Source organism: Gemmatimonadota bacterium (genome assembly GCA_016712265.1).
Classification (GTDB): Bacteria; Gemmatimonadota; Gemmatimonadetes; order Gemmatimonadales; family Gemmatimonadaceae; genus RBC101.
Genome location: JADJRJ010000030.1, coordinates 115,344 through 173,014, shown reverse-complemented (window position 1 = coordinate 173,014; position 57,671 = coordinate 115,344). Strand labels below are relative to the sequence as shown.

Genomic DNA, 57,671 nt, shown 5'->3' with positions numbered 1-57,671 from the left:
GGATGTCCGTCAAAGATCGACTTCCAGTTCACCCCGGCATCGACGGTCTTCCAGATCCCACCGGAGGCCGATCCGACGTAGTAGGTCATCGGGTCGCCGGGGACGCCGGCCGCAGCAGAGAATCGGTTGCCCTCGGGGCCGATGGTCCGCCAGTGGAGCCCTTTGTACACCTCAGGGGCAATACGCGGGCCCTGGGCGCCGGCCGCAAGGCCGTGTGTGGCTAGGGCAAGGGCGAGAACGACAGCGGATCGGGACATGTCGGTACCGGAAACGGGGGGCAGGAGCCGGGCGATACGCCCTGATCCTACCCCCCGGTACCACGGCCGTCAAAGCCGCGAGTCGATCAGAAGTCGAACTTGAACCCAGACTGGATGCGGCGGCCGTAGAACTCGTCCTGCATCAGGCGCCCCCGCACGCCCTGGTAGTAGCGGAGCGGGCGGTTGTTCAGGTTGTTCACCTCGAGGAACCACCGCGCGCTCGACGTGAGCTGGATCGAACCGTTGACGTCGATATCCGTCCGCCGATCCGCCCAGCGGTCGAAGAAGGCGTCGTCGTTGTATCCGCCTTCGCCGGGATCGAGCGACTCACTCTGGTAATTGAACGCCGCGCGGAAGTTCACCCGCGGCGCATCGAACGACACCGAGAGGTTGCCCGAGTGTTCCGGTGTGCCAAGGAGTGGGAGCTTGTCGTTCTCGCGCCCGGTCACATTCACCCCGGTGGCCTCGGACTTGTTGTACGTGTAGTTCGTGTAAACCCCCAGGTAGCGCAACACACCAGGCAGGAAGTCGAGTTGGCGCTGCAGCGCAAGCTCAACGCCGGTCAGCGTCGCCTCGGCCCCGTTTCGTGGCTGCGAGATCTGGGAGAAGGTGCCACCCGTGACCGGGTCAACCGCCTGGAACTGCGTGTAGTTGAAGATGAAGTCCGTGATGCGCTTGTGGAACACGCCAGCAGACACGAGGCCAACGGAGGCGAAGTACCGTTCGCCCATCAGGTCGAAGTTGGTGGCAAGTGTCGGCTTGAGGTTCGGATTACCGGTGGCCAACTCGTTGTCGTCGAGGCTGATCTCGCGATACGGCACCAGGTCGAAGTAGTTCGGCCGGGCAATCGACCGCGTCACCGCAGCACGGAACACCGTGTTGTTCGGCGCTTCCCACCGGAGGTTCACCGACGGCAGGAGGTTCCCGTAGTCCTGGGAGCCCTGGGTTGCCGTGACGTTGTCGTTGTCGACGTTGTACTCGAACCCACGGTACTCGACGTCCGTCTGCTCGATGCGAAGCCCGGCAATGAAGGACAGTTTCGGGGTCAGCTGTTGTTCCAGCATGGCATACCCGCCCAGGATGGACTCGTCGGCGTCGAAATTGCCGGCGGCATACTCCCCAGGCTGGTCGTCCAATCGGAACTGCGTGCTGTTGAAGAGATTCAGCCCTGCGAGGGTCCCTGGCGCGGTGAAGCTCCCATACCGGTAGGGCCCCGCGAGGTTCTTGTCGACGTCGTAGTTGCGAGCGCCCAGTGCGGCCATGTTGGTGAGGGCGGTCGTCGGCACCGCAAAGTTGTAGCTGTTGTCGCGCAGCTTCTCCTTGCCGCGATAGCGGAAGCCGAGCTTGGCGCGCGAGGACTTCGCCCCCTCACGGAACGGCAGGGTCAGGTCCACCCGGGCATTGCGGTCCTCGTCCTTGGTGAAGCTCTCGGCCTGCTCGATCCGCCGGAACGTGAAGCGGTCGTCCGTGACCTGCGCCGGATTGGTCGCCGTGAACGTCGGGTTCTGCTCGTCGCTGTAGTTCGGCTGGATGGTGACATTGCGCGCGCGCCAGTCGATGTACCGCTCATCCGGACGGGTCTCGGACGCCCGGGAGAGGGACCCAGACCAGCTCAACGTATAGCGCTGTGCCAAGAGGTGCTCACCGCCCAGCTGGTGGCTCCACATGCGTTGGTCTTCGAGGCGGGCTTCCTTGAGCCGGTCGTCGGGACCACCACCTTTCGTCTGTCGGCGGATCTCCGTCGTCTGGATCCCCTGGGCATTCGGGGCACCCATGATAAAGCGCGCGCGGAAGCGGTTCTCCCAGTCGTCACGGGCATTGTAGATCGAACGCAGGGTGATCGTGCTGGCATCGCCCACGCGGTAGTCGAAGCTTCCGGACATCGACCGTCGCACCCGCTGCACGTCGTACCGGCGGATGTCGAACTCGTTCATGTAGGCCTGGCCAGTCGAGGTCTCGTCCCAGGTGCCTTCCTTGTTGTCCGATCCGTAGCGCTGGTCGTAATACGATGCGCTCGCAATCACGCCGAGCCGATCTGACAGGAAACGCTGGCCCCCGACGACATTGCCGAGGACGACCGGCTTCTCACGAATGAAGTTGTACCCGGACCCCGCCGTTGCCGAGAGACGCCGATTCGCCGGCGCAGCACGCGTCACCACGTTGACTGAACCGCCGATGGCATCGGCATCCATGTCGGGCGTGAGGGTCTTGTTCACCTCCAAGGCCTGCACCATGTCCGCCGGGACGAGGTCGAGCTGGACCGATCGCGTCTCGGCCTCAGCAGACGGCACGCGCTCGCCATTGATCATCACGGAGTTGAAGCGCGGCTCCGTGCCCCGGATGGATCCGAACCGAGCCTCACCCTGGTCGAGCGCCACGGTGATCCCGGGAATGCGCTTGAGCGCATCGCCGATATTGGCATCCGGGAAGCGGCCGATCTGGTCAGCCGCAACGACGTTGGTCACGTTAGCCGCCGCCTGCTGCTGACTGAGAGCGGCCGCCTGCCCCGTGCGCGTCGCCACGACCGTGACGGCACCGAGGGTATTCAGCGTCGGCTTCAGTCGGAGCGACACGGCGGTGGCCTGCCCGTCCTGCACCCGCACCGCCTCGGTGAGGGGGAGGAAGCCGAGGTATCGCGTCGTTAAGGTGTGGGTGCCGGTCGGAACCGACGGAATGGTGAAGCGGCCGCTGCGGTCGCTGACGGCACCGCGCGAGAGGGCCTCGATCCGGATGACCGCGCCAGTGATGGGAAGTCCGGTGGCGTCCTCGACGACGCTTCCGGTGATGACCCCCTGGGCCCGAAGGGTAGTCGGCGCCCCCCACAACCCCGCGAGGAGGCCAAGGACAACGATTCGTTGCATGTGAAACTGGTGATGAGAGGTGAAGTGCGGGAGATCACCTTTCCGTGTCACCAATCAGCACACCCCGTGTCACGAACGCGTATTGGCAAGCGTGGCTACCGGGGACGAGCCTTCGCGATCGCGGCTTCCACGTCCTCCCAGCGGTAGAAGTGAAAGGCGCCGCGGTTCGACATCATCGCCAGCATGCCCCTCGGGAACGCCGGACCCAGGGAGCGCGTCGTGACCTCCAGGCCATCCGTCTCGCGGGCCCGGACGGGAATGATCGCCAGCGTCGGGTGTTGATGTGCGGCCCCTGGCGCCCCCTCGCGCGGGAAGACGTGGATGCGGCCGCCTCCCTGGTCGGAGAGAATGATATATCCCGTGGTGCTGTCGCGAGGCGCGATGGCAATGCCCTCGTGATCCTCCACGACGCCCGCGGTGGCAAAGAGGGCCAACTCGATATTGCCACTATCCGGGTCCGCGTGGTACTTCCGGACACCGACACCCTCATCGGAGTAGTAGACGTATCCCAGCGCGTCGTCGACCGCGATCGCCTCGATTTCCTTGCGGCCGCTGTACGCGCCAAACTCGCGCACCAGCTCAAGGGTCACCGCACCGGCCCGCGGGATGAGGCGATACTGCGCGAGGTACCCCGTGGTCGGCCCGGACTTCCCACCGACGATGGCGAAGACCGCCCCGTCGCGCGGGCGGCGGTAGACGGAGACCCCCATCGGGGCGCGGCTCGTGTCACCCGAGAATACCGTGAGGCCGCCGCCGTCCACGGCCGTCATCTGTGGGAGGCGGAAGACGCGTAGCGCCATGCGCAGTCGCTCGGTGGCCACCGCCACGTCGACCGTGTCGCCGCCGATGTCGACGTCGTACTGCACGTCGACGTTGTTCATCCGCTGCAGAGGGGTCACGCTGCGGCGTCGGTCAATGCGACCATCGAGGCCGAACACGTACACCCCGCCGTTGGTATCGCCCTTGTCGGTACCGAGGACGAACGAGGATTCCGGGCTGGTGGGATGCACCCAGATCGCCGGGTCATCGGAGTCGACCACGACCGTGTCGGTGATCACCGCCGGTGCGAGCGTATCGGTGACCGGTACCGGAGCCCCGCCGCCAACCGCGGGTTCGGGTTCGTTACCGGCACAGGCGCCGAGCCCGGCGAGGAGGAACAGGCGGAGTCGAATCACGTCGCGTCGATGCAGTCGAGGGAGCGGGTAACCAGACACGCCTCGCCCTCCTTTCGTACTCCCGTCACCGCGCCGTTGCCATGCCGTTACCAGATCATCACCAACGCGTGCCTAGCGCGTCACGGCGCCTAGCATCAGCCCAAGGAACTCGTTGATCGCATTGTTCTCGATCCAGCGCACCACCACCACCAGGTCGTGCTCCGGGCTCACGAAGACCAGGTTCGTCCCGTTCCCCACGTGCCCGAAGGCGGTGGCCGGCGCGTTCGGCATCCACTTGCGATCTGTGTTCAGGAACCAGTTCATGTAGCCGTACGTCGGCTGCGGCACCGTGGGCGTGAGGCTCATCTTCACCCACTCCTCGGAGAGGATCCGCTTGTCCCCCCACATCCCGCGGCGCTGCGTGAGCAAGCCATACCGCGCCATGTCCCACGCATTGATGAACATCCCACCTCCCCAGTGGCCCCCACCCGAGACCGCCTGCACGGGACGACCATCGAGGGTGATCCACGCGTTGTCGTAGCCGTTCCACCGCCAGCTCCGCGACGCGCCGATGGGGTCCATGAGGTGATCGCGGAGCACCTCGGGCAGCGGACGACGCCAGATGTTCGTCGCCGCAAGGGCGAGGACGTTGACGCGGACGTCGTTGTACTCGTACGTCGTCCCGGGCTGTGCCCGCTTCCGCGTGCGCCACTCGGCCGGATTCTGCGCCGGGCGATCCGCCCAGTCCGGCTTGCCCCACAGGGTGCCTTCCCAATCGCTCGTTTGACGAAGCAGGTCATCCCAGGTGATCGTGCGGTTGTGCGGGGTCGCCCAGGGGTCGATGAAGTCCGAGTGCCCCTCGGACGTCGCGGGTTCACTTGGCGCCTCGAGTCGCAGGCGATACACCGGCGCTTGCGACTTCCACACCGTGTCGCGCACCGAGGGAATCAGCCCGCGGTCGTACGCCAGCCCGACCGTTGCACTGAGCAGGCTCTTCGTGACCGAGTGCGTCATGTCGACACGGTCGGGCTCACCCCACGACGCCACGACATACCCACCGCGTACCACCACCCCGCTCGGTTCACCGCGCGGCTTGAACGGGCCGATTCCCTGACCGTACGGCTCACGGCCAAAGCTCTGGTAGTGCGAGAGTTCCATGTCGCGCGGGGCACGGGCGTCCTTGGCCTTCGCGAACTCGATCGCCGCCGTGAGTTTCGCCGGGTCCATCCCTGCCTCGACCGGCGACTTTCGCTCCCACGTGGCACCGGGAGCGTACGGCGGCGGGACCGGGGATGGGCGGGTACGGGCCTGCGCAAGGAGGTCGAAGGCGCAGGACGCGGAGATCGCCAGCGACACGACAAGGGTGCGATTCACGGGAGGCTCGGGCTGTGGGACGGCGAATCTTACTCACGGCGCGCGCGTCCGCGACCGCGCGACCTCTGGCCGGAACCGCCTTCGGGGAGCGACATTCGCGCGCATGAAGCGACTCCTCCTTGCCCTCCTCGCCCTTGTCACCGGTCTCGGTGGCACAATGGTCTCCCGCGCAGCCCGCCTGGTCCCCCCGCTGCCGGTGGACACGAGCGGACTACCGCCCATGCCCGCCATCGACACGGCGGGGTCGATCCAACGTCTGGCCGGCGCCATCCGCTACCCCACCGTCTCCTACGCGTCCGGCGCCCCCATCGACACGGTGGCCTTTCGCGGCTTCCACGACCATCTGGTCGCCTCGTTCCCCCAGCTCCACACCACCCTGACGCGGGAACTCATCGGCGGACTCAGCCTGCTCTACACATGGAAAGGTTCCGACCCCGCCGCAGCCCCCATCGTCCTGATGGGCCACATGGACGTGGTACCGGTCCCCGAGCCCAACCTGCCGCAATGGGCGCACACCCCCTTCTCCGGGGACGTCGCGGAAGGCTTTGTGTGGGGACGTGGCACCCTCGATGACAAGTCGACGGTCCTCTCCTCCATGGAGGCGGTGGAGACGCTGATCCGCAGTGGCTACGTCCCGCCGCGCACCATCTACCTCACCTTTGGCCACGACGAGGAAGTCGGCGGTCGATACGGTGCCCGTGCCATCGTCGATTCACTCGTGGCGCGGGGCGTCAAACCCGGGTTGGTCGTCGACGAAGGCGGCTTCATGGCATCCGGGCTCCTTCCTGGCCTCACGCAGCGGGTGGCCATCGTCGGGATCGCCGAGAAGGGGTACATCTCGCTCAAGCTCACGTCACGGGCCGATGGCGGGCATTCGTCGATGCCGCCCGGCCGCACCTCCGTGGGGGCCCTCGCCCGAGCCATCGCCGCACTTGAAGCGTCGCCGTTCCCCATGTCCCTGGACGGACCGACCCGCGGGATGCTCGAGGCGATGGGACCCTACCTGCCGTTCTCCCAGAAGGTCGTGATGGCCAACATGTGGCTTACGGCACCACTGGTCCAACGCACCCTTGCCGCCAATCCACTCGGCGGCGCACTCATGCGCACCACCACCTCACCGACGATGTTGACCGCGGGGATCAAGGACAATGTCCTTCCGCCTGAGGCCACCGGAGTCGTGAACTTCCGGATACGGCCCGGGGAGACGTCGGAGTCGGTGATGGCCCGCGTCCGCGACGTCATCGCGGACACAATGATCACGGTCGCGCCGCTCGACAGCGCGGTGGCCAACCCGTCGCCTGTGTCGTCGACCAGCAGCGCGGCCTGGGCGCTCATGCGGCGGACGATCAGCACGATGATCCCCGGCGAGCAGCCTCCGGTGATTCCCTACCTGGTGATGGGGGGAACGGACGCGAAGTACTGGGGCTCCCACTCTGATGCCGTCTATCGGTTCCTGCCCATCCCGTTAGGCGACGGCGACCGCGAGCGGGTCCACGGGCTCAACGAGCGAGTCGCGACGAAGGACTACGCGTCGGCCGTGACCTTTTTCATCCGGCTCCTGCAAGGCGTCGGCGGGCTGTAAGATTCCCCGCCATGGCTTCCCCACGACCTGCTCCCGATTTCGAGATTCCCATTGTTGTCCGCGCCGAGGACATCGACCACATGGATCACGTGAACAACGTGGTCTTCCTGCGCTGGGTGCAGGAGGTGGCTCTCGCGCATTGGCATGCGCGGGCGACCCCGGAGATGTTGCGCGACCTCGGTTGGGTCGCGACCCGCCATGAGCTGGACTATTTCCGCGAAGCCAGGCTCGGCGAACCCCTGGTGGCACGAACCTGGATCGGCCAGGTGGACTCGCGCCGGTTTGAACGATTGACCGAGATCGTCCGCCCTTCAGACAACGCGCTGCTTGCCCAGGGCCGCACACTGTGGACGATGGTCAGCCGGGCGACCGGGCGAATCACGCGAATACCGGACGAGCTGCGCGAGAGATTCCCGGGAACAGCAACGGCCACTGCGAAGCACGGGTAGCACGCGCGGCACGAGCAGCACGAGCCGCACGGTTGTGGGCAACGCGTGCTGCCCGTACCGCCCGTGCTTCGCTCTGGCCGTTTGCGTCGCTCAGCGCCTACATGGATTGCAACACATCGTATCCCGTAAGCACATACACCTTGTTCGCCGGGAAATCACGGACGAGGACGGCCGGGTTCTCCGGCGTGATCATCGGGGCCAGCAGCTCGACCGGCGTCTCGATGTCCACGTAGGGAAACGCCTTCTGCATGATCCCCTTCACGGGCTGAGTCCGGACCGCCGGGGCCTTTACGATGCAGGCGTACGCATGCGACTCGGACAGGGAGCCGACGATCCGCTCCTCCTTGGTCACCGGGATCTGCGAAAAGTTGTTCTCGCTCATCTGTCGCAGGGCCTGGTCCACCGTAGCGGTCACCGGCACGCCCACGATGTCGGACACGCGCTTATTGCGCACCAAGGTGCGCGCCGTCGCCCCGGGCAATGGCTCATACCCGGTCCGGCGCATCCACTCGGGATTGAAGATCTTTCCCAGGTACCGCGTGCCGTGATCGTGAAAGATCACCACGACGGTCTCCCCTGCCTTGAACTGCGCCTTGAGCTGGCGCAATCCAGCGATGGCCGACCCCGCTGAATATCCAGCCCAGATCCCTTCCTGGCGCACGATCTCCCGGGTGAAGATCGCCGCGTCGCGGTCGGTCACCTTCTCAAAATGATCGATCACCGAAAAGTCCACATTCTGCGGAAGGAAATCCTCACCGATCCCCTCGGTCACGTACGGGTAGATCTCGTGCTTGTCGAGGATGCCCGTCTCCTTGTACTTCTTGAAGACCGAGCCGTAGGTGTCCACCCCCCAGACCTTCACGCTCGGCTTCTGCTCCTTGAGGAACCGGCCGGTGCCACAGATGGTCCCGCCCGTGCCGACGCCGACCACCAGATGGTCGACCTTGCCTTCGGTCTGCTCCCAGATCTCGGGGCCCGTAGTCTCATAGTGGGCCGCGCTGTTGGACAGGTTGTCGTACTGGTTCGGCTTCCAGGCGTTGGGCGTCTCGCGCTCCAGGCGCGAGGAGACGGAGTAGTACGACCGGGGATCCTCGGGCTCCACGTCCGTCGGGCAAACAATCACCTCCGCCCCAAAGGCCCGAAGCGCATCCACCTTCTCACGCGACTGCTTGTCGGTGGTCGTGAAGATGCACTTGTACCCCTTCACGATCGCCGCAATCGCGAGCCCCATCCCCGTATTGCCGCTCGTCCCCTCGATGATCGTTCCCCCCGGCTTGAGCGCCCCACGTCGCTCGGCGTCCTCGATCATGCGGATCGCCATGCGGTCCTTGATGCTGTGGCCGGGATTGAAGGTCTCGACCTTGGCGTAGACCGTCGCCGGAATGTCCGCCACCAGCTTGTTGAGGCGCACCAGGGGCGTACGGCCGATGGTGCCGAGGATCGAGTCGTGAACGTTGAACGGCATGGAGGGTCCGGGTGGTGACGCGGCGGGCGACGGCCCACCGGCGGGCAACGAGCCGCTCGGCCGGTCCAGACTTGGCATCGAGCAGGACGGGATTCGGGCGGGAGAAAGATACCCCTCCGTCCACGAGGACGGGCCAGGGCGTCCCGGCGGCTTCAGGGCTCCGAAGGAACGGGTCGATACTCTCGGAACACCCTCGGATCCGGAGCCGCCGCATGACCAAGGAAATCGAAGCCGCCCTCGACGCCCACGCTCGATGGAAGGTCCGCCTCAAGGACGCGATTCGCACCAAGTCCGCGGATCTTGACCCGTCGGAGGTCCGGAAGGACGACCGCTGTGACTTCGGGAAGTGGCTGCATGGGAGCGGCATCCCGTCGAGCGTCAAGTCATCCCCGCAATATCAAGCAGCGGTCCGGTTGCATGCCGCCTTTCACACCGCAGCTGCGGATGTCGTCGCCAAGGTCAAGGCCGGACAGAGCCAGGCCGCCGAGGACTCCATGAAGGTCGGTGGCAGCTTCTCGCGTGCCTCGGCTGACCTGTCCGCAGCCCTGTCCGGCTGGCAGGGATCACTGTAACGAGCACCGCCACCGGTTCCTGTCGCGAACGCGTCCCGTTGAGGTCAGGGCAGCACACGAGACGCCGAGACAGCTGCGGGCAACGGCAGGGGTGCGGTACCTTGGTTGGACCCTCTGCCCCCCCCAAGGCTGAGGCCACCGGGGAGGGCGCGCCACGGGCTCAGGGACGCAGGGACACGGACGGCAAGAACTGGGGGATCCGCCGTCCCTTTGCGAGCTGCTCAAACGCAAAAGCCAGCCCAAGCAACCGCGCGTCACTCCAGGCCGGGCCAAAGAAGAGGAGCCCGACCGGCAAGCCCGCCGCGTCCCCGGCGGGAACGGAGATACTCGGATAGCCCGCCGCCGCGGGCAGGACGTAGCTCCCCAGCGCCGCATTGTCGCCAAGCAAGACGTCAATCAACCAGGCCGGCGACTGCGCGGGCGCCACCAGGGCAGTCAAGCGATCCTTGGCTACGGCGGCGTCGATGCCACGTGTCCCCGCCAGTTCCCTGACGAGCGCCTTCAGTCGGACATATTCGGGACTGGTCAGCGGTCCGCGCTCATTCGCGTAAAGGAAGGTCTCCTGGCCAAACCACTCAAGTTCCCGATCGCTATGGCGGACGTTGAACTCGATCAGTTCGTCCAGCGACTTCACGCGAGCCGTCGGGCCCAGTGACGCGAGATAACCATTGAGCGAGGCCTTCAGCTCGTAGGCCAGGAGTTCCGCGTCGAGCGGCCACACGCTCTCCGCCGTTGACAGGTTCGCGTTGTCAACGATCGTCGCCCCCGCCGCCGACATGATCTCCAAGGAGCGCTCAGCAACGCGATCGGCGACGAGGCTCGTACCGAACAGGTTGCGCGCCACGCCGATTCGCGCGCCCCTCAGGGCCCCGGGATCCAGGCTCGCAGTAAAGTCGAGGGACATGGACGACGGAATTGCTGCCGTGACCGCATCGGTGGGATCGGGGCCGGCGATGACCGACAACAACATGGCCGCATCTCGAACGGTCCGACACATCGGCCCCACGGTGTCCTGGGAGTACGACACCGGAATCACCCCGGCCCGACTGACCAGCCCAACGGTGGGCTTCATCCCCACAATCCCGCAGAGTGAAGACGGCGTGACGATCGACCCCATCGTCTCCGTGCCCAGTGCACCCGCCACCAGGTTCGCCGAGACCGCGGCCGCAGTGCCCGAGCTGCTGCCCCCAGCACTGCGATCGAGCACATATGGGTTCCGCGTCAGGCGCCCCCGGCCACTCCAGCCCCCAATCGCGGCCCGCCCCCGCGCGTTGGCCCACTCACTCATGTTGGACTTGCCAACGATGATGCACCCCGCGTCGCGCAAGCGCTTCACCACCGCCGCGTCGCGCGGCGCGATCGAATCGGCGAGCGCGAGCGATCCGGCGCTGGTGTGCATCCGGTCGGCAGTGCCAATGCTGTCCTTCAGCAGGATTGGGATCCCGTGCATCTCGCTCCGTCTGCCCTTCTCCTTTTGCTCGCGGTCGAGTGCATCAGCGATCGCCAGGACATCCGGATTGACCTCAAGGATCGTGTTGATCGAGGGTCCCCTGCGGTCGATCGCCTAGATCCGCGCAAGGTACGACTCCACGACCCCGCGCGCCGAATAACGCCCGCTCTGCAGTCCATCAGCGAGTTCCGAAAAGGTGACCTCCTCCAGCCGCAACTCCTGGGGCATCATACGACGACCCGGAGGCGGTGCGGAGAATCCGGCGACAATGCCGGCTCGCACAGCAGCGACAGCACCCAGGCCGGCGGTCAGGAAGTTGCGTCGATCGGTCACGGCGTGTGGTGTGGCGAGATGCGAGCGGAGGCGTCGAGGGCGCCGGTCTGGCGACACGATTGCAACGGTAGTACGCGCCTGACTCTCGCCTCGTTCATACGGAGGCTGTGGCGAGCAATTCGTCAGCGAGCCGTAACCTCGGGTACCAGACGGCGAAGTCCTTCCATCACCGCTCGCCAGGCCGGGGCGAAAGGTGCGATGACGTCGAAGTGCCCGGCTCCGGCCACCTCGGCCACGTGCAGCCGTGCATCACCAACCGCCGTCGCACGACTGACGTACGCGCGACCGACAGGCGCCCAGCTCGCATCGGCTTCACCGATCACGGCCTCCGTGGGTACCTCAATCGGGGCAAGGCGCATCATCGAAGCGCTCCCGTAGCGCGCAGGAACCTCGGAGGGAGAGCCGCCCATCAGCTTGCCAATCACCTGGCCGCACACCCCTGCGGTGTGCAACCCCTCAAGATCAGGAGCCGGCGCCAACGCCAGTACGCCGGTCACGCGCAGCGGATCGGGGTCATGCAGCTCCGACTCGACTGGCAACCGCCGACGTGCCGCCAACCAGAGCGCAAAGAAGCCGCCGGCGGAATGACCGGACGCGATCACGCGCGTGAGGTCGAGCGGATGCTGCCTCGCGACGGTACGCAGGTGGTCGGCTCCGGCCGCGATGTCGCGAAAGGTTCCGGGCCAACCACCACCGGGATTCCCCACGCGTCGGTACTCCAAGCTCCACACGGCATACCCGGAGTCCGCGAAGGCCTGCTCCAGGGGCGCCGCGTGTTCAATCCCGAACTGCGAGAGCCAACAACCGCCGTGGATGAACACGACCACGGGAAACGGCCCCGGCCCTTGTGGGAGTCGCAGGTGGCCGAACTGCTCGGGCGCCTCGCCGTACCGGATCACCTCGTTTGGTGCGCGCGTGGCGACCCCCATCACCTGCTGCAAGGTGACCGGTGCCTGCGCGGGCAGCGCGGCCGCGACGCATACGAGGAGTAAGCTGGCGACCTGTCTCATATATCCTCGGGTCCTGGGGACATTGGCCGCGCGCGCATCGGCGGGTGGCCGGGAACACTCACTGGGGCAGCACGGATGGTCCGGAAACCTCGCGGAGCTGGAAGACATTGCCCTCGGGGTCCGTACCGTCCAGGTGGCGACACCCGCGCCACTCCCAGGCTACTGTGTCAGATTGCAGGGTGCCCCCGAGGCTCGCGATGCCCTGCCGCGCGCCCGCGATCCCCGGCACGAGGAACGACAGCTTGATCGGTGTGTCCTCCCGCGGAACGGGGGGTGTCGCGATCACTATCTCGGCAGCGTAGGCTTCCGGGATTTGGACCACAGAGAGTTCATACCCGTGCCCGGAGAGCAGGACAAACCCCCTCCCCTCCTCAAGCCCCGCGAGTCCAAGCACCGTTTGGTAGAACTCCCCGAGCACGCGAAGGTCCTTCGCGTACACCACCGCCTGCAACGTGACCGGGCTCATGTGCGCGACCGCCCCGCCCACGATGTAGCCGCCACGTCTCCAGTGACGTTCACCACCGTGGCGCACATATCCGGGATCAGGTCGATCGCGATGAGCACTCCGATCCCTTCCGCTGGAAGCCCAACCGCCTCGAACAGCGGCGTCAGCAGGAGGAACGCCCCACGCGGCACCCCCGGTGCGGCAAACGACACGAACACGGACGCCAGGGCGACCGTGGCAAGCCCCCCCGTCGTCAAGTCGACGCCATAAAAGCGGGAAATGAACAACGCCCCCACGATCCACATCACCGGCGCGGCAGGCTTGAAGACGCTCACGGCCAGGGGCAGTACAAACCCGCTCACCTGCGAGGGGATGCCCATGACATCGGCCGTGCGTACCATCGCGGGCAACGACGCCACCGACGACGAGGTGCTGATCCCGATCAGCTGTGAGGGCAGCACCGCTGAGGCAAAGCCGCGCACCCCGCCCCCCCGGCCCGCGATGGGATAACACAGGGCGGTCACGACCACGCAGGTGAGCGCGATCGCCAACACATAGAACCCCACGGCGCCAACGAGCGCCCCGCCCGCCTGCACCGCCAGCGGCAGCATTAGCGCGAATACCGCCACCGGAGCCAACGCGACGATCCATTCGACGAGTCGGGTCATCGCGGCGCCTAACGACTTGAAAAACGCGACCACCGGCGCGCGGTCCTCCACTGTCCCGCGCGCGAGTGCCAGGGCGAGGAGGCCCGTGAACACAATCAGCGACACCATGTTCCCCGACGCCGCCGCCGCGATGGGGTTCGACGGCACCAGGCTCATGATGAAGTCCATCACCCCCGTCGGCACCGCCTTGGCCACCTCCGCGGCCGCCTCCTGCGCGCCAGGCGGAAGCGGCACCTTGCCCACCAGCGCTGCGGGAAACAGGGAGAACAGCGGGACGGCCACCACAAGGGTGACCGCGGCACTGCCCACCAGCATGGCTCCAAAGACCCCAAGGGTCCTCGCCCCGAGACGGCCAAGGCTGGCCACGTCAGCCGCCGCGGCGATCCCGGTGATCAACAGCGATACCACCAGCGGGATCACCGTCATGCGGATCGCGTTCACCCACAACACGCCCACGGGCTGGATGGCCGTGGCCACCTGCGCGGCCCCCGCATGCCCGCTGCCGGCGATCGCGACGCCTATCACCATTGCAGCGACCAGGGCCACCAGCACCCGCGACCCATCCCCGCCCGGCAGGCGCACGGTCACGCCGGGCGGCTCGCACCGGGGCGGCTCTCGGCAAACACCGGTGCCGCCAATCCGGCCGCGGATCGCCCATGCGGATCCTGGCCCGCACGGATCGCGTTCACCATCTCCGAGTGCACCGCGCGGGTTCTCCGGGAACGCCATCGGCGACTCGCCTAACGGGGTGACCCGGTCTCCCCACTGCACCAGGAGGGCACCGAAGGTCAGCCCGCCACCAAAGCCTGGCATCAGGATCTTCGCCCCCGGCGTGATGCGCCCTTCCTTGAGCGCCTCGACGAGGCTGACCGGGACGGTGGCCGCGCTCATGTTTCCGTACTTCTGCACCGTCACGATCACCCGATCCATCGGCACACCGGCATACTTCGCCACCGACTCAATGATCCGCAGGTTGGCCTGGTGCGGGATCACGAGGTCAATGTCGTCGGCCGTCACCCCGGCCTGCGCCATCACCCGTGCGCAGGCTTCACTCATCCCCTTCACTGCGCGCTTGAAGATGGCCTGCCCGTCAAAATCCCAGGCCGTATCGCCGAGGGCAATCCCCACGCCGGCGTACGTGCACCCCATCCCGCGCACCCGCAGCACCTGTCGCGCCTCGGCGTCGCACCCAAGCACGGAGCCCAGCACTCCCTCGGGACGATCCGTGGCCTGCACCACCACCGCCGCCGCGCCATCGCCAAACAACACCGCGACATTCCGGTTGCTCCAGTCCATGTATCGGGAGATCAGCTCCACCCCGATCACCACGGCATTGCGCACGGTCCCGTTCTGGATCATCGCCGTCGCCGCGGAGAGCCCGTAGATGAAGCTCGTGCACGCGGTGTTCACGTCCATCGCCGCCGCACGCGTGGCGCCTAACGCTACCTGCACCCCACTGGCGCTGTTCGGCACGACCTCGTCATTGGAGCACCCACCGTAGATGATCAGGTCGACCTCTCCGGCGTCGAGCCCCGCACATGCGAGGGCGCGCGACGCGGCGAGGGTGGCCATCTCGATGGCCGTGACGTGGGAGATCCTGCGCTCCTTCATCCCGGTGCGCGTCGTGATCCACTCGTCCGAGGTCTCGAGGAAGGTCGAGAGGTCTTCGTTGCTCAGGACGGCCGGGGGCATGCCGTCGCCCCACCCCGTAATCGCCGCGTAGGGCATCAGTTCCACCTCAGGCCGCGCAATTGGTCCAGGTTGAGGTTCCCGCCCGACAGGACCCCAACCACCTTCGATCCCGGGGGCATCTTGATCAACCCGTGCATCATCGCCGCCACGCTGGCGGCCGCCGCGCCTTCCACCACAAGCTTGCACCGCTCCATGATCCAGATCATGGCATCGAAGATCTCGCGATCCGGCAGCGTCACGATCTCGTCGACATGTCGCTTGACCATCTCGAAGTTGATCACGCCGGCCCGCCGCACGCGCAACCCATCGATGATCGTCCGGCAGTCGATCGTCTGCAGCTCGCCGGCATCGAGACTCATCTTCATCGCGGGACCGTCGGAAGATTCCACGCCAATGACCTTCGCCTTCGGGTTGTGCGCCTTGATCGCCTGGCACACCCCGGCGATCAACCCGCCCCCGCCGATCGGGACGACGATCGCGTCCAGCTCCGGCCAATCCTGAACGACCTCGAGCCCGAGCGTCCCTTGTCCGGCTATAAGCTGTTCGTCATCGAAGGGATGCACATACGTGAGCCCTTCGGTGCGCACCAACTCCTTCGCCTTCTCGTTGGCCTCGTCCCAGATCGATCCATGCAGCACCACCTCACCGCCATAGGCCTTTGTCGCGGCGATCTTGGCCGGCGTCGCGTTGGTCGCCATGCAGATCACGGCCCGGATGCCATGAATGCGCGCGGCCAACGCCACCCCCTGCGCATGATTCCCCGCCGAGGAGCAGACGACGCCCCGCCGTTTTTCCTCCTCCGGCATCTGCGCAAACTTGTTCAGCGGGCCACGGATCTTGTACGAGCCCACCCGCTGGAAGCATTCCGCCTTCAGTCGCACGTCGAAGCCGGTCACCTCGCTCAGCTGCCGGGAGGTCAGCAGCGGCGTGTGCTTGATGTGGGGCGCAATTCGCGCCCGGACTTCCTCAAAGTCCGCAATGGTCAGGCTGCGCATCTGGTCGGGAAAGGGGCCGGCCAAAGGTCACCCCGGACGCGGGCCGGGGGAAGTCATGGACACATCCGCGTCGCCTCGGTCACACGCGACCGCACCGGCTCCCGCGTGAGGAACGGGGCCATCCCATCCGTGGTGAAGGCCAACCGAGCCACGGGCGTCGCGAGGCCGCGAACGATGGCACGCGCCTCATCGCAACGCCCCCCACCGGCGGCCGCCAGCGCCCGCCATGTGCGCACCTCCATCCAGACCCCGCGCGGGTTGGTCCCGCCCTCGACGCGGGAAAACCAGCGATCCGCGAACAAGCGCTCGGCATCATCAAACCGGCCAGCCTCGGCCAGCACGCGCGCATAACGATAGACCAGCGCCGTTGGCATGCCGGCCTTGTCGGGATAGGCATCAAGCCTGGCTGCCCGCGACGCGGCCGACGCACGTCGCAACACCTTCACCGAGTCCGCGAGGCTCCACACGCCGGGATTCCCCGGCTCCTTCCGCGTGCCCTCGTCCAGCACGGCGTCGGCCCGAGCCGTATCACCGAGCAGCAGCGCCGCCGCGCCGAGGTTGCGATACAACGACGGAAAGGTGACCCCGGCGGTGCGAAGCGCCTCCCAGCGGCCAGCGGCCGTGGCGACCTCCCCGCGCTGCATCTCCATCATCCCGAGAAGGAACTGCGCCGTGGCGTCGCGCGGGTTCGCGCGGGTGGCGCTGTCGAGGACGTGTCGAACGATCGCGCCGTGAGGAAACACGTGCGATACCGGACGCTGGCTCGCGCTGTCCTGCAGGTGCGCGACGCCGGTGAGCTTGGTCGCCCACGCATACCAGGCGAGGTACCCGATGATCGGGTCGGCATGGGGCCGTGGCACGCCGGCCTCGGGGGCTCCGGTCGGCGCGGGATACGGCGCGTCGAGCAGCTCTTGGGCCAGCCGGTAGAGTCCATACTCCAGGTATCGCGTCGCGATCGAGATGATGCGTGACGGGTCAGCGGCCAGGTCGGCGAGCAGCGTGGGTTCGGCTCCACCCGCGCGACGGTTCTCCCACCGCGCTAGTGGGTTGGATGGGTCGCGGGCGAGCACCTCGCGTCGCCAACGAGTCGCCGTTTCCGACCGCGTTCCACCAACGGCGCTGAGCAACATCGAGGCCTCGAGCTGCACTTCGCTGTTTGCCGCTGCGACACGCGCCAGTCGATCCGCGGCATCGGCCAGCCGGCCGCTCCGGCTCTCGAGCCGCGCGAGCCCGCGTTCGGCTGCCCAACGCAGCGGCCCATGCTGACGGGCGAACTCCAGCGCCAGGCGGGCCTCGCGCGCGTCCCCAGCGCGCAGGTGTGCAAGGCCACGGTAGTACGACGCCTCGTGATCCGAGGGGACCTGGCGCAAGTACTCGTCCAACATCGACAGCGCTTCCACCTCGCGGCCCAACATCACGGCCAGCCGCCCAACTGCCTTGTACAGCGGGAGGCTTCCCGGCGCCGACCGGAGTCCGGTGCGGTACGCTTCCAACGCCCCAAGCAAGTCGCCGTTCACCTCGCGCTCCGCACCCCAGCTCAGCCAGGTGCCATCGCTGGCCCCGGCCGCAGGGAGACCTCGCGCCCCGGGCTGCGGACCGACATTGACAAGAGAGTCCGCCGTAAAGTCGAAGCGACCTTCCGTGTGGGTGACAATCACGGCGCCCGCCCGATCGAGGAGCGTCACCGTCACGGGGCCTGCGTCCTCGGGAATCGGCCCCTCCCACGAGGCCGTCCGTCGCGGATGGAGCGATAGCAGCTCGTTGTGGAACGTGCGACGCCCCGACCACACCTGGAGGCGAGCACCAGGGAACGACTCGGCTGCATTCAGCTTGAGCCGCAGGACACCTCGCTCGTCGGGGCGCCGGAACAGGTGCATCGCAACGCGCGGGGTGACGCGGGTGACGCCGCCGAGTTCGCGCAGCGGCAGCCAGGTCTCCGTGAACTCGATGCGGTCGTTAGGCTCGAGCCAGGCATAGGTCTCCTGGTCGCGCAGGAGCCCGGCTTGGATCTCCACATACGCACTGGAATCATCCGAGAGGGCGCGCCGCCAGTCCATCGCATCGGCGTCCACGCCCCACGACCAGATCTTCTTGGCCGGCAGCTCGTCGGGTGGCGCGTAGTGCGCCACGCCGCTGTTCGTTCGCGGCTGCCAGATCGACATGTAGCCCTCGCGGCTGGCATGGCTGAATCGGGACACCGGTCCGTACACATGGTTGCGGAGCACGGCGTTGTCCGTGCCGCGACGATCCACCGGCCACGTATCGACATCCGCGAAGCCGTGGGATGCCGTGTACTTCATGGGATAGAGGATCTGCGTGTCGTCGAAGGCGCGCACGGCCGCGTTGGTCCACCAGTAGAAGCGCTGGCGCGTGTCGGACGGATTGGTCAGCGTCACCCGCTGATCCAGTGCCGCACGCCCGGGGCGCAATGAGAGCTCGACGACCCACCGGAGCCCGTACACCCGGTCGGTGTTGGCCGCATACACCGAGGCGCGTCCATCCGCGTGTCGACGCGTGCTCACCTCGACCGGGGAGGTCGTCATCCAGTTGTGGGAGACCGGAAAGTTGAACTCGATCCCGAACGCGGCCCACGACCCGCGATAGGCGATGTTCGAGAACTTCATCGCCGTGTTCGCGTAGAACATCTCCTGCCCGTTGATCTTGTCGGTGCATCCATACAAGTGCCCGCCCAGGTCCGGGAGGATGGAGCACTTCAGGTACTCGTTCTCCAGGAAGACCGCGCGCCAGGGCTTCACCGCCCGCCGGTCCGTCAACTGGTCCCGGATGGTGTACGGATAGTTCGGCCGCCCCGCAGGCTGCAGCGCATCGAACGGGGGATTGGCGTCCGGCGGCCCCTCGGTGTACGACGGCAGCGCGAGCGTCCCGTCATACACCCGCGCCACCGACTGCGCCTGTGCCATGCCCGTCATGGCCAGCGCCATCACGCCGGCAAGGAGGCGACATCTCATGTGAGCGAACCTCATGACAAGTGAACACCGCGTGCGCCGGCCCGACATCACGAGGTCGGGGAGCCTGGGGCGCAGAGCACCTCGAGTTGGCGCGCGACGACCGGCTCGAGCTGGTCGAGGTAGTCCAGGTATTGCCGAGACGCGTCCGGCGCGACCCGCGCCCCCGACGTGATCTTCTCGCGCGCGAGGGGAAGCAGGCCACTCGCCAGTCGCGACAGGTCGCAAGCCTTGACCTCGGGCGCCTCGCTTGCCGCGTGCTGCGAAATGGCCAACGCCGTCGCGCCCAGCAGGAACTGGGACTGCGCGGTGCTCTGCAGGGAGTCGGCGTAGGCCAGGAATCCGAACGCGCGCTCGAAGTCGGCGCGCTGCTTGGTCGCGTTGGCCGCTCGATACACCGCGTTGCCGCGTGCGAGGACGAACTGCACGACGGCTGACCGATCAGCGCCTGACGCAATCGCGCGGTGTGCCTCGACCAACGCACTATCCAGGGCGCCCAGCTCCGCGTGCGCCTGGGCGAGGGCGAGGTGCCCCTGCCCCAGCGACGAGTCGAGGGTCGTGGCGAGCTGCAACTCGCTCACCGCTTCGGCGGTCTTGCCCGCGGTCCGCAGTTCCTGGGCCCGGAGGAGGCGAAGCTCCGCGACCTCCGGGAAGCGCAGGACACCCCGGGCGACCGCGATGCGACTGTCCGTGCGCACGAGGTCCGCATACAGGAGGTAGAGTTTCGGGTCCTTCGGAAAGCGGGCGGCTCCGTCTGCGGCCACCGCCATCGCGCGCAACGTGTCCCCAAACGCGCGCTGCGCCAACGCGTGCCGCCACACGAAGGCACTGTCGTCGCGCGAGACCGGATCCTCCTCGTAGAGGCGCGTGCCGACCCGCACCGCCCCCTCCCACGCACTGGTCGCCGCCAGCGCCTGCCACTGCAGTCGCAGGATTTCGGTGTCGTCCGGCGCGAGCGCCACGAGCCGCGCGGTGAGGGGCACGGCATGCGCGGCGTTACCGCCCCGGAGCAGCGCCGTCGCGACCCGGCGCCCGAGGATCACGTCGGCGGTGTCCGTGGCCACCAGCCGCAGCCACATCGCCGCCGCCTCGGCGCGTTGCCCCAGCGCATCATGCGCCTTCGCGGCGCCATCCATCCCCCACCACGACTCGGGGTGTCGCGCCAACACCTCGCGCGCCTGCGCCAGGAGCTCATTGGCCGGCGCCCCATTGGCGAGCATCGCGCTCACCAGGCAGGTGCGCACCATCACGCCATCGGGAAAGGCGGTCACCCCCGCTCGAGCGTCCGTCACGGCCCGCTGGTTCTCTCCCTCGCGCAGCGCGTTCTCGCAGCGGCGCAACGCCGTCATTTGGCGGCGGTGGGCGAGGACCTGAGTCGCGAGCAGGCTCCCGGCCGAGTCGGCGTTAGGCGCCTCGACCGACGGGAGCGGCTGGATCATGCGGCGGTCGCGCGTGAGCGAGATGCGACCCCAGGCGCGAACGCGCGTGGGGGAAAGCCGGAGCGCTTCCCCTTCCACGATCTCATCGGCGCGCACCTCCCGGGCCAGGGTCCGGATGTGGAACGTGTCCGTGGTCGTCCGATCGATGCTGGCCCGCGTGAGGATCGTCGCCACGCGCCCCTCGTCCACCACCGTGGCCTCGGCGCGGCGAACGCCACGCCCCACGCGCGATCGCACGGCGTCCGCCACCGCATCCGCCAGGCGGCGGTCCTTGCCCTGGAACAGGGGAACCAGGATCACCTGCCGGGTGAACGACTCCTGCCCGAGGAGGGCCCCCGGGAGCATGAGCGCCAGTCCGACGAGGAGGGTGCAGAGCCGCATCCCTGATCGTACCATCCCGGCCGGAGGTTGCCTAGGCGCTGTGATCGGTCAACCTTGCCCCGCCACGGCGACACTGGAGATTGCTGTTGCTGCGTTCCCGGTTCCTCATGCGACCCTCCTTCCTGTTCGCCACCCTCGCATCGGCGTGCCTGGCCGCCCCGCTCAGCGGGCAGGCCAACCGCTGGTGCGACCAGCCGCTGCGTGCCGGCTACGACGCCCTGGAGCGGGTGCGCGTGCGCGACCCCTGGTTCCACGTCTATCGGGTCGACCCGGGGGTGTTTGCCCTGTACGAGCCTTACAACTTCCAGGAGGTCATCTCCTGGCTTATCGTCGGCGCCGAGCGCGCATTGCTCTTCGACACCGGGATGGGCATGAGCCGCATCTCCGCCGTCGTTCGCGAGCTGACCCGTCTCCCGGTCGTCGTGGTCAACTCGCATACCCACTACGACCACGTCGGTGGCAACGCGGAATTCACGGACATCCGCGGCATGGAGACCTGGTTCACCCGCGAGAGCGCCGCGGGCATCCCGCACCGGGCCGTCACCCAGGAGGTCACCCCACAGGCGTTCTGCGCCGCGCGCCTCCGCGTGCCGTTCGACACGTCCACGTACGCCATTCGGCCCTTCACCCTCACGTCCACGGTCCGCGACGGTACGATGATCCCGCTCGGCGGCCGTCAGCTCGAGGTGTTGCACATCCCCGGCCATACACCGGACGCCATCGCCCTCCTCGACCGCGCGGCTGGCCTGCTGTGGACGGGCGACACGTTCTACCCCGGCCCGATCTGGCTCTTCTTCCCCGGAACCGACCACTCGGCCTACACACAGAGTGTATCCCGCCTTGCCGCCCTCGTGCCGACGCTCCGCAAGGTCCTCCCCGCCCACAACGTCCCCGTCGTCGATCCGGCGATCCTGGCGCGTGTCCCTGGTGCGTACGCGCGTGCGCGCGCCGGCCAGATCAAGGGCGAGGAGAAACCGGATGGGCTCATCGAGTATCCGGCCGACGGGTTCTCGTTCCTCATTCGGCGCCCGGAGCCCCCGCTGCGGGTGTTGTTCATCGGGAACAGCTACACCTACTTCAACAACCTCCCCGAGATCGTCGCGGATTTCGCGCGACTCGCGAACACCTCCCGCGAGATCCGCGTGGAGTCGATCGTCCGGGGCGGCGCGACACTCCGCGATCACTGGGACGCCGGCACCGCCCTCGCGCGCCTTCGCGCGACCCCATGGGACTTTGTCGTCCTCCAGGAGCAGAGCATGCTGGGACTCGCGTTGCAGGACGGGCGCCCGACCATCAACGAGCCCGGGTTCTTCCATCATTACGCCCGGCTCTTTGTCGACCAGGTCAAGGCGGCCGGCGCCGTCCCCGTCTTCTTCCTCACCTGGAGTCGACGTGCAACCCCGGAGTTGCAGCCACGCCTGACGCAGGCCTACCAGGAGATCGCGCGCGCCACCGGCGCTCGCCTCGCGTCGGTGGGACCCGCCTGGCAGGCGGTACGCCAGCAACGTCCGGACCTTGAGCTGTACGCGTCGGATGGGACGCATCCCTCCCCCGCCGGATCGTACCTCGCCGCCGCGACGATCTGGTCGACCATCGCGAGCGCCACGCCGCTCGGCCTCCCGCACCGTGCGCGCGGAAGGCTGGTGGTGGATTCCGCCACCGGGTCGCGTTTCAGCGACACGACCGGGTTCCTCGTCCAGCTCCCGGAGTCCGACGCGGCCTTCATCCAGCGCACCCTTGCGGCAACGCGCACCGCCTCCGAGCCGCCGACCGCGTCAGCGCCCGCGACACCGGCCATCACCGCCGCACTTCCCCCACGCGCCCAGCTCCTCGGTGAGTGGAAGGGCCGCATGGCACTCTACGACGACTCCGTCGACGTGACCCTTCAGCTGGCCGACAGCAGCGGACGCCTCGTTGGTCAATGGATCGTGCACGGCGCCGGGTGGTCCTCGAGCACACGCCTCACCCAACCGGGCATCGACGGCAACGCCCTGGCATTCCTCGTGGCCGATCCCCGGTTCCTCGCGCCCACCGAACGCCACCGCGCCGTGTGGGTGGACGGCGCGCTGCACGGCACGGTGAGCGCGGGCACCAGCGAAGTGCCTCCGTTCCTTCGCGGATCGTGGCACCTGCGTCGCGTCTCTCCCTGACCATCGTTCCCATGCTTCAACTGCGTTCCGCCGTCGGCCTCGGCATCCTCATCCTCGTGTGTTGGGCCCTGAGCCGACATCGCGCCGCCATCCAGTGGCGGCTCGTGGCGTGGGGGGTGACCCTGCAGTTGCTCTTTGGGGTCATCGTCCTGCTCACACCGATCGGGACGGCGGTCTTTGGCGGGATCAACACCCTGCTCCTGCAGGTCATGAAGTTCTCGGAGGCCGGCGGCGCCTTCCTCTTCGGCGACCTCATCTTCAACAACGTCCCCGTCGGGAGCGGAACGGCTGGGGGAAACAGCCCACTCACTGACGTCGGGCCGCAGGTCGCGCGCACTGGCGCCTACTTCGCCTTTCACGTCCTGCCGACGATTGTCTTCTTCTCGTCGCTCATGGCCGTGCTGTACTACCTCAAGGTGATGCAGCGCGTGGTGCATGGCGTCGCATGGGTGATGCAACGCACCATGCGCACGTCCGGGGCCGAGACGGTGGCGACCGCGGGGACGATCTTCGTCGGGCTCATGGAGACTCCCCTGCTCGTGCGGCCCTACCTGGAGCGCATGACCCGCTCTGAGGTGTTTGCCTTGATGACCGCGGCCCTCGCCACCGTCAGCGGTGGCGTGATGGTCGCCTACGTGGGGATGCTGTCCCCGTGGTTCCCCGACATCGGCGGGCATCTCGTGTCCGCCTCGGTGATGTCCGCGCCCGCTGCGCTGGTGGTCGCCAAGCTCCTGCTCCCCGAGACGGAGCGGGCGGAGACGGCGACCAGCCTCGCCACCGACGCCGAGTTGTCGCACGACGTGAACCTTGTCGACGCCGCGGGGCGCGGGGCGTCCGAAGGGGCGATGCTCGCGCTCAAGGTGGGAGCGATGCTCGTGGCGTTTCTGGGCTTGCTGGCCATGGCGAACGCCGGCATTGGATGGTTGGGTAGCATCGCCGGCGTCCCCGACCTCACCTTGCAGCGCATCCTGGGGTACCTGTTGGCCCCGGTGGCGTGGATGATCGGCATCCCATGGCACGAGGCACAGGCGGCTGGTCAGCTTATCGGGGTCAAGACCATCCTCAACGAGTTTGTCGCCTTCCGTCAACTCGCCGACCACCTCGCCACGCCAGGCGCCATGGGGGAAAGGTCAGCGATGCTCACCAGCTACGCCTTGGCCGGCTTCGCCAACTTCGGGTCGATCGCCATGCAGATCGCCGGGATGGGTGAGCTGGTCCCCGCCAAGCGGACGATGCTCGCGGAACTCGCCATGCGTGCCCTGATCGGGGGAACCATCGCGGCGCTCATGACAGCGGCGGTGGCCGGCATCCTCGTCCCGTGACATCACCACCCCTTGCTACCGGGGTGGTGTCCGGAACTCTCACGCTCGACACCACGCGGCTTCGCGGCGAGGAGCGGGGGCGCGTCCCGGGTGGTTCCGCCCTCTACGCGGCCCTCGCCGCGCAGATGATCTTGCCGGTGCGCGTGGTGGGTGTGGCGGGAAGTGACTTTCCGCTCGACGCGTTCCCCCCACGTGCAGGGTGGATCGACACCAGTGCGGTCGAGGTCATTCCCGGGCGGACTTTCGAATGGTCGGCGGAATATTCGGACGACGGCAACACGAGGCTTACCCGCGCGCGTGTACCGGGCGTGGAGGTCGGCCACCTCCCGCGCGTGCCGGAACCGGCCTTGATGCACGACTACCTGCTGCTCGCCAGCGCGAACCCGCAGGTGCAGGCTGCCGTACTTGCCGCCTGCCCCGCAGTCCACATGGTGGGCCTCGACAGCATGACGCATTGGTGGCGCGCCGAGCCTGACGCGTTGCGCGCCCTTCTCCCTCGGGTGAAGGTCCTCTTCCTCAACGAGGAGGAGCTCGCGGTGGCAACGAGCCACGGCGACCCCAGGGAGCTGATGACGCTCGGGCCAGATATGGTCGTGGTGAAGTGCGGATCCCGTGGCGCGTGGCTGCAGCGTCGAGGGAGCCCGCGGGTCAGCGTACCAGCCATCCCCGCCACGCTCGTCGACCCCACCGGGGCCGGGGACGCCTTTGCCGGGGCGTTCATGGCGCTGCAACGCGTTAGGCCGGAGCACGACGAGTGGGTGCTGCGCAATGCCGCCCTGGTCGCGGCCTTTGCGGTGGAAGGCGTCGGCACCGCTGGCCTGATGCACGCGGCCACCCCAGGCGTGCTCGATGCCCGGCGAGATGCGGTCGGGGCCGGTGGTGACTTCCTGCACTGACGACACACGGTCATCTTGCATCATGATCGAGCCGCCGCTCTCACCCACCGAACTGCGCATCCTCGGATCGCTCGCGGAAAAAGCGGCGGTCACGCCGGACGCCTACCCGCTGTCGATCGCCGCACTCCTCGCAGCCTGCAATCAGGCCACCAGCCGCGACCCCGTCGTCAGCTATACAGAGGATGACGTGATGCCGGCGCTCGTTGCCCTGCGACGACGCGGGTGGCTGCGCGCCATCCAGCCGGCCGGGTCGCGCGTCACGAAGTACCGCCACCTGCTCGACGAGGCGCTCGACCTCGACCCGCGGCAGATCGCCTTGCTGGGGGTCTTGATGCTCCGTGGGGAGCAAACCGTGGCGGAGCTCTTCTCGCGCACGACGCGGTTGGCCGAATTCGCCGACCATGCCGCGGTCGAGGACGCCTTGGCATCGCTGTGCACGCGCTCCCCCGAACCCCTGGCCATCCTCGTCCCGCGCCGACCTGGCCAGAAGGAGCCGCGCTTCATGCACCTGCTCGGTGGCCCACCGGAGCTCGGCGTGACCAGCGACAGCACGATCGCGCCCGGTCCCTCCACCCTGCCCCCCAACCGGCTCGACGCACTGGAACAGGAGGTGGCCGTGATGCGCCGCGAACTGGCCGAGCTACGCACCGCGTTTGACGCATTCCGACAGCAGTTCGGCTAGTCGCCTCCCAGCGGCGCATTATCTTCCGGACGGTTCGTGGGAGGCATGGCAGAGTGGTTGAATGCACCTGACTTGAAATCAGGCATACCCGCAAGGGTATCGTGGGTTCGAATCCTACTGCCTCCGTGACACCACGCGCCGACTTCGCTTTGTCCGGAGTCGGCGCGTTTCGTTTCCAGAAAGGGCGCGCTAGAAGCTGAAGAAAAACGAGCGCCCACCGCCACCAAACCGCGTGTTCACCACGTTGTTGAACGCTGAGCCAAAGGTGAAGCTCAGGCCAGTGAACATGAAATACTCGTAATTGGTGGCTTGCACCCGGAGCTGCACCAGGCGCTCCTCGTCGGTGAGCCCGGACCCAGGGATCTGCAACTGGTCGCGGATATAGCTGTAGCCGCCGCCAATATTGAAGTTGAGCCCGCGCACGATGCGCCAGTCCGCGTTGCCAAAGACGCCGAAGCGCTTGCGTTGGGCGTCGTGCAGGAACTGCGACGCATTGAGGGAGATGCCCACGCTTCCCCAGGGCTGCACCGCATCGCCCGAGACGACCAGGGAGTGATGGGGACGCGTCTCGGACACGCGGCCGTAGATCGTCGTGTCCACATAGTTCGCCATGCGGAATCCGGGCGAATAGCGGATCAGCACCTGCCGACGCGTGGCCTCGCTGTAGGGAAAGATGTTGTACTCGATCCCCGGCTTCACGCTCGCGTCGAGGTCATAGTTGTTGAACAGGTCCTGTTGGGCGGACGCGTTGACGCCAATAGACCAATGCGTGTTGATGCTCTTGATGATGTCGGCGTTGCCGCCATACTCCCGCTGGATGCGGCTCAGTTCCCCGTCCGACAGCTGGTAGGTCTGGTTGCTGTATTCCCCGCGGGCGTTGAATTGCAGTTTCCACTGCTCGGTCACGCGATTCGCGGAGAGGCGACCGCTGAAGTTCTGCGCGTCCGCGTTGGAGTTGGCATTGAGGTTCGCGTTCATCCCGACGCGATACACCCAGTAGTTCCACCGATCCTTTGTCCCCCGCGATGCCGTGGCTGGCGTGCCTGTCGCGGGTCGGTAGACGACGGAGAGCAGGCGGGCAGCCTCCGTGCCACGCACGTACCGCAACAATCCCTGGGACAGGTTCCGCACCAGTTGCCGGCGGACCTCATCGTCGGTGTCGCCCAGTCGCGTGGTGAAGACCGCCGTGTCCTGCATCGTCGAGCGATTCCCGAGTCCGATGAAGGCCAAGGTGAATTCCGAACCTGCCCCCCCGGTCTGTTGCTGCGTCACGATGACATGGACGTCGGCCAGCATCCGGTCCCGCACAAAGTTCACCCAGGCGATCTCGGTCCGGACAAATTGCTGGTCGCAGAACGCCCGCTGGCAATCCAGGAAGACCTGGGCGGCCGCGCTGGAATCCGCACGCGGCGTTTGGGCGCGCCCGGACGACGCGAGGACAAGGCCGACGGCCGTCGTCCAGAGGATACTCCGTGCGACGAAGCGCATGCAGGTCGTGATTGGAGGGGGGAAACGACCACCGTCAGACCCGCCTTTGACCCCTGCGCACCGCAAAAGGTTTCACCCGGTCCCACACGCCGTTCAGCTACGCGCAGAGGTCCCGCAGCCCGATGTCATCCCATCGGCGGCGGCTTCGGCACCTGCACCTTCCGGCGCTCCCCGGTCCACAACACCAGCGCCCCGCAGCCGTCATTCCGCTGGAACTGCGGCGGCACCGCGGCGGCGCGCGGATACACCTCGACGGCACGCAGCGACGTGGTGGCGACCATCGATTCCAGCAGCCCGCCTTCCCCGACATTGGGGACATAGGCCCCGTCGATGAAGATGTCCGGCGCGCAGGTACGTGCACCAAATCGGTAGGACCGGAAGCGGATGTTCTGCACGTTCCCGCGCATCGGCTCAGACTGCACGAAGACGCCGGGGAGTTCACGCACCAGGTCTGCCACGAGCTGCGGACGGCGGCGTTCGATCTGGCCCTCGTCCACAAAGTGGCCAAGCCCCCGCGCCTGCCGCTCGAGAAACGCCGCGTACGACGGCGATTCGATGGCGCGCTCACCCACGACTTTCACCGTATCGAGGAACTGCTCCTGCTCCGTCAAGATGATCGCAACCTCACCCGGTGCGCCCGCGACCACGTCCACGAGCCTGGACTCCACCATGAACCCCAACGCCCGGGCATCCATCGTCCAGGTGCCTAACGGCAACGCGTCCATCGCGAAGTACCCCTCGCTGTTGGCCGCAGCCTCCACCCCAGCTTCCTCGATCCGCACGCGAGCCCCACCGGCCGGTCGGCCACGCGCGCCCACGACACGCCCGCGGAGCTGGCCCGGTCCAGACAGGAGCGAGTCGCCGGACGGACCCATCCGCCGCATACCCGCGGGCCCCACAAACACGTCCCGCTGAAGGAATCCGCTGGACGGCAGCGTGAATGTCAGGACCCCGCTGGTATCGCGTTCCCCGCCACGGGCCATCAACAACTCCCCGCGCGGCAACCCGCACGCCAGGAACCGGCCCCCGTCGTCGCTCCCCGCCGAGACGGTTGGCGTCTGCTCCTCGACGGTCCGGCCCCGGGCCACAAAGGTGGTCCACTGTACGTCGACCGCCCCGCCCGCAATCACCCCACCATCGGTCGCCCGCCGCAAGCGGCCGACCCATAACCCCGGGGCCTCCGAGCTGTCTCGGCACCACGCCCGTGCAAGGGTGGCCACCCCGGGAATCCCCAGTGGCACCGTGACCTGCTGCGCCTCGTTGATCGAGAGCCGCGCCAGCGGAAGGTCCAGCCCGAGCGCATCCAGGACGGCATGCGTGAAGCCCAGCACCCACACGCCCGGTGTCGCGCCGGCAATCACGTACGTGCCAACGCTATCGGTCGCTCCTGCCAACTGTTGCCCGGGGTTGTCCGCGCGCACCATTTGCACCACCGCGCCAGCCAGGGGACGCCCGGCGAGCGAGTCCCACACCGTCCCACGTACCTCGACCTGCGCGCCCAGCGGACGGAGCGCCACGGTCCACATGGCAACGCACGCCAGTCGATAGCAACCGAAGCCTTGCACCATCCGCTGCAGGACCTTCAGGTAGGTCGATCCGAACACCACGCGGCAACTCCGCTTGAGGTGCAGCCAAAGATGACGCCATCGCGCGATTCTCGCACGGCCCTGCCGCCCACCGATGGCTCGCGGCTACGTTGACCAACAGCTCCTCGCCCTTGTTCGGCGAAGGGCGTCGTGCCCCCTGCGCGTCACCAGGTCAACAACCACCGCCACACCGCACCCCACCCATGAACCCATCCCACGGCCCGCTTGCCGGCCTCAAGGTCATCGAGTTCGCGGGGATCGGACCCGCGCCGTTTGCCGGGATGATGCTCGCCGACATGGGGGCCACCGTCGTTCGGATCGATCGGCACGCGCCCAAGGCCCTGGACGGTGGGGCGGTCGACCTGCTCATCCGCGGCCGGCCCACCGTGTACCTCGACCTGAAGGCGGACGCCGATCGCGCGCGCTGCCTCCACGCGCTCGACCACGCCGACGTCCTCATCGAGGGCTTCCGTCCCGGCGTCATGGAACGGCTCGGCCTCGGCCCGGACGTGGTCCACGCTCGCAACCCCAGGCTGGTCTACGGACGGGTCACCGGTTGGGGCCAGGACGGGCCACTCGCCACCACCGCCGGACACGACATCAACTACATCGGGCTCACCGGCGCCCTGCACGCCATCGGTGGAGTTGAAGGCCCACCAACGCCCCCGCTCAATCTCGTCGGCGACTTCGGCGGCGGCGGGATGCTCCTCGCGTTTGGCGTTGCCTGCGCCATCCTGCAAGCGAGGGCGACGGGACGCGGCCAGGTCGTTGACGCCGCCATGGTGGATGGCGCCTCGCTCCTCATGGCCCAGGTGTACGGACTCCGGGCTTCCGGCATGTGGCCGGGCGACCGCGGGACCAACACGCTCGATGGCGGGGCGCACTTCTACCGGTGCTACGAGTGCGCCGACCGCCGATGGGTCGCCGTGGGTGCCATAGAGACGAAGTTCTACGAGGCCCTCCTGGGCGGACTCGGCCTGACCGACCCGGCCTTCCGCGACCAGTGGGACCGGGACCAGTGGCCGGCCTTCGCCGCCCGCTTGGCCGCCGCCTTCCGCGCGAGGCCACGAGACGCCTGGATCGATCAGTTCGCCGGGACGGATGCCTGCGTCACCCCGGTACTCACGATCGAGGAGGTCGCGCTCCACCCGCACCACCAGGCCCGTGAGGCGTACCGCCCACGCACCGACGCTGTCGAGCCCGCCCCCGCCCCCCGCTTTTCGCTCACGCCCCCCTCCGAAGGCACGAAACCCACCTGGGACGAGGCCCTCTCCGCGTTCGGTCTCGACCGACCCTGATTCCGGCGCCACGCGCCCTGCCCTCGCCGCCCCTCCCCTGTTAAACTCCCGTCGCACGACCGGGAGACGTGGCCGAGAGGCTGAAGGCGGCGGTTTGCTAAACCGTTATAGGGTCAAAAGCCCTATCGAGGGTTCGAATCCCTCCGTCTCCGTACAGGACACCCCATGGGCGGCAGGCGGCAGGCGGCAGACGGTTTCCGTCTCGACCTCCGCCCTGCCGCTTTGTCTTTCCCACATGACCGCCACCCCACGCCTCCGCTTCGCCCCCTCGCCCACCGGCTATCTGCACGTGGGCGGCGCGCGCACGGCCCTCTTCAACTGGCTCTACGCCCGCAAGACCGGCGGCAAGTTCCTCCTCCGCGTCGAGGACACCGACAAGGCGCGCAGCACCGACGAAAGCACCCGCGCGATATTCGAGGGCCTCACCTGGCTCGGCCTCGACTGGGACGAAGATGTCGTCTTTCAGGGCGCCAACGTCGAGCGGCACCAGCGTGATGCCTTCCAGCTGCTCGACGCCGGACTCGCTTACCGCGACTTCACGACCGCCGAGCAGCTGGACCAGCTGCGCAAGAACGCCGAATCCCGCGGCGAAACCTTCACCTTCGACCGCCGCCTGGCCGAACTCTCGCCAGCGGAGCTGCAGGCACGCCTCGACCGCGGCGACCCCTACACGATCCGCTTCCGCGTCCCCGAGGGCAGCACGTCCTGGGATGACCTGGTGCACGGCACCATCACCTTCCCCAACAAGGACATCGACGACTTCATCATCCTGCGCTCGGACCGGACGCCGATCTACAACTTCGCCGTGGTCTCCGATGACATCGCCATGGGGATCACCCTGGTCATGCGCGGCGACGATCACATCAGCAACACGCCGAAGCAGATCCTGTTGTACCAGGCGTTAGGCGCTTCCCTGCCCACCTTCGCGCACCTTCCGATGATCCACGGGATGGACGGGAAGAAGCTCTCCAAGCGACACGGCGCCACCGCGGTCGGCGACTACCAGCACCTCGGCATCCTCCCGGGGGCGATGCGCAACTTCCTCGCCCTCCTTGGCTGGTCCCCCGGCGACGATCGCGAGGTCATGGACATGCCCGAGCTGATCGACGCGTTCACGGGTGACGGACTGCTCAAGAAGGCCAGCGTCTTCGACCTCAAGAAGCTCGAGTGGATGAACGGCCAGCACATGATGCGGCTCCCGCTCGAGGACCTGGCGGCATACCTGCGCCCGTTTGTCATCGAGGCCAACCTCGCCGATGCGGCCCGGCTGGAGACTCGCCACACGTGGTGGCTACACCTGCTCGACCTCCTGCGCGTGCGCGCCCGCACCATCAATGAGCTGGTGCGGCAGGCCCGGCCGTATTGGAGCACCACCGTGGAATTCGAGGAGGCCGCCGTCGCCAAACACTGGAAGGACGCTCCCGCGGCCGCGGCCCTGCTCACCTCGGCGCGCACCGCGCTCGCCGCCGCCCCCGACTGGACCCCCGTCACCACCGAGGCCGTGCTACGCACGGTGGCCGAGCAGGCGGGGGTTGGGGCGGGCAAGCTCTTCCAACCGCTCCGCGTCGCGCTCACCGGCACCGGCGAGAGCCCGGGCATGTTCGACGTGCTCACCGTCCTGGGCCGCGACAGCACGCTGCAGCGCCTCGACGCTGCCCTCGCCCGGCTCGCGGAGACGGCGTGATGGCACCCCAAACCATGCACTGCTACACGAGGCCGTCGTGCACGACCCGCTGACCCCCATCGAGCGGAAAGTCTACCACTTCCTGCTCGACTTCCTCGCCGAACACACCTACCAGCCGAGCGTCCGCGAGATTGGCCGCAAGGTGCGCATCCCCAGCACCAAGACGGTGACCGAAGTCCTGGCCCGGCTGGAGGACAAGGGGTTCCTCGAGCGGGAGCACGCCCGTTCACGCGGGGTGAAGATCGTCGGCTTCTCCAGCATTGGCGGCGTACAGCCCATCCCGCTCTACGCCCGCGTGAACCCGGTCGCCCCATACCTCACGAGCGAGAACCGCGAGCGCTTCGTCGGCGTCGACCGCAGCCTGGTCCTCACCGATGACTCGTTCCTGCTGCGAGTTGTTGGGGACGAGTTGGCGCTGCGGGGGATCCTCGCCGGAGACCTCGCCCTCGTGAGTCCATCCACCCGCGCCATCGATGGAGAACTCGTGGCGGCGCGCATCGGCGGACACGTCACCGTGCGCCTGATCGGTCACCTCGGCGCCGTCGTCTCGCTCAGCACCGGGACCGCCGGGGAACCCGAGACCTTCCTCGGCCCCACCGACGACTTCGCCATCCTCGGCGTCGTGACCACGGTGGTCCGCAGCCTCCGCGCGCCCGCCCCAGACGAACCGTATTAGTCGCTCGGGGACGAGCCCATCCTCTGGGAGGGCTCGCTGCCCCGTCCGCCTAACGACCGTCCGAAATCACCTTCACCGGGGCGGCCTTCTTCTTTTTCTCGGCTTCTTTCTGTTCGCGCTCCTTCCGCGCACGGATCGCCTTGACCGCCTGCCGGAACTCCTCCTCGTTCATCGCCATCTGCGCCTGGCTGATGATCTCCGACCGCATCGCCGCCAGCCGACGCTCCCGATCGATCGCGATCGGGTTCCCCTGCATCTGGTTCAGTGGCAGGAGGCCGAGGAGTGCGGTGGGAATCGAGACCTTGCCAAGCCGGATGAACTTCTGGTCAATCCCGAACTTCTTCCCGTCCTTCGTCTCGTACGTCCAGTCGCCGCGCTCGAACTTGTTCGGCTGGTAGGTGTTCGCCGCCACCGAATCTCGGAAGGCGTACACGCGGGCCGCGACCGCGCTATCCAGCTTGGCGTCCCCCTCCAGTGCCGCGGCATATACCGGCTCCGCCTGAATCCAGACACGCGGCTCCGTATAACCCGGCTGCACGCCGCGGACCGGACCGCGGCCCGTTGCGAGGGGACCGGTCGCCGGACCGGCTGGGGCCGCTGGAATCCCCTCGGGTACCGCCGACGGCGCCACGAGCGAGGTGGGCGGCCCGGCGGGTGGACCCTCCGTTGCCGTCGGTGCGGCGGCCGGCGGTGCAGATACCGGCTCGGCAGCTTCCGGGCGACGCGCAGGGACGACCCGCGGTTGCGCGACCATCTCGATGCGCGGCGGGACCTGGACGTACGTAATCCGCTGCTCCCGGTCGGCCGTGGCCTCCCCGCGCTCGAGGAACGCATCAATGACCCGCGGGAACTGCAGCACCTGCCACAGCCCGGCCACCACCAACAGGTGGACCAGCACAGAAACCGAGGTCGCCCGGATTCGCCGACCCGGAGCGCTCCCCTCCTCCTGCGTGGTCCCGCGGTCCCGCAGCGTCAGCATGGCTTGATGTTACAAGGTCGCAACGACGGGCGGCAGAGTCGCCCTCACAGGACACGCCAAGCGGCCCCCTCCCTCTGTCCCGTCCCGGTCGGCCGGGGTTGCCGCGAACAGGCCCCTATTTGACCGGATTGGACACCCTGGAATACCCCACGACCTCGATTTCGACCACATCCCCGGGCGACAGCTTGCTGATCCCCGCCGGCGTCCCCGTCGCCACGATGTCGCCCGGCTCCAGCGTCATCACGTGCGAGATGTGGGACAGGCAGAACGGGATCGAGAAGACCATCTGGTTCGAATTGCCTCGTTGCTTCTCCACTCCATTCACGCGGGTCACCACCTCGATGTTCCCAAGGTCGACCGACCCCGTCCACGGAGCCCCCACGGCGCAGAAGGTGTCGAACCCCTTGGCCCGGGTCCATTGCGAGTCCTTTCGCTGGAGGTCGCGGGCGGTCACGTCATTCACGGCCACAATGGCTCGCACCGCCGCCGCACACTCGGCTTCCGACGCGTTCTTGAGGGTCGCGCCGATCACCACGCCGATCTCGCCCTCGTGCTCCACTTGCGACGACTGGGGCGGCAGCACGATGGCCTCACCATCGCCGATCAGGCTCGAGGGCGGCTTGAGAAAGAACAACGGCTCCTTGTCAGGGACGGCGTTGCCAAGCTCCTTCGCATGCTCGACGTAGTTGCGGCCAATGCAGACAATCTTGGACGGGCGGGCGCTCATGGGACGGATCGTGAGGGGTTGGGATAGGCCGGAAACTAAGCGAGGCACCAGAAGGCGCCCACGCGGGGAGCGTGGTCTCCGAAGGCGCTCGTTAGCGCCGCCCATTTGCTCGGTAAAATCGACGCACGGCCGCTTCCACTTCGGCCCAGGAACCAATCACCTGCTGTGCCGGCGGCAGCCCATCCAACAGCTCCTCGCCGTATCGCTTTGAACAGACTCGCGAATCCATCAAGAGCACGACACCGCGATCGTCCCGCGTCCGGATCAGCCGGCCGAACCCCTGCTTGAGGCGCAACGCGGCATGAGGCAGCATGTACTCCTGAAACGGGTCCCCACCGCGCGCCTCGATCGCCTCACAGTGCGCTGCGGTCAGCGGCTCGGTCGGTACCCGAAACGGCAGCTTCGCAATCACCAGACCGCGCAGGGCGTCGCCGGGTACGTCCACCCCCTCCCAGAACGACGATGTGCCGAGCAAGACCGCGTTACCGGACTCCCTGAACCGGCGGAGCAACGCATCGCGCGTTTCCTCGCCGTGTACAAGAAGTGGAAAACTCCCACCAAGCCCTCGTTGGCGTAACTCACGCGCCGCCTCGCGCACGTCCCGGTGACTCGTGAACAGCCCAAAGACCCCCCCGCCCGCAGCCTGAGCCACCAGAGAAATCCCCTGCAGCACAGCGGCGAAGTGTTCATCACCGTTGACGTTAGGCGCTGGCACATCATGCGGAATGGCAAGTAGGGACTGGGCGCGGTAGTCAAACGGAGAGGCGAACGCTCCCTCCTCCGGCTCAACATCATCCTCGTCGAGTCCGAGCCGGTTGCGCATGAAATCGAAGCGCCCCTCGGTCGCCAGCGTGGCACTGGTGACAACCGTCGTCTCCACCCGGCGAAAGAGGTCATCCCGGAGGATGGGGGCCAGTGCGAGGGGAACGGCCGTCGCCACCAGCGAGCGCTCCTTCCCGCGCACTTCGAGCCACCGCACCGTCCGCGCCGCAGACGCAGGCCGCAGGGCCTGGCGCAGCGCGTCTCCGGCCAACTCCAGCCGGCGCGACACCCCCCGCAACTCCCCGAGCAGGGTGCCATTCAGGTCCATCAAGCGCTCGTCGGCCTCCATGCGATCCTTGATGAGCCGGAGGTTGTCCGCCATCAACTGGAACTCGCGCAGCAGGTCCTCCAACGCGCCGTCAAGTCCCGCCTTCCAGACCGGGTGCTCATCAAAGTCCCTCGTCAGGCGCATGACCGCGAGATTCGACTCCTGCATCAGTCCATCGAGCAAGTCAAAGACGATCCCTGCCTTGTCCCGGGCGGCGAGTGCCGAAGGAAAGAGCTTGGCATGGACCAGGTCCAGCGACGCCACGCTCAGCAGGTCTTTGCGTGCCCCCAAGCGTTGCGACAGCGTGGGAAGCAACCCTCTCCCGCGTCGCTCCAATCGGGAGAACAAGCGCTGCACCCCGCGCGATGAAACCGTAGCCCCAAGATGTTTGGCCGCGGCGTCCTCGAGGTGGTGCCCTTCGTCGACCACCAGTCGCTGGAACGGCGGGAGCACGGCCGCCTCATCCCAGTTCTGCGAGGCGCGGCGGACCGCCAGGTCGGCCAGCAGCAAGTGGTGGTTCACGACCACGACATCTGCCTGCGCCGCCTCACGACGCGCCGCGAAGAGGAAGCACTTGTCGAAGTGCGGGCACTTGAGTCGTTGGCACAGGTCCGGCTCGGCCGAGACCTCGTCCCACACCTCACTGCGCGGCGCTTCGGCGAGGTCGCTGAGCGAGCCGTCCTTCGTGCCGGCCGCCCACGCCTCGATCATGTCGAGCTCCTGCCCGTGCCCGTCGTCGAACAATGTCCCCCCGGCCCCCCGGGCCTGCTCGAGCCGGAGCAGGCACAGGTAGTTCCGCCACCCCTTGAGCAAGGCGAACCGCACCGGCTGGTCGGCCATGGCCCCAGCGAGAAACGGCAGGTCCTTCCCGACCAGCTGTTCCTGCAGGTTGATCGTGTTCGTCGAGACCACCGTGCGTTCGCCGTTCGCCGCGGCCCAGCGGAGCGCCGGTACGAGGTAGCCTAACGACTTTCCTACCCCGGTCCCCGCCTCCAGCAACCCGACCCCGCCGCTGTTGTACAGGCGGGCGATCGCGCGCGTGTAGGCACGTTGGGTCGGTCGGTCTTCATAGCGCCCCAGGTGGGTGGCGATGGGGCCATCCGGCCCGAGGTCGTCGTCCAGGGCATCGAGGTCGAGCGGGGCGGCGCGGCGCGGCCGCGGAACCTCCACCACGACATAGACATCAGACGCGTCGTTATTGGTGATTGCGAACCCGATCCCGTCGTCGTGCATCCGCGCGGCAATCTCGAGGTCAGGACCAGACGGCTCCAGCACCCCCGACGGATGGTTGTGGAGCAACATTTCCCCGCGGCGCGCGAACCCCGGCAGGGCGAGCACGCTGCGCACATCCCCGCGGGCCACAACTCGCGCCGACGCGAGGACGCCGTCCTCGTCGATGGCCGCGACAAAACACACCTCCCGCCCCCCCGCGAGTTGAATCGCGGTGCGCACGGCAGCGGCAGCGGAGGGTGTGATGCGGGACATGGGGTCTCAGGGGCGACAGACGGCTCGTCGCAGCCTAGCTACGCCGCTCAATCGCGCAAGCGCATTTTCGCGCAACGCGCAGGATGTCGATGGGATGGAGGGATCCGGCGCCCGCCGCGGCGCGAGGGCGCATCGGCGGCCGGACGGCGGACTCTCACCTGCGACTATCGCATACGTCAGGCGATTCGGACTTCTGCCGACTGCCGTCTGCCGTCCGCCGTCTCAATCCTCGCCAGCCGTTTCGACCCTCGCCCCGCCCCTACGTCTTCAACGGCTTCTTCTTCGCCGCCGGAAAGAGCACGTTGTTGAGGATCAGCCGGTACCCCGGCGAGTTGGGATGCAACGCCAGGTCCGTCGGGGCGGCGCCAATGTTGTGCTGGGGATCCTCCGGGTCATGCCCGCCAAGGAAGGTGAACGACCCCTTGCCGTAGTCCCCATGCAAGTACTTCGCCCACGGAGCCCCCTCTTCCTGCGCGAGGATCGTGACCCCCTGCTTGATCGTCGACCGCGTGAACGACGTCGTCACCCCGTAAAAATCGGGGATCACGTTGCGGGAGTTCTGGACCAGCATCGTCGCCACGGGGTCGAACTTCGCCGAGAAACTGAACAGGCTGAATTGCCCCAACGGCTGGCGGCGGCCGGGCACGTTCACCTGGTGCCCATCAATGTCACTCATCGAGTTCACAAACGGCGACGGCTCCAGGTGCACCCCGCGGAAGCCGAACGAGCGATCCCAATCCAGCTTCTGGTCCGCCGCCTCGTCGACCGGCGTGTTATCCGCAAAACTCCCGGCGATGTCCGTCTGGTGCGCGGCAATCGCCAGCGCCAGCGTCTCGGTCGCACCGCACATCGCAAACAGGAACCCCCCGTTCTCGACAAACTGCCGCATGCGTTCCGCCACCTGCTTCTTCAGCGCCGGGATGTTCGGCATTCCCAGCTTCCGCGCCGTGGCCAGCTGCGCGTCCCGCTGCTCGATGAACCACGGCGTGTCCCGGAAGCCCAGGTACAGCTTGTTCAGCTGCCCCGTGAAATCCTCGTGGTGCAGGTGCAGCCAGTCGACCTTGGTCAGGTCCCCGTTCATGACCTCCTCGTCATACACGGACGTGAAGTCGATCCCCGCATACTTGAGCGCCAGCGACACCGCGTCATCCCACGGCGGCGACTTGAGCGGCTTGTAGATCGCGATCTTCGGGGCCCGCTCCAACGACACGACATCCATGTTGGCCGAGGCGATCTCGGTGCGGAGCGCCCCCACGTCAGGGGCGGAGATCGGCTCGAAGGTGATCCCGTCGAGCGTCGCCCGCTTTCGGACATCCGAGACGTCGGGCAGGAGGAACGACCCCCCGCGATAGTTCAGCAACCACTCTGCCTTGTTCCCGTCGCGCAGGGCGTTGAACACCAGGCCGTACGCCTTCAGCGCATTCCCCTGGCGGTCGTCCATGGGGACGAGCAGCTGTTGCTGCGCGCTCACCGATCTCGCCGCGATGGACCCGATCGCACCCATCGCCAAGACCAACACGTATCGCAAACGCAAAGTCATCTCAGTTCGCCGGTTAGCCATCAAGTCTTGGTACCCCTGCTTCGTCTCTTCCCCGCTCCGCACCACGCGGCACCATCCCGCGCACCTCGTCCATCTCCCTGCGTGCCTGCGGAACGAGTGCACTCTGCGGCCAGGTCAGGATCAGGTGCTCGAGGTGCGCCAGGGCCCCCGCCGCATCCGAACGCTGGCGCAATACACGCGCCCACGCCAGCTCTGCTTCAGCGGCCTCCGGGGCATCCGCGTGGGACTCCACCAGGGACGTCCAAAGCAGGATCGCGTGCGCCGTGTCTCCCACGGCACGCGTGGCATACAGGCGCGCCGCAAGCCCAAAAAGGAACGGAGCAGCGTCTTTCACCTCATTCCCCACCACCTCGAACGCGCGGGCCGCTGCAGCCGTGTCCCCGCGTGCCAAGGTCAAGAACGCCGCCCCCGCCGCCGGGGACTGCTCCACCCGCGTCCGCGAGAGGAACGCCATCGCCGTCACCACGTCGTTGTTTGGTTCATCCGTGCGTCGCAGCCCGCGGCGAGCCTCGGCAAATGATCCGGCATACAGCGCCAGCCAGGCCGCGACGCGTTCCCCTTCCTCGGTGTTGGGGCCGCCGGCCTCCAGCGCCGCGCGCGCCTTCTCCAGGTCACCGCCGCGAATCCAGGCCCACGCGAGAGCCCGTTGGGCGCCCTTCCGTGCCTCGACATCCAGGAGGCCGTCGCGCGCCTTGAGTTCGCGCTCGGCGTCCCGTGCCCGCCCAAGCGCACCTAACGAGCGCACCCGCAGCAGCGTGACCGTGGCCGCCATCCCCGAATCCCCGGCGGCCGTCACCCGGTCCAGCATCCCCAGCGCCGACGCCGGATCGCCGCCATTGAGCGCCATGGTCGCCGCGCGAATCGCCACCGCCCGATCCTTCGGGCGTTCGGCGGACACGCGACCGAACGCATCGCGCGCGGTCAGCCACGCCTCGTTCGCCTCGGCGTCGCGCGCGAATTCGAGCCAGGCACCCACCACGGAATCGGTCGGCGCCAGCTCGGCGAGCACCTCCCACGCCGTCCGGGGCGCATGCCACTTCAGCTCCAGCCCCGACAAGACGCGCCGCGCCCCCAGGGTGGTCGGCTCCCCACGAAACACCTCGCGCACCGAATCCCGCAGGGCCGCCGGCACGGGCATCAGGGAAAACACGGCCGCCTGCTCCAGGTACGACTGGGACTCGGCCGCCTCGCGCCAGCTGTGTGCTGCCGGTACCCACAACCCAAGCGCCGACTGCATCTGGGCATACTCACTCGCCAGCTCCTTGCGCGATCCCAGCGCCGCGGCTGCCTCCTGCAGGACGCTGTCCGCCGCGCGCGCACGTCCGATCTCCAGCAACACCTGCGCGTACATGCGGTAGGGCGTCGCATCCTTCGGGCTCAGGCTCGTCCATTGCCCAAAGGCAATCCGCAGGTCGTCATCCCGCCGAATGGTGCTCAACGTTCGCAGTTGGACGGTCCGCAGGGTGGGATCGGACGGCTTGCGAAGCAGCAACGAGTCCAGCACCGGCACCAGCGAGTCCGGCCGCCCCACCATCGCATAACACCGCTCGAGTCCGAGCACCGCCCCCACGGGATCCTCACTCGCGAGCGCCTGCCGATACAGCGGGATCGCCTCCCGGCACTTGTTGTCGCCCTCCAGGTCGAGCGCGCGCGTGAGCGCCACTTCAACCGAAGTCGCCTGCGCCAGCATCCGTGCCGCGCTGGTGACCAGCAAGGCCAGCACCAGCAGCGCGCGCCCCAGCGCGCGCGTGCCGTCTGCCGTCTGCCGTCTGCCATCCAACTTCAGGCACCTGCCGTCAGCCGTCTGCCGTCTGCCGTCTGCCGTCAGAGACCCCCCGTCAGCCGTCTCCCGCCCTCGCGTCACGGCTTCGCGTTGATGCGCTTGAAGTACTCGAGGACCAGGCGACGCTCCTCCGGCGTCAACCCGCGGAGGTCGTTCCACGTGGGCGGCGTGAAGCGAGACGCGGCCTTCCCGCTCGCCGACGCTCCACTTGGCGTGTAGACCTCTGACCCCGTCCACGGCTTGGCTTCGCGCTTCCCGGTGTCTTCGCGCTCCTCTTCCTCCAGCAGGCGACCGGCATCCAGCATCTTCCGGAAGAGGCGCTGCTGCCGTTCCAGCACGGCGGGATCGAGCTGGCCGGACTCCAGCTGTTGGGCGATCTGCCGCGCTTCGCGCGCCATTTCCTCCGCCCGTCCGCTGTTGTCCTTGTCGCCGGACTCCTCGAGCTTGTTCGCCACCTCACGTTGCTCGCGGGCCAGTTCGCGCGCCTCCTGCCCACCTTCACCCGGCTTCTGCTGCTGGGGCATCATTTGCTGCATCGCCGAGTTGATGCCCTGTTGCTGCTTGGCCATCTGCTGCAGCTGCTCCAGCATCTCGGCAAATCCGGTGGCCGAGTTGGACGTGGTCGTGCGTTCGCGATCGCGCACGAGGGACGCCGCGGCCTGGTTCAACCCTTCGGACGACTCCTTCATCGCACTGGCCATCTGCTGGCCGTTCTGCGCGCGCTGCGTCGCCGCCGTCGCATCCTCGACCTTCCGCTTGGCATCCGACATCATCCGCATCGACCGCTGCGAGAGCAGGCTCGACTTGGTGCCAGCGTCCTGCAGGCGCTGCATGGCTTTGTCGACCCCCTGCTGCAGCGCACTCTGCTGCGACCGCAAGTCGTTCGGCGACGTGCCGCCGCGCGCCTTGCGCTCCAGTTCCTCCTGCTCGCGCGCCAGCTGCAGCATTTCCTGGATCGAGCGATCCAGCTCGCCGCTCAGTTCCTTCTTCCATTCGTTAACCTGCTGCTCGCGGGCTTTGTCCAGCTCGGCGGCAGCCTGTTCCATGGACTGCGCGGCCTGCTCCGCGGCCTCGCTGCCACTTTGTTCGCCCTTCTGGTTGCCCTGGTTGCCGGCACCGGTCTTGTTCTGCGCCTGCTGACCCTGTTGGCCTTGCTGGCCCTGTTGACCCTGCTGGCCCTGTTGCCTTGCTGCTGCTGGCCCTGTGCCTGCTGCCCTGCCCCTGTTGGCCCTGCTGTTGTTGGCCCTGTTGGCCTTGCTGCCCGGGTTGTTGCTGGCCGGGCTGCTTCTGCCCCTGCTGGCCTTGCTGCTCGCCCTGCTGTTGCTGCCCCTGCTTGAGCGCTTCCTGCAGCTTCTCCAGGGACTCGTCGATCTTTTCACCGGCCTCGCGCGCGCGCTCTGCTCCCGCCTCGGCCTTCTCCTGTTGCAGGCGCTTTTGCAGCTCCTTCACATCCTTCTGCAGGTCCTTGGCCTTCTCACTCAGCTCTTTGGCCAACTTCTCGGCAGCGCTCTGTTCGTCCTTCTGGTCCGCCTGACGCAACGAGTCCACCAGCTCCCGCTGGCGCTGAGCCAGCTCCTTGGCCTCATCCTTGAGCGTCTCCATCTGGCCCTCGAGGGCCGCTCGCTTCAGCATCTCGACGCTCTTGTCCAGCATCTCGCGCAACTGCCGCTGTTGCTCGGCCAGGTCCTGCAGCGCACGCTTGGAGTCCTCGGGCGACATGTCCTTGGACGCCTGCTCCAGCTTCCGCAGCTTTTCGGCCAGCTCCGGCGTGAGCGCCTCACGCATCAACCGCTGCGCCTCGCGCAACCGGTTCTGCAACGAGGAATCCAGCGCCCCCGCTTGCCCGAGCTGCTTCTCCAGCTCCTTCGCCGCCTGCTGCACCTGCTGCATCCGGTCGGCGAGCTGCCGCTGTTCATTGGCGAACTGCTTGGCCTGCTCGCTCGCCTCGAACGACATGTTCTTTGACTGGTCGCGCTCGCGGGCTTTCGCCGCATCCTGCGTGCGCTGATTCAGCTGCCGTTGGGCGTTGGCTGCCGCGAGCGCCTTGGCCACCACGGAGTCCGCCGTCGCGCGCGCCACATCCCGCTGTTCGCTGGCATCCGGCAGGCGAAGCACCAGCTCACGACTCTGCCCCACCTGGCGCCACGGCGACGCATCCGTGGCGATCGCAGTGACCTTGTACGCATCGCCAGGCTGTAACGCCGCCATGCCCAGGACCAGGTCACCGGCGAACTGGTCGGTGCTCGGCCCACCCAGTGGACGCGTCGACGAGCTGCGGATCTCACCGCGACTGTTCACCAGCGCCACCTTCAGCAGCACCCCGGCCAGCCCGTGGTCATCCGTCGCCAGCACGCTCACCCGCACGGAGTCCCGCACACCAACCGTGCTGTCACGCGACGGTGAGATGATCTCGACCTGGGGCGCAGAATCCGGGAGGACCTCCAGCTCCAGCGACGGCGGCAGGTCGGCGATCGCTCCCTGCGAACCTTCGGCCGCCCACTGCCACGTCCCGCTCGCCGACGCGATCATGCTTCCCGAGAAGCGACGCCCCTGTACGCCGAGTTCCATCGACGACCCCTCGCGCGACAGGCGCACCCGCTTCAGTTCGGTCGACGAGTGCCCGGTGAATGCGAGGCTGGTCCCGCGCGGCACGCGAACCAGTTCGCCAAGCGGGATGGTCTCGGCGCGACGCCCGAGGTACGCGGGGAACGACGCCTCGATCGCCACATCGCCCACGAAGGGCTTGTCGACCACGCGAACCACGGCCGTGTCACTCGTCGCGCGCCCGTCCGTGGCGAACACGGCCAGATCCGCATCCAACGGACCGACCGCGACGACCACGGAGTCTGACACCACGGGCACTTCGGTCGTGCGCCAGGATGACCCCGTCGCTCGCTGCGCGATCGTTAATGTGCGGCGCCCGGGCGCCCGCACCACCAGGGTGACCCGCTCCCCGCGCAGGACGCTTGGCGGTGCGTCATCAATGGCCACGGCTCCCAGCAGGGTCCCCCGCCAGGCCGCCACCGGATGCAGGATGGCGCGAAACCCATCCGGCGCCGCAACCGCCGCAGAAACCACGCCGAGCAGCCCCGCCACGGCAGCCCCGGACCCGATCAGGGCGCGGCGCAACAACACCTTCCGATACACCGGCACAAGCGTGGGACCACCGATCGACTGCAGGTGGCTGGCGATCGTCTCTGCTCCCATGCGGCCGAGCACACCCGTGTCCTGCACTTCCAGGGCCCCGCGCAGGGAGCCGGCCCGCATGTCGCGTTCCACTTCCACCGTCTTCGCCACCCGCGCTACCGTGGACTCCACCTCGCTCCGGGCCCTCAGCCGCTTCCACGCCAGCGCGGCCACCCCAAGGGCCACGCCCCATGCGAGGAATGGAATCGGGCGTGGCAATGACAACCAGCGTCCTCCCGCCATGGTGAGCGCACCAGCGGCGAGCACCACCAGCACCGCGGCGAGCACCCACGCGGTGGACGCGGCCGTCAGGTGGCGCGCGACTCCACGCCGCTCGCGATCGATGATGTCAGTCAGTGTCATGGGACAGGGCGGCTCGTCACGGCGTAGACAAACAGGTTCACGCCCATGCGCAGGGCGGTTTCGTGCAATTCCGCCGGGTCGTTGTACGTCCCGGGGTCCTCCCATCCGTTGCCAAGATCTGCTTCGTGTGTGTAGTACAGCGCCAGCCGGTCCCCGATGAAGATCCCGTATCCGCGCGCCGGCTTGTTATCGTGCTCATGGATCTTCGGCACCCCCTTCGGGAAGTCGTAGACCACGTGGTAGATCGGGTGAGACAACGGGACGTCCACCAGCGGACGGTCCGGAAAAAGCCGGGCCATTTCGAGCCGGAACGTCTCGTCGAGGCCATAGTTGTCGTCGACGTGCAGGAACCCGCCGCGCAACAGCCATTCGCGCAACTTCACAATCTCGGTGTCGGAGAACTTCACGACCCCATGCCCCGTGGCGTGCAGGAAGGCGTAGTCGTTGAGCCGTTCGTCCGAGAGGGTGACCCGTCCCTCGCTCGGCTCGGCACGCAGCGTCGTGCGCTCGTTGATCGCCTTCATGAGGTTGGGCAGGCTGCTCGGATTCGCATACCAGTCGCCCCCACCATCGTACTGCAACCGCGCCACACCCAGGCGTGGCAACGTCGCATGGGGCGACGATGCAGCCACCGTCAACGCGGCCAGTGCCGCTGCCATCCAGGTCCCGCGAAAGGTCATGGCTCCTCGAGCGAGAGGCGATACGCCTCGTTGCGTGTCTTGCCACACTCTTCAACCAGCTTGCTCGCTACCTCGCGCGCGCTGGCGCCCGCCGCTCGCCACTCGCGCATCCGCTCCCGCACCGCCGCCGGATCAACCGCCGGGACCTCGGGTGCCGCCCCTTCCACGACCAGCACGACCTCACCGCGAACCGTCGCATCTCGATAGTACTCGGCCAGCTCGGACACCGTTCCTCGCCGGAATTCCTCGAAGTGCTTCGTCAGTTCGCGCGCCACCGCGGCCCGCCGCTCGCCACACCCCGTCTCCACCAGCTCCGACAGAGTCGCGCCCAACCGCTGTGGTGACTCGTAAACTACGCTCTGGTACGGATGTACGCTGATGTACGCGAGCTGCCGCTGGCGCTCCTTCCCCTTCCGCTCCAGGAATCCCAGGAAGGTGAAGGGACCGCCGCCCAGCCCGGCACCAACGAGCGCGGCAAGCAGCGCCGCCGGCCCGGGGATCGGCGTCACGCGCACGGCCGCGGCGATCGCGGCCTCCACCAACCGTGCCCCGGGATCAGACACGAGGGGGGTGCCCGCATCCGATATCAATGCGACCACGGCCCCTTCACGCAGGCGGGATACGACGCGGGCCACCATCGAGGCCTCGTTATGCTCGTGGAGCGCCTCCACCGGTGCATGGACCTCGAAGTGACGCAGCAACGGCCGGGAGTGCCGTGTGTCCTCGCACAGCACAAGGTCCGCGGTGCGCAGTGCCTCGACGGCGCGCGGACTCAGGTCGCCGAGGTTCCCGATGGGCGTGGACACGACGCGCAACTCACCCGCGGGCACCGGCTGCGGGTCGAGTTCGTCACTGGGGGAGGCGTCTGGACGCACGGGAGTCCGGGGCTGAACGCAAAGCAGGGGACCCGTACTCGGGTCCCCTGTCACAAGCTGCGAAGTTCCCCGCGCTGTCGCTAGGCAGCGGCCGTCATGTGCTGCTTGAACTTCGCCTCGAGCGCCGGCTTCTGCGTGAACCCGACCACGCGATCCACCAGCTTCCCGTCCTTGAAGAACAGGATCGTCGGGATCGACCGGACATCAAACCGCCGGGCCGTTCCCGCACTCGAATCCACGTCAAGCTTGGCCACCTTCGCCCGACCGGCGTAGTCGCCCGCCAGTTGGTCAATGATCGGACCGACCATCCGGCACGGCCCGCACCATTCCGCCCAGAAGTCGACCACGGCGAGCCCTTCGTGTTTCTCGATCTCCGACTCGAAGGTCGCGTCCGTCACTGCCATCGTGTTGCCCATCGCCTGGTGCTCCTCCCGTCGCGCGCGTGGCGACTGATAAGATTCCAACCGTCTTCAATTGTAGTCACCCATGCCCAAGTCCACACCACGCGGCACCCGAATCGCCCACATCGGCCTGGCCGTCAGCTCGATCGAAGGGCTCCTCCCCCTCTACCGAGACGTCCTCGGCATGCCAGAAGTCCCCCTGGACGATGCCGACGGCGCCCAGATCGCCGGCGTCGCGGCTGGAGACTCCCTCGTCGAGCTCCTGGAGTCTTCCGACCCGAGTTCCCCCATTGGCAAGTTCATCGCCAAGCGTGGCCCGGGAATCCACCACGTCTGTTTTGCGGTCGACGACCTCGACGGGGCCCTCGACCGCTGCCGGTCCGCAGGGATCCGCCTCATCGACGAGGTTCCTCGACTGGGCGCGGAGAAAAAACGCATTGCCTTCCTCCATCCTGCATCCACCGGCGGGGTCCTCGTCGAACTGTCGGAGTACTAATCAGGACGGTCGGCTTCGGTTCCCTATTGGGCCGTCCGACACATCCCCTGCATGGCGTCGAAGTCGGCGTCCTGCACATACCAGCGATCCGACGGCCCCTTGACCATCTCGAAGTTGGGCGTGCGCGAGTTGCGGCCGCGCGAAACCGCCACCTTGATGAAGCGGTGCCCGTTGGGGCCCGGAGTCTCCTCTCCGATCGTGTACCGATCATGGGCATAACACGACTGGATCATGATCAGTCGTCGGTCCAGTTCGGAACGGTCGAGTTGGTCGCGGGCGGCGCCCTTCTCGGTGCCCCATACCACCGACATCGCCTGGAGGTCCTGGGCGGCCACCGCCTTCATGAACTGCTCGGCGGCCAGCCGGGGGGCCGCCGCCCCAGTGAGCTGGGACCCCGGACCGGGGTTTCTGCTGCACCCGGCCACGATCAGCGCGAGGATGGCTAGTTTCTTCACGCAGGAGCTCCCGCCAAGGGTTGGATGCGAACCTAACGGGAGCTGGGGGGTCGGGCAACGTGCCCGACTGCGTCACCTGTCGTTCCCGTCTCTGCTCCCATGACGACCATCCACCAGCGTTTGTACATCAACGTCGACCACGTCGCGACCATTCGTCAGGCGCGACGGGCGGCCGAGCCCGATCCCGTGGCGGCCGCGGTGGCCTGCGAAGCGGCCGGCGCCGATGGCATCACGGCGCACCTCCGTGAAGACCGCCGCCACATCATCGACCAGGACATCGACCGGCTCGCGCGCACCGTCAGCACGGTCCTCAACCTCGAGATGGCCAACACACCCGAGATGGTCGAGATCGCCCTCCGGGTCCGACCGTACCAGGTCACCCTGGTGCCCGAGCGTCGCGAAGAGGTCACAACCGAGGGTGGTCTCGATGTCACCCGGGACCCTGTCGGGCTGACGGCGACGATCGCGAGACTGCAATCGGCCGGCATCCTGGTGTCCCTCTTCGTCGACCCCGACGAACGCATGGTGCGCACCTCACGCGACGTCGGTGCGACCGCATTGGAGCTGCACACGGGGACCTATGCGCACCACCCAACCGACAAAATGCCTATCGGCGCCCTGCGAACGGCGGCGGCGCTCGGGTCCGCGCTCGGGCTCCACGTGCATGCCGGCCACGGCCTTACCGTCGCCAACGTGGGCCCCGTCGCCGCGATCCCCGAGGTCGAGGAACTGAACATCGGCCACGCCATCGTGGGCCGCGCGGTCTTCATCGGCATCGCCGCGGCGGTCCGGGAGATGCGTGTGGCGATGGACGCCGCTCGAGCGTCTACCTAGCGAGTCCCGGAGCCTCGTGCCTAACTTGACGCCCGGCTTTTTGACCCCGTCGCTCCCCATGAACGGTTCGCCCGAGTTCCTCGAGTACTACCTCGTCGAAGCCGCCGAGTATCTCGACGCACTCGACCAGCTCGCGACTGTCCCTGAGGGGCGCGGCCCCGACACCAATGCCCTGCTCGCCACGGCGCGCGCCCTGCGCGGCAGCTCGGCGATGGCCAAGGCCGATCCCATCGCCGCCATTGCGAGGGAGGTCGAGTCGCTGGTCGGTGGAATCGCCGAGGGAAGCACCCCCTGGGGACCCGACGCCGCGAGCCTCCTCCGCCGCACAGTGGTTGACCTCCGCCTCCTCGTGCGTGCCGTGCGCGTGTGGGGACCACGCGAACAGGGGCTCGCCGAGTCCCGGCTGGCGGAACTCCGGCGCACCGCTCCGGCCACCACACCAGCCCGCCCAACGCCGAGCCACGAAGCAACGGTTCCCGTGTTCGTGGCCCTGCAAGCGGCCGCGATCGCCGCGGAACTCACGGCCTTTGTCGCCGACTCGACGAATCGGCGCGCGCTGGACGACGCCGTCAGCCGATCCCGTACCCTGCGAGGCGTGGCGGGGATCGGGAATTACCCCCCGCTGGCTGACGCGGCGGAGTCGGTTGAGCGGGTCGCGCGACGCCTACTCCCGGACGCTCCCCTGACCTCCGGCGAGGCAAGCGTATTCCGGACTGCGGCCGCGCTCTTTCGGGTCACTGCGGACGAACTTCGCGGATCCGGCGCGCACAAAGTGCCTCACGATGAGGCCGGGGCCCTGGCCGCGGCTCTCGCGGCGTTGGACCAGCCGACCTCGTCCACGCCCCCCGTCGTTCGCATCGACCAGCTCTTCCATGCAGACGCCGGGCCGCACCTCGTCTCGCGCGGCGCGGAGCCCCCGCTCTCTGCCGAAGCGCGACTACATCAGGACCTCGCCACTCGCGCGGAGCACCTCGAGCGTCTCGTGGGAGACGGACGCGCCGCACAGGATCCCGTCGCGGCTGCGCGGGTGCGACGCGAGCTGAACGCCACGACCCGTGAACTAGAGACACTCGCTGCGTCGTACGGCGCCCACGAACTCTCGGCATTCTTCGCTGAGTCTCGCGAGGCGCGTGATGTGCTCGGGTCCGTCGAGCTCGACGCCCTGTCTACCGCGAGTCGCATTATTGCCGCGCCATTCGCCACTCTCGACGACCTCGAGCGATCCATCGCTACCGTTCAGCGACGGCGACACCTCACCCCGGCCGCCGTGCCTTCGATTCCGACACTCGCGCCCCGCACGGCGCGCCCCACGCCCACGGGTGCAGACCTCAAGGCCTTCCTGGGAACCGGCATCGCCGGGTTCAGCTCGCTGGACACTCAACCCCTGAGTGAACCTGCCGACCTGGACGCGACGGAGGTCGTCCCGATTGAGTCGTTGCTGTTCCGCGGCTCGGCCGCGATCGAACGCGCCATCGCCCTGCGAGAGAGCTGGCGGTCCCGTGGAACACCCGCCGACGACACGCTGCAGGAGATCTTCGACCTCCTCGACCTCGCGCGCCCAGACGCCTCATGAAGTTCGGCTGGAGGGCGTGGGTTGGAGTCGCGGTCAGCGCTGCCGCGTTGTGGTACACGCTGCGCGGCGTCGACTTCCGTGAAGTGGGTCGCTTGCTGGCTTCCTCGAACTGGGGGCTGTTCCTCGCTTCGGGGGTTGTCGCCACGCTGGTCTTTCCGCTGCGCGCCCTGCGCTGGCGCGTTATCCTCGAACCCGTGGCCGATGTCCCGGTAGCGCCCCTGTGGCGTTCGATCGCGATCGGGATGATGGTGAATAACGTCGTCCCCGCGAGGGCAGGCGAGGTCGCGCGCGCGTTCGCGGTCACCCGCGAGGACCGTCGCATTCCCTTCCCCACGGCGGTCGCCTCACTCGCCGTTGACCGGGTCATCGATGCCGTCGTCGTGATCGTCCTGCTGGTCGGGGCGGTGATGGTGTCGGACATTCCCCCAGACACCACCATCAATGGGTGGACGATCACCCGGACCACGCGCGTGGTCGGTGGGGTCGCGGCCGTGGCGCTGGCTGGCCTCTTCGCACTCGCCTTCTTTCCCTCGCTTGTCACCCGGATCTTCGACGGGGTGATCGGCCGGGTGGCCCCGGTCCTGCACCGCAAGTTGAGCCCGTTTGTCGGGTCGCTGCTCGGGGGCTTTGCCGCCCTGCGATCCCCGGTGCGATTCGCGCGGATCTTCGGCTGGGCCGTGGTGATGTGGCTCGTCAACGCGTTCGCCTTTTACCTGGGCTTTCTCGCCGTGGGGATCGACGCCCCGTTTGCCGCAGCCGTGTTCGTCGGTTCGTTGATTGCGGTCGGCGTCGCCGCACCTTCGACCCCAGGCTTCTTTGGCATCTTCGAGTTTTTTGGACGTGAGGGATTGGCCCTCTTTGGCGTGCCGGCCGACCAGGCGATCAGCTGGGGCTTCGGCTTCCACATCATCTCCTTCATCCCCATCACGGTCATCGGCCTGTACTACTTCAGCCGGCTGGGGATGCAGTTTGGGGACCTCGGCAAGACGGCCAACGCCAACCCATGACGCTGGCAGCACGGCTCCGTGCGCAAGCCAAGATCAACCTGACCCTGCGGTTCCTTGCCCGTGAGGTCACCGGATACCACCAGATCGAGACGATCTTCCAGCGACTCGACCTCGCGGATGAGGTACGCGTTGAGCTGACATCGGGCTCCCGGACGCTCGCGTGCGCTGGGCCCATGGTCCCCCCGGAGGGACTCGGTCGCGACGAGGACAACCTCGCGTGGCGCGCTGCGGACGCGTACCTGTACGCGTTGGGATCCTCACGCGGATTTCGCATTGAGATCGCCAAGCACATCCCCACCGGCGGTGGGCTCGGCGGCGGCAGCGCGGACGCTGGGGCCGTGTTGCGGCTGCTGGATCGCTTGCACGGGGGCCTGACGCCTGAGCAACTGCTGAGAGTTGCCGGATCGATCGGCGCCGACGTGCCATTCCTGACGCAGGACGCGACTCCCCTGGCCCTCGGTTGGGGTCGCGGCGACCGACTGCTCGCCCTGTCGGCCCTCCCCGCGGCCGAATGCCTCGCTGTGGTCCCGCCGTTCGGGGTGAACACCGCTGAGGCGTACGGCTGGGTTACGGGGCGCGGCGTTCCCGTGCCCGGGCCGGCCCTTGTGGTGGGCGGCACGATGGCAACCTGGGCGGCCATCGGTAGCGCAGCGGTGAACGAGTTCGAGGACGTGGTCTTCCCCCGCCATCCCCAGCTCGCGGCGGCCTTTCAGAGCCTGAAGGCCCTGGGCGCCGATAAGCTCGTCCGGATGTCCGGGTCAGGATCCACGCTGTATGCCCTCTCGCCCGGAGAGACCATCCTCCCCTCGGTTGTTCCGGGGCTGCCCGATAGTTTTCGGGTGGTGCGGACCCGCACCGCTGTGGGAGTGGAGCGAATATCGGTGGAGTAGGCACGACCTGCCGACTTCCTCCGGCGGACCCGCCGGCGCTAGCTTTATGGGCTCTGCCCCCTGGTGTAATGGCAGCACAGATGCCTTTGGAGCATCTAGTCCAGGTTCGAACCCTGGGGGGGCAACTCGCCCGGGCCGGTGCACCCGGCTCGGTTGACCGAGATCGTTGTCCCATCTAGCTTTAGAGGCTCAACCGTAATGGACCACCTGCCTGGCGTGCTCCGCGGATTCAAGCTGCTCTCGGGGAGCGCCAACAGAGAACTGGCCGAAGAAATCGCCCGGAACCTGGGCGTGGAACTGGCCAAGGTCACGCTGAGCCGCTTTGCGGACGGTGAGATCTTTGTCCGAATCGATGAAAACGTGCGCGGCGCGGACGTGTTCATTGTACAGCCGACCAACCCGCCCGCGGAGAACCTCCTGGAGGCGCTCCTGTTGATCGACGCCGCACGCCGGGCGTCTGCTGCACGTATCACACTCGTTATGCCGTATTACGGCTACTCGAGGCAGGACCGCAAGGACCAGCCCCGCGTCGCCATTGGAGCCAAGGTCGTGGCCAACCTCATCGAGCGCGCAGGTGCCGATCGGGTGTTGGGACTCGACTTCCACCAGCACCAGCTGCAGGGGTTCTTCGACTTCCCCGTCGATCACCTCTACGCGGCCCCGGTTCTGATGGGGCATTTCAAGAAGAAACAACTGAAAGATCCGGTCATCGTCGCCCCCGATGTGGGTTCCGCGAAGATGGCCCGCAGTTTTGGCAAGAAGTTGAATGCCACGCTGGCCATCATCGACAAGCGCCGCCCGTCGGCGAACGTCTCGGAAGTGGTCAACGTGGTGGGCGAGGTGGAGGGCAAGGACTGCATCATCCCGGATGACATGATCGACACCGCCGGGACGGTCAGTGAGGCAGCTCGAGCCCTCAAGGACCTGGGCGCGGGCGACATTTATGTCTGTGCCACCCACGCGCTGCTGTCCGGGCCGGCGGTGGAACGTTTGCAAAAGGCGCCAATCGCAGAGGTGGTCGTGACCGACTCCATTGCCCTGGCGCCAGAAAAGCGGTTTGATCGCCTCACGGTGTTGTCGACCGGCGGACTCTTGGCCAAGGCCATCCGCTTCACACACCTGGAGCAAAGCGTGAGTTCGTTGTTCGACTGATTCCCTTCCCGTCTTCCGGTTCTACCCATGGCTACCGCATCTCTCAGCGCCTCCGCCCGTCAGGACACCGGCAAGGGCGTCGCTCGCTCCCTGCGTCGCAGCGGCCGCGTCCCGGCCATCGTCTACGGCCACACCCGCGACCCGCAGGCCCTGAGCCTCGATGCCCGTGAGCTCGAGCGGCTGCTGGGGCACATCAACGCCGAGACCACCGTCATCGATCTCGCCGTCGACGGCGCAAACGCCATGACGCTGATCCGTGAGATCCAGCGTCACCCGCTCAGCCGCAGCGTGCTCCACGTCGATTTTCAGGAGCTCGTCGCCGGTGAGAAGGTCGTCGTCAACATCCCGATCGTCCTCGTGGGTACCCCCATCGGTGTCCGCCTCGGCGGCGGCATCATGACCCAGGTCCTGCAGGAAATCGAGTGCCGCGTCGACCCGGCCAACATCCCGAACCGCATTGAAGTGGATGTTACCGAGGTCACCATCGGCCACTCACTTCACGTGTCCGACATCAAGGTTCCCGACGGCGTCGAAGTACTCGATTCGTCCGGAACCATCATGATCGTCTCCGCGCCGAAGGAAGAAGCGGCAGCGCCTGCGGCTGAAGGCGCCACGGGGAGCGAGCCCGAGGTCATCCGCAAGGCCAAGGCGGACGAAGCCGAGGGCGACAAGAAGTAGTCGCCTGACCGGTGAAGCTCGTCGTCGGCCTCGGCAACCCGGGGAAGCAGTACGAGCAGACCCGACACAACGTCGGCTGGTGGGTCGTCGACCACCTGGCCGACGTTTGGCATTTCGAGGGCTGGCGCAAGGACCGCGACGCCCTCGTCTGCGACGGCCGGCTCGGCAGCACCCGCGTGCGGTTGATGAAACCGCAGACCTTCATGAACCTCAGCGGGAACGCGATCGCGCCCTACATACGACGTGAGGGATGGTCGTCGGCGTCGGACTTGTTGGTGATCGTCGACGAGGTCGCCCTGCCCCTCAGGACGCACCGTTTTCGCTCGAAGGGGAGCGCGGGAGGACACAATGGCCTCAAGTCGATCGAAGCCCACGTGGGCTCGCAGGAGTACGCGCGACTGCGGGTCGGCATCAGGCCAGGGGACGATCGGCCGGTGGGCGACCTGTCCGATTTTGTGCTGGGGAAGGCGGGAAAGGCGGAGCGAGAAGCGATCGAGGAGCAGCTGCCGGCGCTCGTGACGCTGGTTGAAGGGTGGATTGTGGCGCAGCCGAACTAGTCAGGGCGCAGCACGGGCGGTACGAGCGGCACGGGCAGCACGAGTGGCGCGCGTGCGGGGTGGTTTGGCGGCGATGGCGCGCTGCAGGTGCCTCTTGAGCGGGACGATGAGGCGGCAGACTTGATCGCAGCGCGCTTCCAGCGTCGCCCTCGATGCGGACGGGATCGCGCCAAGTTCCGCGGCGAGGCAAATCAAGTAGCCGCACTCCCGCGCCGAGCCGAGCGCGATGTTGAGAAACGAGGCGAACTGCTCGGCGCTGTCGCGACTCGCGCCCTCGACGATGTTTGTGGTGACCGATATCGCCGCACGCCGCAGCTGGTTCACGACCACGAGGTGACCCGCGCGCGGCGGGCGCTCGATCGCCCGCAGCACAGCGAGTGTGAACTCGTGGGCTTTCTGCCACGCAGTCAGGCGTTCGTGTGGGTGCATGCCCCAACGATGGACGGCGCCGATCACAGACGCATCATCATTTCCACGCACTGAGTACATTTCCGTGCCTTCAGCGCAGCAGCTCTTCCTCGTGCCACGCGTGCTGCTCGTACTGCCCGTGCTGCTGTCGTTGCCGTTTGCAGTTGTCGCAGTTGCCGCAGGTCGCCCCGCCTCCGCCGTCTTCGCCCTAGCCACCGCCCCGCATGTTGTCCCTCGGTATCGTCGGCCTTCCCAACGTCGGGAAGTCCTCGCTCTTCAACGCCCTCACCTCGTCCGCTGCGGCCGCCGCAGCGAACTACCCCTTCTGCACCGTCGACCCGAACGTCGGGATGGTGGAGGTGCCGGATCCCCGCCTCGATCGCCTGGCGGAGATCGTCAAGCCCAAGCGCACCGTGCCGGCAGTCGTGCAATTCGTCGACATCGCCGGACTGGTGAAAGGCGCCGCGCAGGGTGAAGGGCTGGGGAACAAGTTCCTGTCCAACATCCGTGAGACCGACGCCATCGTGCACGTGGTGCGCTGTTTCGAGGACCCGGACGTCACCCACGTGATGGGCGGGGTGGATCCGGTGCGAGACCGCGAGGTCATCGAGTTCGAGTTGGCCCTGTCGGACCTCGGCGGCGTGGAAAAGCGCCTGGACAAGATGCAACGCGCCGCGCGGACCGGGGACAAGGACGCACAGGCGGAACTCCCCGCGCTGGAGGCGGCCAACCGCGCCCTTTCCGAGGGCAAGCCCCTCTGGCATGCCGGACTGACGCGCGAGCAGCTCGCGTACCTCGCGCCGTTGCAGCTGCTCACCGCCAAGCCGGTGCTCTACGCCGCCAACGTCTCCGACGCCGAACTGAACGGCGACGAAGGCCCCCATGTGAAGGCCTTGCGGGCAGCGGTCGAGGCGTCGGGACAGCAAGCCGAGGTGGTGACCTTTAGCGCCCGTATCGAGGCCGAATTGGCAGAACTCACGACTGACGAGCGCACCGAGTTCCTTGCTTCGTTAGGCATCACCACGGCTGGACTCGATCGCCTGATTCGCGCTGGTTATCACCTGTTAGGGCTGCGCACCTACTTCACCGCGGGCGAACAGGAAGTCCGCGCCTGGACCATCCACGAGGGCGACACGGCCCCCAAGGCGGCTGGCGTGATCCACACGGACTTCGAGCGAGGGTTCATTCGCGCCGAGACGATCGGCGGAGAAGACTTCGTGCGCCTGGGCGGCTGGAAGGAGGCCCGGGAAAAGGGCGCCGTGCGATCAGAAGGCAAGGAATACGTCGTGAAGGACGGCGACGTGATGCTGTTCCGCTTTAACGTCTAGCGGTCGCGCGACAACGCATCCCGGTGCTCGCCGGCGTGCGGCCCCGGAGCGGACGTGCGAGTGTGATGTGAGTCCGCCGGTGGAACGAGGCGCCGCGGCGAGGTCAGAACAACTCCAGCTCCTCGGGGCGCGCGTCGACCGGCGCGAGGATCGCGGCGTCATCATGCGCCACGAGGTTCACGCGCTCGCTGATCGGCCAGGCGACCAGCGCCTCGGACGGCCACGCCATCGTCATCTCCTGCACCGCCGGCTCGGCGGTGTGCGCGTCCAGCCAGTCGACCCAGCGCTCCTCCGCCACAATGACCGGCATGCGGTCATGCAGGGGCAGGATCAGGGCATTGGGTTCAGTCGTGAGGATCGCCACGGCTGCCGCCGGCCGCTCCTCTCCGGAACTTGCCGGTTCCCAGACGGCTCCGAGGGCGAATGGAGCGCGGTCAGGCATGGCGAGAGCCCAGGGCTGCTTGCGGCGGCGCCCCGGGACGAGCTGCCATTCGTAGAACACGTCGCACAGCACCAGGCACCGCCGGAGGTGCAGCGCGTGGCGGAATGGGCCTTGGTGGAATCCCCCCTCGGAGCGGACATTCACGATCGCGTGGCCCTGGTTCCCCCAGGGAGGGTGGATCCCCCATCGGAGCGGGACCGCCTCGCGTTTCCCCCCCATCTCCCGCACCGCGAGTATCTCCTGCCCGGGGGCCACGTTGAAACGCGGCTCGACCGGACCGAGTAGCGAAATGCCGAGGCGCTCGAGGCGGAGTTGATCAGGTCGGGTCAGACCAAAGCGGCCGCACACGTTGGGGGCGTTGGTGGAGGTGCGGAGAGGGTAATAGGCCCGAGGGCCGAACGGAGAGTCGGGAGCTCCGCCCGCCAGCTGGTGCGCCACTGTGATGCGCCCCTGGCCAGCCCCGCCGTTGGCCCCTATGCGCTCGCGGACCGCCCCTGCCCCCATTCCCTGCCCGCCCGGCCCCCGATAGCTTTCTCCCTCCACAACTCACCCTCCCCTCGCCCACGGCAACCGGCGGGGGGCGGATTCATTGACCAAAGGGAGGTTTGCCAACCGTGTCTCGTTTATACGAGGCGGTCTACATCTTCGACTCCAGCCTCGAAGATGCCGCCATCCAGGAGCGCATCGCGCGACATCACGCGCTGCTCCACACCACCGAAGAAATCAAGGTCGACCACTGGGGTCGCCGCCAACTCGCGTACAAGATCGGTCGTCGTGAGACCGGCTACTACGTCCTGGCGCGATTCACCTGCGAAGCGGGAGTCCTTCCCGAATTCGAGCGCGGCCTCAAGCTGGACGAGGGCGTCGTGCGGTACCTGATCACGCTCCACGAGCACGAACTCGGAGCCCCACCCATGACCGAGGAAGAGCTCGCCGCAGCTCGCCGTCGGGAAGAAGAAGACGAGGACGAGGAATAACCCATGCGCCGAGCCAGAAAAGCCTGCCCCTTCTGTGAGGGCCGCGTCCACTATGTGGACTTCAAGGACGACCGCACCCTCGGTCGTTACATCACGGACCACGGCAAGATCCTTCCGAGCCGCCTCAGCGGCGTCTGTGCGCGTCACCAGCGCCAGCTCGCCGTCGCCATCAAGCGTGCGCGGTACCTCGCGCTCGTGCCGTACATGAAGGGCCACCAGGGCGCTGCGTGATCGCCATGAGCGCCACGCCCTCGTCAACCGCTGCCCCACCAGATCTCGTCGCCGTTCGGCCGACGAGCTGGTGGCGGCTGCTGTTCGGCGTTGTGCTGGCGCTCTCCGTCCCTATCGTCGCACAGCTGCGATTGTTGTCACCCATCGAGCAGACCATTCTCTTCCTGGTCCCGGTGATGACGGCGGCCGCACTCGCTTCGTGGGTTCACGGCGCCAAGCCATGGCTGTTCGTGGCGTGGGGTGTCCTCTCGATCTGGATGTTGTTCGGCGCAGAGCCTGCGGGCGGGAGCGGTGCGTTTTCGTCGCTCGCTCGCGGCTGGGTGACGGTGTTGGCGGCGGCGTTCGGGCTGGTATGCGTCGCCAACTCGCGGGCGTCGTTCTTCCCACGCGCGCTGGCGGCAACGGGGCTCGCGTTCGCCCTGATGCTGTTCACCCTCCTCGCGGGTCAGGGGTCGGTTGCCGACGCGGGCCGGGTCATCTCGGCCGAGATGGGTCGCCGTCTGGATGTCGTCCAGGCAGAACACGCGGCGCGCTCGTCGCTCCCCGAGGTCCAGGAGTTCGCCCAGCGGTTTCCTGCCGCGGCGGCGATGGTCGATCAAGGGGAGAAACAGCTGCCGAGCATCACCGCGGGGGCGATT

At 67.4% G+C, this 57,671-nt stretch carries 50 protein-coding genes and 3 tRNA genes (2 of these 53 cut by a window edge); 25 read left to right on the top strand and 28 right to left on the bottom strand.

The genetic code is table 11. From position 1 onward, the window contains the following. The 4 genes from IPK85_16035 to IPK85_16020 all read right to left on the bottom strand — a co-directional run. A protein-coding gene (locus tag IPK85_16035; GenBank protein ID MBK8248890.1) for a sialidase crosses the window boundary here: on the bottom strand, window positions 1–257 show its beginning. Its footprint begins 2,956 nt before the window's first position; the window shows 257 of its 3,213 coding nt (coding positions 1–257); the start codon lies at window positions 255–257; its stop codon lies off the left edge, out of view. An 86-nt stretch (window positions 258–343) separates the two neighbouring features. Beyond that, the gene (locus IPK85_16030) at window positions 344–3,118 is read right to left on the bottom strand and encodes a TonB-dependent receptor (protein ID MBK8248889.1); all 2,775 of its coding nucleotides are present in this window, start codon (window positions 3,116–3,118) and stop codon (window positions 344–346) included. 95 nt (window positions 3,119–3,213) lie between these two features. Beyond that, a complete protein-coding gene (locus IPK85_16025; GenBank protein ID MBK8248888.1) occupies window positions 3,214–4,293 on the bottom strand; it encodes a phytase in 1,080 nt (359 codons plus the stop codon). 111 nt (window positions 4,294–4,404) lie between these two features. Continuing rightward, window positions 4,405–5,499 carry a serine hydrolase gene (locus tag IPK85_16020; protein MBK8248887.1) on the bottom strand — a complete coding sequence of 365 codons (1,095 nt, stop codon included), beginning with the start codon at window positions 5,497–5,499 and terminating at the stop codon, window positions 4,405–4,407. A 250-nt stretch (window positions 5,500–5,749) separates the two neighbouring features. Here IPK85_16020 and IPK85_16015 point away from each other — a divergent pair, with 250 nt between their 5' ends. Beyond that, the gene (locus IPK85_16015; GenBank protein MBK8248886.1) at window positions 5,750–7,228 is read left to right on the top strand and encodes a M20/M25/M40 family metallo-hydrolase; all 1,479 of its coding nucleotides are present in this window, start codon (window positions 5,750–5,752) and stop codon (window positions 7,226–7,228) included. Between the two features lie 11 nt (window positions 7,229–7,239). Further along, window positions 7,240–7,677: an acyl-CoA thioesterase gene (locus IPK85_16010; protein MBK8248885.1), complete on the top strand. Its 438-nt coding sequence runs from the start codon at window positions 7,240–7,242 to the stop codon at window positions 7,675–7,677. 97 nt (window positions 7,678–7,774) lie between these two features. On the opposite strand, the gene IPK85_16005 is transcribed toward IPK85_16010, so the two are convergent. Then, window positions 7,775–9,142 (bottom strand): pyridoxal-phosphate dependent enzyme, encoded by a 1,368-nt coding sequence (locus IPK85_16005; GenBank protein ID MBK8248884.1) that lies wholly within the window; start codon window positions 9,140–9,142, stop codon window positions 7,775–7,777. Between the two features lie 212 nt (window positions 9,143–9,354). On the opposite strand from IPK85_16005, the gene IPK85_16000 reads away from it, so the two are divergent. Next, window positions 9,355–9,714, top strand: coding sequence for a CZB domain-containing protein (locus IPK85_16000; GenBank protein MBK8248883.1), 360 nt, complete (start codon window positions 9,355–9,357; stop codon window positions 9,712–9,714). A gap of 160 nt (window positions 9,715–9,874) precedes the next feature. On the opposite strand, the gene IPK85_15995 is transcribed toward IPK85_16000, so the two are convergent. The 8 genes from IPK85_15995 to IPK85_15960 all read right to left on the bottom strand — a co-directional run bounded on the left by IPK85_15995 (window position 9,875) and on the right by IPK85_15960 (window position 21,093). After that, window positions 9,875–11,275, bottom strand: a complete 1,401-nt coding sequence (locus IPK85_15995; protein MBK8248882.1) for an amidase — start codon at window positions 11,273–11,275, stop codon at window positions 9,875–9,877. Window positions 11,276–11,278: 3 nt separating this feature from the next. Continuing rightward, window positions 11,279–11,497 (bottom strand): hypothetical protein, encoded by a 219-nt coding sequence (locus tag IPK85_15990; GenBank protein MBK8248881.1) that lies wholly within the window; start codon window positions 11,495–11,497, stop codon window positions 11,279–11,281. 122 nt (window positions 11,498–11,619) lie between these two features. Further along, window positions 11,620–12,507 carry an alpha/beta hydrolase gene (locus IPK85_15985; protein MBK8248880.1) on the bottom strand — a complete coding sequence of 296 codons (888 nt, stop codon included), beginning with the start codon at window positions 12,505–12,507 and terminating at the stop codon, window positions 11,620–11,622. A gap of 58 nt (window positions 12,508–12,565) precedes the next feature. Continuing rightward, window positions 12,566–12,973, bottom strand: coding sequence for a hypothetical protein (locus tag IPK85_15980; protein MBK8248879.1), 408 nt, complete (start codon window positions 12,971–12,973; stop codon window positions 12,566–12,568). Next, window positions 12,970–15,348, bottom strand: a complete 2,379-nt coding sequence (locus tag IPK85_15975; protein MBK8248878.1) for a beta-ketoacyl-ACP synthase 3 — start codon at window positions 15,346–15,348, stop codon at window positions 12,970–12,972. The genes IPK85_15980 and IPK85_15975 overlap by 4 nt, the downstream gene beginning before the upstream one ends. Beyond that, complete coding sequence (gene ilvA / locus IPK85_15970) at window positions 15,348–16,307, bottom strand: threonine ammonia-lyase (protein MBK8248877.1); 960 nt, start codon at window positions 16,305–16,307, stop codon at window positions 15,348–15,350. The genes IPK85_15975 and ilvA overlap by 1 nt, the downstream gene beginning before the upstream one ends. Window positions 16,308–16,360: 53 nt before the next feature. After that, a complete protein-coding gene (locus tag IPK85_15965) occupies window positions 16,361–19,276 on the bottom strand; it encodes a DUF5107 domain-containing protein (GenBank protein MBK8248876.1) in 2,916 nt (971 codons plus the stop codon). Window positions 19,277–19,323: 47 nt separating this feature from the next. After that, a complete protein-coding gene (locus IPK85_15960) occupies window positions 19,324–21,093 on the bottom strand; it encodes a hypothetical protein (GenBank protein MBK8248875.1) in 1,770 nt (589 codons plus the stop codon). 107 nt (window positions 21,094–21,200) lie between these two features. Between IPK85_15960 and IPK85_15955 the strand changes: the two genes are divergently transcribed. The 5 genes from IPK85_15955 to IPK85_15935 all read left to right on the top strand — a co-directional run bounded on the left by IPK85_15955 (window position 21,201) and on the right by IPK85_15935 (window position 26,269). Further along, window positions 21,201–23,243 (top strand): MBL fold metallo-hydrolase, encoded by a 2,043-nt coding sequence (locus tag IPK85_15955; GenBank protein ID MBK8248874.1) that lies wholly within the window; start codon window positions 21,201–21,203, stop codon window positions 23,241–23,243. Window positions 23,244–23,254: 11 nt separating this feature from the next. Then, window positions 23,255–24,565, top strand: coding sequence for a NupC/NupG family nucleoside CNT transporter (locus IPK85_15950; protein MBK8248873.1), 1,311 nt, complete (start codon window positions 23,255–23,257; stop codon window positions 24,563–24,565). Next, a complete protein-coding gene (locus tag IPK85_15945) occupies window positions 24,562–25,461 on the top strand; it encodes a hypothetical protein (protein MBK8248872.1) in 900 nt (299 codons plus the stop codon). The genes IPK85_15950 and IPK85_15945 overlap by 4 nt, the downstream gene beginning before the upstream one ends. Window positions 25,462–25,483: 22 nt before the next feature. Beyond that, window positions 25,484–26,143 (top strand): YceH family protein, encoded by a 660-nt coding sequence (locus IPK85_15940; GenBank protein MBK8248871.1) that lies wholly within the window; start codon window positions 25,484–25,486, stop codon window positions 26,141–26,143. A gap of 39 nt (window positions 26,144–26,182) precedes the next feature. After that, window positions 26,183–26,269 (top strand) — tRNA-Ser (locus tag IPK85_15935). Window positions 26,270–26,332: 63 nt separating this feature from the next. Here the strand turns inward: IPK85_15935 and IPK85_15930 are convergent. Beyond that, complete coding sequence (locus IPK85_15930) at window positions 26,333–27,631, bottom strand: DUF481 domain-containing protein (GenBank protein MBK8248870.1); 1,299 nt, start codon at window positions 27,629–27,631, stop codon at window positions 26,333–26,335. A gap of 125 nt (window positions 27,632–27,756) precedes the next feature. Continuing rightward, window positions 27,757–29,238, bottom strand: coding sequence for a carboxypeptidase regulatory-like domain-containing protein (locus tag IPK85_15925; GenBank protein MBK8248869.1), 1,482 nt, complete (start codon window positions 29,236–29,238; stop codon window positions 27,757–27,759). A 182-nt stretch (window positions 29,239–29,420) separates the two neighbouring features. Here IPK85_15925 and IPK85_15920 point away from each other — a divergent pair, with 182 nt between their 5' ends. From IPK85_15920 to lexA, 4 genes are all read left to right on the top strand, one after another. Then, a complete protein-coding gene (locus tag IPK85_15920) occupies window positions 29,421–30,515 on the top strand; it encodes a CoA transferase (protein MBK8248868.1) in 1,095 nt (364 codons plus the stop codon). A gap of 62 nt (window positions 30,516–30,577) precedes the next feature. Beyond that, window positions 30,578–30,667, top strand: a tRNA-Ser gene (locus tag IPK85_15915). 83 nt (window positions 30,668–30,750) lie between these two features. Continuing rightward, entirely contained in the window at window positions 30,751–32,199 is a 1,449-nt protein-coding gene (locus tag IPK85_15910) for a glutamate--tRNA ligase (GenBank protein MBK8248867.1), read from the top strand. 37 nt (window positions 32,200–32,236) lie between these two features. Beyond that, entirely contained in the window at window positions 32,237–32,875 is a 639-nt protein-coding gene (gene lexA / locus IPK85_15905; GenBank protein ID MBK8248866.1) for a repressor LexA, read from the top strand. A 49-nt stretch (window positions 32,876–32,924) separates the two neighbouring features. On the opposite strand, the gene IPK85_15900 is transcribed toward lexA, so the two are convergent. The 10 genes from IPK85_15900 to trxA form a co-directional block, all read right to left on the bottom strand. Beyond that, window positions 32,925–33,854: a hypothetical protein gene (locus IPK85_15900; GenBank protein ID MBK8248865.1), complete on the bottom strand. Its 930-nt coding sequence runs from the start codon at window positions 33,852–33,854 to the stop codon at window positions 32,925–32,927. A 115-nt stretch (window positions 33,855–33,969) separates the two neighbouring features. Continuing rightward, window positions 33,970–34,581: a fumarylacetoacetate hydrolase family protein gene (locus IPK85_15895; protein MBK8248864.1), complete on the bottom strand. Its 612-nt coding sequence runs from the start codon at window positions 34,579–34,581 to the stop codon at window positions 33,970–33,972. A 91-nt stretch (window positions 34,582–34,672) separates the two neighbouring features. Beyond that, window positions 34,673–37,156: a helicase gene (locus IPK85_15890; GenBank protein MBK8248863.1), complete on the bottom strand. Its 2,484-nt coding sequence runs from the start codon at window positions 37,154–37,156 to the stop codon at window positions 34,673–34,675. Window positions 37,157–37,415: 259 nt separating this feature from the next. After that, window positions 37,416–38,660 (bottom strand): asparagine synthetase B, encoded by a 1,245-nt coding sequence (locus tag IPK85_15885; GenBank protein MBK8248862.1) that lies wholly within the window; start codon window positions 38,658–38,660, stop codon window positions 37,416–37,418. 49 nt (window positions 38,661–38,709) lie between these two features. Next, on the bottom strand, window positions 38,710–40,497 hold the full coding sequence (locus IPK85_15880) for a hypothetical protein (protein ID MBK8248861.1): 1,788 nt from the start codon (window positions 40,495–40,497) through the stop codon (window positions 38,710–38,712). Window positions 40,498–40,577: 80 nt separating this feature from the next. Continuing rightward, on the bottom strand, window positions 40,578–41,546 hold the full coding sequence (locus tag IPK85_15875; protein ID MBK8248860.1) for a hypothetical protein: 969 nt from the start codon (window positions 41,544–41,546) through the stop codon (window positions 40,578–40,580). Next, on the bottom strand, window positions 41,497–44,049 hold the full coding sequence (locus IPK85_15870) for a hypothetical protein (protein MBK8248859.1): 2,553 nt from the start codon (window positions 44,047–44,049) through the stop codon (window positions 41,497–41,499). Before IPK85_15870 ends, IPK85_15875 begins: the two co-directional genes overlap by 50 nt. After that, window positions 44,046–44,729 (bottom strand): DUF4159 domain-containing protein, encoded by a 684-nt coding sequence (locus tag IPK85_15865; protein MBK8248858.1) that lies wholly within the window; start codon window positions 44,727–44,729, stop codon window positions 44,046–44,048. Before IPK85_15865 ends, IPK85_15870 begins: the two co-directional genes overlap by 4 nt. Continuing rightward, complete coding sequence (rsmI, locus tag IPK85_15860) at window positions 44,726–45,604, bottom strand: 16S rRNA (cytidine(1402)-2'-O)-methyltransferase (protein ID MBK8248857.1); 879 nt, start codon at window positions 45,602–45,604, stop codon at window positions 44,726–44,728. Before rsmI ends, IPK85_15865 begins: the two co-directional genes overlap by 4 nt. A gap of 80 nt (window positions 45,605–45,684) precedes the next feature. Continuing rightward, window positions 45,685–46,020, bottom strand: a complete 336-nt coding sequence (gene trxA / locus IPK85_15855; protein MBK8248856.1) for a thioredoxin — start codon at window positions 46,018–46,020, stop codon at window positions 45,685–45,687. Between the two features lie 70 nt (window positions 46,021–46,090). On the opposite strand from trxA, the gene mce reads away from it, so the two are divergent. Then, window positions 46,091–46,501 carry a methylmalonyl-CoA epimerase gene (mce, locus tag IPK85_15850; GenBank protein ID MBK8248855.1) on the top strand — a complete coding sequence of 137 codons (411 nt, stop codon included), beginning with the start codon at window positions 46,091–46,093 and terminating at the stop codon, window positions 46,499–46,501. A gap of 23 nt (window positions 46,502–46,524) precedes the next feature. On the opposite strand, the gene IPK85_15845 is transcribed toward mce, so the two are convergent. Further along, the gene (locus IPK85_15845; protein MBK8248854.1) at window positions 46,525–46,956 is read right to left on the bottom strand and encodes a hypothetical protein; all 432 of its coding nucleotides are present in this window, start codon (window positions 46,954–46,956) and stop codon (window positions 46,525–46,527) included. Between the two features lie 99 nt (window positions 46,957–47,055). Here IPK85_15845 and IPK85_15840 point away from each other — a divergent pair, with 99 nt between their 5' ends. The 8 genes from IPK85_15840 (at window position 47,056) to IPK85_15805 (ending at window position 53,647) form a co-directional block, all read left to right on the top strand. Beyond that, a complete protein-coding gene (locus tag IPK85_15840; protein MBK8248853.1) occupies window positions 47,056–47,790 on the top strand; it encodes a pyridoxine 5'-phosphate synthase in 735 nt (244 codons plus the stop codon). A 58-nt stretch (window positions 47,791–47,848) separates the two neighbouring features. After that, window positions 47,849–49,363: an Hpt domain-containing protein gene (locus IPK85_15835; protein MBK8248852.1), complete on the top strand. Its 1,515-nt coding sequence runs from the start codon at window positions 47,849–47,851 to the stop codon at window positions 49,361–49,363. Then, window positions 49,360–50,370, top strand: coding sequence for a flippase-like domain-containing protein (locus IPK85_15830; protein ID MBK8248851.1), 1,011 nt, complete (start codon window positions 49,360–49,362; stop codon window positions 50,368–50,370). Before IPK85_15835 ends, IPK85_15830 begins: the two co-directional genes overlap by 4 nt. Beyond that, window positions 50,367–51,260, top strand: a complete 894-nt coding sequence (locus IPK85_15825; protein ID MBK8248850.1) for a 4-(cytidine 5'-diphospho)-2-C-methyl-D-erythritol kinase — start codon at window positions 50,367–50,369, stop codon at window positions 51,258–51,260. The genes IPK85_15830 and IPK85_15825 overlap by 4 nt, the downstream gene beginning before the upstream one ends. Window positions 51,261–51,314: 54 nt before the next feature. Continuing rightward, window positions 51,315–51,385 (top strand) — tRNA-Gln (locus tag IPK85_15820). 73 nt (window positions 51,386–51,458) lie between these two features. Continuing rightward, window positions 51,459–52,412 (top strand): ribose-phosphate pyrophosphokinase, encoded by a 954-nt coding sequence (locus tag IPK85_15815; protein ID MBK8248849.1) that lies wholly within the window; start codon window positions 51,459–51,461, stop codon window positions 52,410–52,412. Window positions 52,413–52,439: 27 nt separating this feature from the next. Next, entirely contained in the window at window positions 52,440–53,090 is a 651-nt protein-coding gene (locus IPK85_15810) for a 50S ribosomal protein L25 (GenBank protein ID MBK8248848.1), read from the top strand. 11 nt (window positions 53,091–53,101) lie between these two features. Continuing rightward, window positions 53,102–53,647 carry an aminoacyl-tRNA hydrolase gene (locus IPK85_15805; protein ID MBK8248847.1) on the top strand — a complete coding sequence of 182 codons (546 nt, stop codon included), beginning with the start codon at window positions 53,102–53,104 and terminating at the stop codon, window positions 53,645–53,647. Here IPK85_15805 and IPK85_15800 read toward each other — a convergent pair whose 3' ends face one another. Next, window positions 53,648–54,076 carry a four helix bundle protein gene (locus IPK85_15800; protein MBK8248846.1) on the bottom strand — a complete coding sequence of 143 codons (429 nt, stop codon included), beginning with the start codon at window positions 54,074–54,076 and terminating at the stop codon, window positions 53,648–53,650. A gap of 203 nt (window positions 54,077–54,279) precedes the next feature. On the opposite strand from IPK85_15800, the gene ychF reads away from it, so the two are divergent. Next, window positions 54,280–55,383 carry a redox-regulated ATPase YchF gene (gene ychF, locus IPK85_15795; GenBank protein ID MBK8248845.1) on the top strand — a complete coding sequence of 368 codons (1,104 nt, stop codon included), beginning with the start codon at window positions 54,280–54,282 and terminating at the stop codon, window positions 55,381–55,383. A gap of 103 nt (window positions 55,384–55,486) precedes the next feature. On the opposite strand, the gene IPK85_15790 is transcribed toward ychF, so the two are convergent. After that, window positions 55,487–56,173 carry an SOS response-associated peptidase gene (locus IPK85_15790; protein ID MBK8248844.1) on the bottom strand — a complete coding sequence of 229 codons (687 nt, stop codon included), beginning with the start codon at window positions 56,171–56,173 and terminating at the stop codon, window positions 55,487–55,489. Between the two features lie 266 nt (window positions 56,174–56,439). Between IPK85_15790 and rpsF the strand changes: the two genes are divergently transcribed. The 3 genes in view from rpsF to IPK85_15775 are tightly spaced (at most 5 nt apart) and all read left to right on the top strand, a layout consistent with a single transcriptional unit that may run on beyond the window. Further along, on the top strand, window positions 56,440–56,802 hold the full coding sequence (gene rpsF, locus IPK85_15785; protein MBK8248843.1) for a 30S ribosomal protein S6: 363 nt from the start codon (window positions 56,440–56,442) through the stop codon (window positions 56,800–56,802). Window positions 56,803–56,805: 3 nt separating this feature from the next. Beyond that, window positions 56,806–57,033, top strand: a complete 228-nt coding sequence (locus tag IPK85_15780; GenBank protein MBK8248842.1) for a 30S ribosomal protein S18 — start codon at window positions 56,806–56,808, stop codon at window positions 57,031–57,033. Window positions 57,034–57,038: 5 nt separating this feature from the next. Beyond that, window positions 57,039–57,671, top strand: the 5' portion of a protein-coding gene (locus tag IPK85_15775) for a DUF2232 domain-containing protein (GenBank protein ID MBK8248841.1). It continues 414 nt past the right edge of the window; only the first 633 of its 1,047 coding nucleotides appear in the window; it begins with the start codon at window positions 57,039–57,041; its stop codon lies off the right edge, out of view.

Excerpts from the sequence above, each read along its gene's own strand:
- IPK85_16030 (MBK8248889.1), bottom strand. The coding sequence starts at position 3,118 with ATGCAACGAATCGTTGTCCTTGGCCTCCTCGCGGGGTTGTGGGGGGCG.
- IPK85_16020 (MBK8248887.1), bottom strand. The coding sequence starts at position 5,499 with ATGGACCCGGCGAAACTCACGGCGGCGATCGAGTTCGCGAAGGCCAAG.
- IPK85_16015 (MBK8248886.1), top strand. The coding sequence starts at position 5,750 with ATGAAGCGACTCCTCCTTGCCCTCCTCGCCCTTGTCACCGGTCTCGGT.
- IPK85_16010 (MBK8248885.1), top strand. The coding sequence starts at position 7,240 with ATGGCTTCCCCACGACCTGCTCCCGATTTCGAGATTCCCATTGTTGTC.
- IPK85_16005 (MBK8248884.1), bottom strand. The coding sequence starts at position 9,142 with ATGCCGTTCAACGTTCACGACTCGATCCTCGGCACCATCGGCCGTACG.
- IPK85_16000 (MBK8248883.1), top strand. The coding sequence starts at position 9,355 with ATGACCAAGGAAATCGAAGCCGCCCTCGACGCCCACGCTCGATGGAAG.
- IPK85_15985 (MBK8248880.1), bottom strand. The coding sequence starts at position 12,507 with ATGAGACAGGTCGCCAGCTTACTCCTCGTATGCGTCGCGGCCGCGCTG.
- IPK85_15980 (MBK8248879.1), bottom strand. The coding sequence starts at position 12,973 with ATGAGCCCGGTCACGTTGCAGGCGGTGGTGTACGCGAAGGACCTTCGC.
- IPK85_15975 (MBK8248878.1), bottom strand. The coding sequence starts at position 15,348 with ATGCCCTACGCGGCGATTACGGGGTGGGGCGACGGCATGCCCCCGGCC.
- ilvA (MBK8248877.1), bottom strand. The coding sequence starts at position 16,307 with ATGCGCAGCCTGACCATTGCGGACTTTGAGGAAGTCCGGGCGCGAATT.
- IPK85_15965 (MBK8248876.1), bottom strand. The coding sequence starts at position 19,276 with ATGAGATGTCGCCTCCTTGCCGGCGTGATGGCGCTGGCCATGACGGGC.
- IPK85_15960 (MBK8248875.1), bottom strand. The coding sequence starts at position 21,093 with ATGCGGCTCTGCACCCTCCTCGTCGGACTGGCGCTCATGCTCCCGGGG.
- IPK85_15955 (MBK8248874.1), top strand. The coding sequence starts at position 21,201 with ATGCGACCCTCCTTCCTGTTCGCCACCCTCGCATCGGCGTGCCTGGCC.
- IPK85_15950 (MBK8248873.1), top strand. The coding sequence starts at position 23,255 with ATGCTTCAACTGCGTTCCGCCGTCGGCCTCGGCATCCTCATCCTCGTG.
- IPK85_15940 (MBK8248871.1), top strand. The coding sequence starts at position 25,484 with ATGATCGAGCCGCCGCTCTCACCCACCGAACTGCGCATCCTCGGATCG.
- IPK85_15930 (MBK8248870.1), bottom strand. The coding sequence starts at position 27,631 with ATGCGCTTCGTCGCACGGAGTATCCTCTGGACGACGGCCGTCGGCCTT.
- IPK85_15920 (MBK8248868.1), top strand. The coding sequence starts at position 29,421 with ATGAACCCATCCCACGGCCCGCTTGCCGGCCTCAAGGTCATCGAGTTC.
- IPK85_15910 (MBK8248867.1), top strand. The coding sequence starts at position 30,751 with ATGACCGCCACCCCACGCCTCCGCTTCGCCCCCTCGCCCACCGGCTAT.
- IPK85_15900 (MBK8248865.1), bottom strand. The coding sequence starts at position 33,854 with ATGCTGACGCTGCGGGACCGCGGGACCACGCAGGAGGAGGGGAGCGCT.
- IPK85_15895 (MBK8248864.1), bottom strand. The coding sequence starts at position 34,581 with ATGAGCGCCCGCCCGTCCAAGATTGTCTGCATTGGCCGCAACTACGTC.
- IPK85_15890 (MBK8248863.1), bottom strand. The coding sequence starts at position 37,156 with ATGTCCCGCATCACACCCTCCGCTGCCGCTGCCGTGCGCACCGCGATT.
- IPK85_15885 (MBK8248862.1), bottom strand. The coding sequence starts at position 38,660 with ATGGGTGCGATCGGGTCCATCGCGGCGAGATCGGTGAGCGCGCAGCAA.
- IPK85_15875 (MBK8248860.1), bottom strand. The coding sequence starts at position 41,546 with ATGGAACAGGCTGCCGCCGAGCTGGACAAAGCCCGCGAGCAGCAGGTT.
- IPK85_15870 (MBK8248859.1), bottom strand. The coding sequence starts at position 44,049 with ATGACACTGACTGACATCATCGATCGCGAGCGGCGTGGAGTCGCGCGC.
- IPK85_15865 (MBK8248858.1), bottom strand. The coding sequence starts at position 44,729 with ATGACCTTTCGCGGGACCTGGATGGCAGCGGCACTGGCCGCGTTGACG.
- trxA (MBK8248856.1), bottom strand. The coding sequence starts at position 46,020 with ATGGGCAACACGATGGCAGTGACGGACGCGACCTTCGAGTCGGAGATC.
- mce (MBK8248855.1), top strand. The coding sequence starts at position 46,091 with ATGCCCAAGTCCACACCACGCGGCACCCGAATCGCCCACATCGGCCTG.
- IPK85_15840 (MBK8248853.1), top strand. The coding sequence starts at position 47,056 with ATGACGACCATCCACCAGCGTTTGTACATCAACGTCGACCACGTCGCG.
- IPK85_15835 (MBK8248852.1), top strand. The coding sequence starts at position 47,849 with ATGAACGGTTCGCCCGAGTTCCTCGAGTACTACCTCGTCGAAGCCGCC.
- IPK85_15830 (MBK8248851.1), top strand. The coding sequence starts at position 49,360 with ATGAAGTTCGGCTGGAGGGCGTGGGTTGGAGTCGCGGTCAGCGCTGCC.
- IPK85_15825 (MBK8248850.1), top strand. The coding sequence starts at position 50,367 with ATGACGCTGGCAGCACGGCTCCGTGCGCAAGCCAAGATCAACCTGACC.
- IPK85_15815 (MBK8248849.1), top strand. The coding sequence starts at position 51,459 with ATGGACCACCTGCCTGGCGTGCTCCGCGGATTCAAGCTGCTCTCGGGG.
- IPK85_15810 (MBK8248848.1), top strand. The coding sequence starts at position 52,440 with ATGGCTACCGCATCTCTCAGCGCCTCCGCCCGTCAGGACACCGGCAAG.
- IPK85_15800 (MBK8248846.1), bottom strand. The coding sequence starts at position 54,076 with ATGCACCCACACGAACGCCTGACTGCGTGGCAGAAAGCCCACGAGTTC.
- ychF (MBK8248845.1), top strand. The coding sequence starts at position 54,280 with ATGTTGTCCCTCGGTATCGTCGGCCTTCCCAACGTCGGGAAGTCCTCG.
- IPK85_15780 (MBK8248842.1), top strand. The coding sequence starts at position 56,806 with ATGCGCCGAGCCAGAAAAGCCTGCCCCTTCTGTGAGGGCCGCGTCCAC.